Genomic DNA, 57671 nt, shown 5'->3' on the forward strand with positions numbered 1-57671 from the left:
ACAGCTGCACCAGGCTGGCGCCCGCAGCGATCTTCTCAGCCGCGTGCTTGCCTTCGGTGATGCCGCCCACGGCGATGATCGGCAAACGGCCGGCCAGTTCAGCAGCCAGTACCTTGACCGTGTGGGTGCTCTTTTCCCGTACCGGTGCGCCGGACAGGCCGCCGGCCTCGGCGCCGTGCTCCAGGCCTTCGACACCTTCACGGCTCAAAGTGGTGTTGGTGGCGATCACTGCGTCCATGCCGGTTTCAAGCAGGGCGCGGGCCACTTCCACGGTTTCCTCGTCACTCATGTCCGGAGCGATCTTGATGGCCAGCGGTACACGCTTGCCGTGGATCGCAGTCAGTTCCTGTTGGCGCTGGCTCAAGGCCGCCAGCAGTTGCTTGAGCGACTCGCCAAATTGCAGGCTGCGCAGGCCCGGGGTATTGGGCGAGCTGACGTTGACCGTGACATAGCTGGCGTGGGCATAGACCTTGTCCAGGCAGATCAGGTAATCATCCACCGCCCGCTCCACCGGGGTGTCGAAGTTCTTGCCGATATTGATCCCCAGCACGCCCTTGTATTGCGAGGCCGCGACCCGTGCCAGCAGGTTGTCGACACCCAGGTTGTTGAAGCCCATGCGGTTGATGATGGCCTCGGCCTGGGGCAGGCGGAAGATCCGCGGCTTGGGGTTGCCCGGTTGCGGGCGCGGGGTGACGGTGCCGATCTCGACAAAACCAAACCCCAATTGGGCGAAGCCGTCGATGGCTGCGCCGTTCTTGTCCAGGCCCGCAGCCAGACCTACCGGGTTCGCAAACTCCAGCCCCATGACCTTGACCGGCATCTGCGCCGGGGCCTTGCACAACAGCCCGTTAAGGCCCAAACGCCCGCCCGCGCCGATCAGGTCCAGGGACAGATCGTGGGAGGTTTCCGGGGAGAGTTTGAACAACAGCTGGCGGGCCAGGGTATACATGGGCGGGATGAACTCGGTTGGCGGCGAAATAGGGCGCCGATTATAGCCGGCCCCGGGGCTTGCAGGCGAGGCGCGAAGTGAAATCCCCGCCGGGCTGGCATATGCCTTGCAGTCTCTTGTGCGTGCAGACCTCGGCCAAGGGCGGCTGAGGTCCCAGGACAATGGCGTCGTCACCCGCCCCGGCTTCACCCGGCCGGCGGGTACGACGCTTTTTTATGCAAGGTGCCACGTCATGACCGATCTCCCCAACACCCCGCTGGCCTGGGTCAACGGCAGCGATGCCCCGGAAAAGTCCGCCATCGACCTGGGCTTCATGGCCCTGACCGATTGTGCCTCGGTGGTGGTCGCCGCCACTCAAGGCTTCGCCCAGCCCTACGGCCTGACCCTGAACCTCAAGCGCCAGAGTTCCTGGGCCAGTCTGCGGGACAAGCTGGTGAGCGGCGAGCTGGACGCCGCCCACAGCCTGTATGGACTGATCTACGCGGTACACCTGGGTATCGGCGGCACCAACCCCTGCGACATGGCAGTGCTCATGGGCCTGAACCAGAATGGCCAGAGCATCAACCTGTCCCGGGAGCTGCAGAACCTCAAGGTGACCAGCCCTGAAGCACTGGACCGCCACGTGCACCAAAGCCGAACGCGGCTGACCTTCGCCCAGACCTTTCCCACCGGCACCCACGCCCTGTGGCTCTATTACTGGCTGGCCAGCCAGGGCATCCACCCGTTGCTCGACGTCGACAGCGTGGTGGTGCCCCCGCCGCAGATGGTCGCCCACCTGCAGGCCGGGCGCATAGACGGTTTCTGCGTCGGCGAACCCTGGAGCGCCAGCGCGGTACAGCAGGACCTGGGCTTCACCCTGGCCACCAGCCAGGCGATCTGGCCCGACCACCCGGAAAAGGTCCTGGGCTGCACCCGCGCCTTCGTCGAGCAATATCCCAACACCGCCCGAGCCCTGGTGATGGCGATCCTCGAAGCCAGCCGCTTCATCGAGCAAAGCCCGGAAAACCGCCGCAGCACCGCCCAGCTGTTGAGCAGCGCCGACTACCTGGATGCACCACTGGCCTGCATCGAGCCCCGCCTGCTGGGAGACTATGCCGACGGCCTGGGCAACCGCTGGCAGGATCCCCACGCCCTGCGCTTTCATCAGCACGGCGCGGTGAACCTGCCCTACCTGTCCGACGGCATGTGGTTCATGACCCAGTTCCGCCGCTGGGGCCTGCTGCGCGAGGACCCGGACTACCTGGGCGTAGCTCGCCAGGTACAACAGCTCGGGCTCTATCGCCAAGCCGCCACGGCCCTGGGCATCGCCGCCTGGGGCCAGGACATGCGCAGCAGCCAGTTGATCGACGGCAAGGTCTGGGACGGCTCGCAACCCGCCGCATACGCCCGCAGCTTCCGCCTGCACGCCTTGAACCACAGCCCTGCCCTCGCTGCCCAGCGCTGACCGGAAGCCACCTCTATGCTGCGTATCTTGCTGATCAACGACACCGCGAAAAAAGTCGGCCGGCTCAAGGCCGCACTCAGCGAAGCCGGCTTCGAGGTGATCGACGAATCCGGCCTCACCATCGACTTGCCGGAGCGCGTCGTAACAGTGCGCCCGGACGTGATCCTGATCGATACCGAGTCACCCAGCCGGGATGTTCTGGAACAGGTAGTGCTGGTGAGCCGCGACCAGCCCCGGCCCATCGTCATGTTCACCGACGAACACGACCCCGCGGTGATGCGCCAGGCCATCAAGTCGGGGGTCAGCGCCTACGTCGTCGAGGGCATCCAGGTGCAGCGCCTGCAACCGATCCTCGACGTGGCCATGGCGCGCTTCGAAAGCGACCAGGCTCTGCGCGCGCAACTGCAGGCCCGAGACCAGCAACTGGCCGAGCGCAAACGCATCGAACTGGCCAAGGGCCTGCTGATGAAAATGAAGGACTGCGATGAGGAACAGGCCTACACCCTGATGCGCCGCCAGGCCATGAGTAGACAGCAGAAGCTGATCCAGGTGGCGGAGCAGATCATCGCCATGCAGGAACTGCTGGGCTAAGCCGACTTCCCGTAGGAGCCGGCTTGCCGGCGAACAGGCCTCTGAACCTTGTGCCAGTCTTGAGGACGCTTTCGCTGGCAAGCCAGCTCCTACAGCCAGTTCCTGCAGCCGGGGTCGACAGGGGTTGGCGCGGCTATTGCTATCAGATCCATACCGGTAACCAACGGCGGTTGCCCCACCTACGACAAAGACGTCGCGCACTCTGCTCGCCCACAGCGAACCGGGTGCCGGCGTCTTTTCGTTTTGGCCCCACTGACCGGGGCCGGTGGCGCGGCCGTGGCGGCGCTCCACCTGCAAGCTCATGACGACTCCAACGACTCTTATCAGCTGAGGTGCGCGATGAATTCAAGCTTCTGGAAATCCGGCCACACCCCGACCCTGTTCGCGGCCTTCTTGTATTTCGACCTGAGCTTCATGGTCTGGTATCTGCTAGGGCCCCTGGCAGTGCAGATCGCCGCCGATCTGCACCTGAGCACCCAACAGCGCGGGCTGATGGTGGCCACGCCGATCCTCGCCGGCGCGGTGCTGCGTTTCATCATGGGCCTGCTGGCCGATCGACTGTCACCGAAAACCGCCGGCCTGATCGGCCAGGTGATCGTCATCGGCGCGCTGTTCATGGCCTGGAAGCTGGGCATCCACAGCTATGAGCAGGCGCTGCTGCTGGGGGTATGCCTCGGCATGGCCGGGGCTTCCTTCGCCGTGGCCCTGCCCCTGGCCTCGCAGTGGTACCCGCCGCAGCACCAGGGCAAGGCCATGGGCATCGCCGGCGCCGGCAACTCCGGCACGGTGTTCGCCGCCCTGCTGGCACCGGTACTGGCAGCGGCCTATGGCTGGAGCAATGTGTTCGGCCTCGCCCTGATTCCCCTGCTGGGGACCCTGGCGCTGTTCGCCTGGCTCGCCAAGAACGCCCCCCAACGGCCTCAGGCCAAGTCCATGGCCGACTACTTCAAAGCCCTGGGTGATCGTGACAGCTGGTGGTTCATGTTCTTCTACAGCGTAACCTTCGGCGGCTTCATCGGCCTGGCCAGCGCCCTGCCCGGCTACTTCAACGACCAGTACGGTCTGAGCCCGATCTCCGCTGGCTACTACACCGCCGCCTGCGTCTTCGGCGGCAGCCTGATGCGCCCTCTGGGCGGCGCCCTGGCCGACCGCTTCGGCGGCATCCGCACCTTGCTCGGCATGTATAGCGTGGCGGTGGTGTGCATCGCCGTCGTGGGCTTCAACCTGCCCAGTTCCTATGCGGCGCTGGCGCTGTTCGTCTGCACCATGCTCGGTCTGGGCGCAGGCAATGGCGCGGTATTCCAACTGGTGCCGCAGCGCTTTCGCCGGGAAATAGGGGTCATGACCGGGCTGATCGGCATGGCCGGCGGCATCGGCGGTTTTGCCCTGGCGGCGGGCATGGGTGCGATCAAGCAGAGCACCGGCAGCTACCAACTGGCACTGTGGCTGTTCGCCAGCCTCGGGGTCCTGGCCTGGTTCGGCCTGCACGGGGTCAAGCGCCGCTGGAGAACCACCTGGGGCTCCGCGGCCGTGACTGCAGCACGGGTCTGAGGGAGCCATGGGCCTGCAACTGAGCCACGCCGAAGCCAGCGCCACCGGGCCGCGCGCGGAAAACCAGGACGCCCTGCGCCGGGTCACCCCGGCGCCGGACCTGGCCGCAAGCAAAGGCCTGCTGTTCGCCATCGCCGACGGGGTGAGCCAGTGCGCCGACGGCGGCCTCGCCGCCCGTTCAAGCGTGCAGGCCCTGGCCCTGGACTACTACGCCACCCCGCAAACCTGGGCTGTGGCCCAAGCCCTGGAACGCCTGCTGGTCGCCCAGAATCGTTGGCTCCAGGCCAACGGCGGCGGCCAGCCACTGCTCACCACCCTCAGCGCTTTGGTGTTGCGGGGCCGGCGCTTCACCCTGGCCCATGTCGGCGACTGCCGGGTCTACCGCTGGCACCGGCAGCAGTTGCAACGCATCAGCCAGGACCACGTCTGGGAGCAACCGGGCATGCAGCATGTGCTCAAGCGCGCCCTGGGCCTGGACCAGCATCTGGTGCTGGACTTCCTCGACGGCGAACTGCGCCAGGGCGAAAGCTTCCTGATGCTCAGCGATGGGGTATGGGCCACCCTGGGCGACAGCGCCATCGCTGCCATTCTGCGTGACCAGACGGACCCGGACAGCGCGGTACAGACCCTGGTCCGCGCCGCCCACCTGGCCGGCAGCCAGGACAACGCCAGCGCGCTGCTGGTGCGAGTCGATGAGCTCGGCGAAAGCAGCCTCGGTGACGCCCTGCTGCAGCTGCAGCAATGGCCCCTGCCGCCGCCGCTGAAACCCGGCCAGCGCTTCGAGGGCTGGCAAGTCGAGGCATTGCTCAGCCACAGCCAGCAGGCCTTGCTGTATCGGGTACACGACGAACAGCAACAAACCTGGCTGCTGAAGACCTTGCCCCCGGCCCTGCACAACGACCTGACGGCCTGCCAGGGACTGCTATGCGAAGAATGGCTGCTGCGCCGCGTTGCCGGGCGTCACTTTCCCCAGGTACACAGCGCAACTTCACGCCAGCACCTGTACTACCTGATGCGCGAATACCCGGGCCGTACCCTGGCACAACTGTTTCGCCAGAACGGCCCCTTGCCCCTGGCCCAGTGGCAGCCCCTGGCCGAGCATCTGCTACGGGCAATCGGTCTGCTGCACCGGCGGCAGATCCTGCACCGGGATATCAAACCGGACAACCTGCTGCTGGGGGACGACGGCGAACTGCGGGTACTGGATTTCGGCCTGGCGTACTGCCCCGGCCTTTCGGCAGACCCGGCACACCTGCTACCCGGCACCCCGAGCTTTATCGCCCCGGAAGCCTTCGACGGTGAACCTCCCGGCCCGCAACAGGACCTCTATGCGGTAGGCGTCAGCCTGTACTACCTGCTGACCGGACACTACCCCCACGGCGAGATCGAAGCCTTCCAGCGCCCGCGTTTCGGCGCAGCGACGAACCCCGGCCGCTACCGCCCGGACCTGCCGGAATGGTTGGCACAAAGCCTGGAGCGCGGGGTGAATGCCGATCCGGCACAGCGCTACGAAACTGCCGAAGAATGGCTGCTGGCGCTGGAACAGGGCGAACGCCGCAGCTTGAGCACCAGATCGCGGCCATTACTGGAACGCGAACCGCTGAAAGTCTGGCGCGGCATCGCCCTGCTCGCCTTGCTGCTCAACCTGATCTTGTTGCTGTCACTGCTGCATCACTGAGGCCATCGGGTGGGTGGCCTTGCCCCTCAAACTCCCGACAAACCTCAGGCCCCTGCGTCCCTAGGAGCCGTTGATCCAAGCGCGACCCGATCTGCCACAAAGAGCCGAAACAGGGCATAGCGTCTCAATTCAGTGCAACAGCCGAGATCAGCACGCACAGAACCTTCATCAAAGCTCAATAAAACCAGCACCTCGGCCACTTGGCACAGGCGCTGCATTGCGTCAGGCAACAGACATAAAGCCCGGCCTTCAACGACGAAGGCAGGCTTCCCGAGAGAACGGGATCGGACAAAGGCGTCCTCGTCAGGCCACTGACGGGACGCCTTTTTTGTTTGCGCGCATTTTGTCGAGCCAGGCCTCACTGACCCTGCCTGAGCTCCGGAGAAGCCCATGAAAAGACTCAAACTGGTGATGATCGGCAACGGCATGGCCGGGGTCCGCACCCTGGAAGAACTGCTCAAGCTGAGCGACGAGCTGTACGACATCACGGTCTTCGGCGCCGAACCCCACACCAACTACAACCGCATCCTGCTGTCGCCGGTGCTGGCCGGTGAACAGACGTTCGAGGACATCGTCCTCAACGACCTCGATTGGTACCTGAAGCACAACATCAAGCTGCTGCTCAACCGCAAGGTGGTGCACATAGATCGCAGCCGGCGACGGGTGATCGCCGCGGACGGCACGCAAGCCGAGTACGACCGCCTGCTGATCGCCACTGGTTCCACGCCCTTTATCCTGCCGATCCCCGGCAACGACCTGCCGGGGGTGATCGGCTATCGCGATATCGCCGACACCCAGGCCATGATCGACACCGCCAGGCCCCACAGGCATGCAGTGGTGATAGGCGGCGGCCTGCTGGGCCTGGAAGCCGCCAACGGTCTCAAGCTGCGGGGCATGGACGTGACCGTGGTGCACATCGGCGAGTGGCTGCTGGAGCGACAACTGGACCAGACCAGCGGCCGGTTGCTGCAAGGTGCCCTGGAAAACCGCGGTCTGAAGTTCCGTCTGGGCGAACAGACCCGGGCGCTGATCGACGCCGGGAACGGCCGGGTCGGCTCGGTGCAGTTCCACAATGGCGACTGCATTGCCGCCGACCTGGTGGTGATGGCCGCCGGCATTCGCCCCAACACCGAGCTGGCGGAACGGGCCGGCCTGCCATGCAACCGCGGAATCCTGGTCAACGATACCCTGCAGACTTTTGACCCACGCATCTACGCCATCGGCGAATGCGCCAACCACCGCGGCATCGCCTACGGCCTGGTAGCGCCGCTGTTCGAACAGGCCAAGGTCTGCGCCAACCACCTGGCCCAACTGGGCTTCGCCCGCTACCAGGGCTCGGTGACGTCCACCAAGTTGAAGGTCACTGGCATCGATCTGTTTTCCGCCGGGGATTTCATGGGTGGCGACGGTACCGAAACCATCACCCTCGCCGACCCCATTGGCGGGGTCTACAAGAAGCTGGTGATCAAGGACGACGTGCTGGTCGGCGCCTGCCTGTATGGCGACACCGCGGATGGCGGCTGGTACTTCCGGCAGATCCGCGAGCAGCAGGCCATCGGCGAGATCCGCGACCACCTGATGTTCGGTGAGAACGCGTTGGGCGACGTCGGCCACCAGGGCCAGGACAAGGCCATGAGCATGGCCGACAACGCCGAAGTCTGCGGCTGCAACGGCGTGTGCAAGGGCACCATCGTCAAGGCCATTCAGGAACAGGGGCTGTTCAGTGTCGACGAGGTCAAGAAGCACACCAAGGCCGCCAGCTCCTGTGGCTCCTGTGCCGGGCTGGTGGAACAGATCCTGATCAATACCGTGGGCGGCGCGGCGGACGTCAAGCCGAAAAGCGAAAAAGCCATCTGCGCCTGCAGCGACCTGAACCACGGGCAGATCCGCCAGGCGATCCGCGACCAGCACCTGCTGACCATCGCCGGCACCATGAGCTACCTCAACTGGCGCACCCCTAACGGCTGTGCCACTTGCCGTCCGGCGCTGAACTACTACCTGATCTCCACCTGGCCGGGGGAAGCCCGGGACGATCCGCAATCGCGGCTGATCAACGAACGGGCCCACGCCAACATCCAGAAAGACGGGACCTACTCGGTGGTGCCGCGGATGTGGGGCGGCGTGACCAATCCGTCCGAGCTGCGACGCATCGCCGATGTCGCCGACAAGTACCAGGTGCCCATGGTCAAGGTCACCGGCGGCCAGCGCATCGACCTGCTGGGCATTCGCAAGGAAGACCTGCCCGGAGTCTGGAAAGATCTGGACATGCCTTCCGGCCATGCCTACGGCAAATCCATCCGCACCGTGAAGACCTGCGTCGGCAGCGAGTTCTGCCGCTTCGGCACGCAGAACTCCACCCAGCTGGGAATCGAGCTGGAACACGACCTGTTCAACATGTGGTCGCCGCACAAGGTCAAGCTGGCGGTCTCCGGTTGCCCGCGCAACTGCTCGGAAGCCGGGATCAAGGACGTGGGCATCATCGGCGTCGATTCGGGCTGGGAGATGTACATCGGCGGCAACGGCGGGATCAAGACCGAGGTGGCGGAGTTTTTCGTCAAGCTCAAGACCGCCGAAGAAGTGCGCGAATACAACGGCGCCTTCCTCCAGCTGTACCGCGAAGAAGCCTTCTACCTCGAACGCACCGTGCACTACCTGCAACGAGTTGGCATGGAGCATGTGAAAAAGGCCGTGCTGGAAGACCCGCAGCGGCGCAAGGCGTTGAACGAGCGCCTGCAGTTTTCCCTGTCCTTCGAGCAGGACCCATGGCAACAGCGCCTGGCCGAGCCGCAGCTGAAAAAAGAGTTCGAGTCGATCCCCGTAAAACAGCTGGAGGTGCCGGCATGAACTGGCTGGACATCTGCGCCCTGGAAGAAATCAACACCCTGGGCTCGCGCATCATCAAGGGCCCGCGGGGCGACATCGCGATTTTCCGCACCAGCGACGACCAGGTTTTCGCCCTCGACGACCGCTGCCCGCACAAGGGCGGGCCGCTATCCCAGGGGCTGATCTACGGCAAACGGGTAGCCTGCCCGCTGCACAACTGGCAGATCGATCTGGAATCCGGCCAGGCCCAGGCCCCAGACCACGGCTGCGCCCACCAGCATCTGGCCCGAGTGGAAAGCGGCCGGGTGCTGCTGGCCCTGCAGGATGCCGGCTAATGGAGCGCCAGAGCACGGCCTCGACTTGCTGCTACTGCGGGGTCGGCTGCGGAGTGCTGATCGAGCATGACGGCCGGCATATTCTCGGGGTCAGTGGCGACCCGACGCACCCGGCCAACTTCGGCAAACTGTGCAGCAAGGGCGCCAGCCTGCACCTGACCGGCGACCACGGGGCCCGCGCGCTGTACCCGGAACTGCGCCTGGGCAAGGCCCTGGCCCGCAACCGCTGCGACTGGGACAGCGCCCTGGAACATGCCGCCGGGGTGTTCGCCCAGGCCATCGCCGAGCACGGCCCGGACAGCGTGGCGTTCTATATTTCCGGGCAACTGCTGACCGAGGACTACTACGCCTTCAACAAACTGGCCCGGGCCCTGGTGGGCACCAACAACATCGACAGCAACTCCCGGCTGTGCATGTCTTCGGCGGTGGTGGGCTACAAGCGCAGCCTGGGGGCCGACGCGCCGCCGTGCAGCTATGAGGATCTGGAGCAGAGCGACTGCGTGATGATCGTCGGTAGCAACATGGCCTACGCCCATCCGGTGTTGTTTCGTCGCCTGGAACAGGCCAAAAGCCAACGCCCACAGATGAAAGTCATAGTGATCGACCCGCGTCGTACCGACACTTGCGACCTGGCTGACCTGCACCTGGCGATCTTGCCCGGCACAGATGTCGCTTTATTTCACGGCATCCTTCACCTGCTGCTGTGGGAGGACTGGATCGACCGGGATTTCATCCAGCAACACACCGAGGGCCTGGTGCAGCTCAAGGCGCTGGTCCGCGACTACACCCCGCCGATGGTGGCCCAGCTGTGCGGCATCAGCCTCGAGCAATTGCAGGAATGCGCCCAGTGGGTGGGCAATGCGCCAAGTTTTCTGTCCCTGTGGTGCATGGGCCTGAACCAGTCCAGCGCCGGCAGCGCGAAAAACAGTGCATTGATCAACCTGCACCTGGCCACCGGGCAAATCGGCCGCCCCGGTGCAGGCCCCTTCTCGCTCACCGGTCAGCCCAATGCCATGGGTGGGCGCGAAACCGGCAGCTTGAGCAACCTGCTGCCTGGACACCGCGAGGCTGCCGACCCGGAACACCGCGCCGAAGTCGCCGCCTACTGGGGGGTGGAGCAACTGCCTGCCAGCCCTGGCTTGAGCGCAATGGAGCTGTTTGAACAGATGCGCAGCGGCCGCATCAAGGCCTTGTGGATCGCCTGCACCAACCCGGCGCAATCCCTGCCGGACCAGAACCGAGTGCACGAGGCGCTGCTGAACTGCCCCTTCGTGGTTCTGCAGGAAGCCTTTGCCACCACCGAAACCGCGGCATTCGCCGACCTATTGCTGCCAGCCGCCAGTTGGGGCGAAAAACAAGGCTCGGTGACCAACTCCGAGCGCCGGGTTTCCCATGTCCGCCAGGCCGTTGCCGCCCCCGGCGAGGCCCGAGCGGATTGGGCAATCACCGTGGACTTTGCTCAACGCCTGGAACGACGCCTGCGCCCCGGCCTGCCGAGCCTTTTTGCCCTCGATACCGCCGCCCGGGTGTTCGATGAATACAAGGGCCTGACCCGTGGCCGCGACCTGGATCTGAGCGGCCTCAGCCACGAGTTGCTCGACCGCCTCGGCCCACAACAATGGCCCTTCCCTGAAGGAGCAACCCAGGGCACTGAACGCCTGTATGTACACGGGATCTTTCCCACCGCCAATGGCCGTGCGCGTTTTGTCAGCGACCCTTATGTAGCAGCCAAGGAGCAGCGGGACGCACGCTTCCCCCTGACCCTGATCACCGGCCGCCTGCGCGACCAATGGCACGGCATGAGCCGTACGGGCACTGCGGCGCAGTTGTTCGGCCATGTCAGCGAAGCCTTGCTGAGCCTGCACCCGGACGAACTGCGGCGCCAACGCCTGCGGGATGGAGAACTGGTGAACCTGAAGAGCCGGCGCGGCAGCATCATCGTGGCTGTGACCGGCGATGACAGCATGCGCCCCGGGCAAGCCTTCCTGCCCATGCACTTCGGCGATCGCTTCCTCAAGGGCGGGGTCAATGCCGTCACCCAGCCCGCCTTCGACCCCTTGTCCAAACAGCCGGAACTCAAGCACAGCGGCGTGCGCCTGGAACCGGTGCAACTGCCCTGGCAACTGTTCGTGCTGATTGAAGGTGATGTGCAGGCGCATTTCCGGGCCCTGCGCCCTCTTTGCCAGGCTCTGGCCTATGTCAGCCTCAGCCTGACCGGCCGCGAGCGCCCGGCGCTGGTGATTCGCGCCGCCCATGCGCAAGCGCCGCAAGCGGCACTGCTTCAGGCCATCGACCGGCAATTGCAGCTCGACACAGGCCCGGTACTGGCCTACGACGACCTGCGCCGGGCCATCGGCAAGCGAGTGCGGATCGAACAGGGGCGAATTATCGCCATCCGCTTGTCCGGGGAAACCCTGGCACAGCATTGGCTGCACGAGCTGTGGCAGCAAGGCCGCGCCGATGAACAACTAAGGCGCTGGCTGCTGGCGCCGATGAGTGCACCGCCAGACGCCAGCGGCCTGGGCGGACAACGGGAGCGCATCTTGTGCAATTGCAGGCACGTCAGCCACAGCGCGGTCTGCACCGGAATCGCGCAAGGCCTGGATCTGGAACAACTGAAACAGCAACTGGGTTGCGGCAGCCAATGTGGCTCCTGCGTGCCGGAGATCAAGCGCCTGCTCGCGGCTTGCGTGCAACCTGTCGTCGCCCTGGAGTGAGGAAACCCTATGAATGCAAAAGTCTGGTTGGTAGGCGCTGGCCCCGGAGACCCGGAGTTGCTGACCCTCAAGGCCGTACGCGCCCTCGGTGAGGCCGATGTGGTGCTGATCGATGACCTGGTGAACGCTGCCGTGCTGGAGCATTGCCCCGGGGCGCGGGTGATTCCGGTGGGCAAGCGCGGCGGTTGTCGCTCGACGCCCCAAGCCTTTATCCACCGCTTGATGCTGCGCTACGCCCGACAGGGCCGCTGCGTAGTGCGCCTCAAAGGCGGCGACCCGTGCATTTTCGGGCGTGGCGGCGAGGAGGCGCAGTGGCTCAAGGCACGGGGCATCGAAGTGGAGCTGGTAAACGGCATAACCGCCGGCCTGGCAGGTGCCACACGCTGTGATATTCCCCTCACCCTACGCGGCGTTGCTCGAGGCGTGACCCTGGTAACTGCTCATACGCAGGACGACAGCCAACTGAACTGGCAGGCGCTGGCACACAGCGGAACGACCCTGGTGATCTACATGGGTGTGGCGAAGCTGGCGGAGATTGCCGAGCAGTTGCTCGGTGGTGCACTGGCGGCGGATACGCCGGTGGCGATGATTGAGAACGCCTCGCTGCCGCAGCAGCGCGAATGCCGCAGCGTACTGGCGAACATGGAACGCGATGCCCAGGTTTTCGCCCTCAAGAGCCCGGCAATCCTGGTGATCGGGGCAGTCGCGGCAACCGCGTCGGTCACGGCCCTTACCTCTGAAACCCAAGTGCAACTGGCCTGACTCTCGCGCCAGGAAGGCAAACCGCAGGCAAAGAAAAACCCGGCCTAGGCCGGGTTTTTCCAAGCTACAAGGCTAATTACTTAGCTTGAGCTTCTACCGAGGCTTCTACGCGACGGTTAACTGCGCGACCAGCTTCAGTTGCGTTGTCGGCAACTGGGCGGGACTCACCGTAACCAACGGATTGAACGCGGTTAGCGCCAACGCCGTACTGGTTAACCAGAACTTGTTTAACGGCGTTTGCACGACGCTCAGACAGCTTCTGGTTGTAAGCGTCAGGACCGACGGAGTCAGTGTGACCTTCAACAACGGTGGTGGTCTGTGGGTACTGCTTCATGAAGTCAGCGAGGTTCTTGATGTCAGCGTAGCTGTTAGGCTTGACGACCGACTTGTCGAAGTCGAACTTCACGTCCAGCTCAACACGAACCACTTCAGCAACTGGAGCTTCTGGAGCTGGCTCTGGAGCTGGTGCTGGTGCTACTGGAGCTGGAGCGACTTTGCCGCCGCTGCCACCGAAGTTCACACCCAGACCGATGGTAGGAGCGTAGTCCCACTTGCCGTTGTCCAGCTTGTAGTCAGCTTCAACGCCAGCACGGGCGAACAGGTTGTCGGTGATGTACCACTTAACACCAGCGCCTGCAGTCAGGAAAGTCGACTGGTCGCGACCGCTGTGGCCGTCGGCCTCAACGTTGGTCATGCTCTTGTGAGCAACACCGCCGGAAACGTATGGACGCAGAGCGTCACCCACGGTACCAAAGTGGTACTGAGCGTTCAGGCCGAAGTTGTCGCCTTTGATTTTCTGGTTACCAGTACCGTCGTTGGAACGGGTGTGGTTGGTCTTGTCGTAGGTGGCGTTCAACGACAGATCGTCGGTCAGGAAGTAGCCGATCGATGCGCCTGGGTTGAAGCCGTCTTCAACGTGATTAACGCTGTCGTTGTACTGTTTTTTGTAAAACAGTTCACCCTCGACCGCGCCTTGGCCTTGCGCCAGAACGCCGAACGAAGTCACGGCAACAATAGAACCAATGGCAATGCCCAAGGTGTTTTTCAGTTTCATCCGTTAAATCCCCATCTGGTGATTGTAAAGCAGTCCCACATACCGGGGGACAACTCGGCGGTAAGTCTATCAGAACTCACCTAGACGTAAGAGATATTTGCGCCGAACTAAGTTTCAGCAATACCTGCAAATTTCTCACGCAATTTATCAAGAGCACGTTTGTAACGCATCTTTGTAGCACTCAACCCCATATGCATGATGTCCGCAATCTCTTGAAATTCCAGCTCTGCGACAAATCGTAGCACCAGAATTTCCCGATCAATCGGGTTCACATGCACCAACCAGCGGTCAAGTCCGCCCTTTTCCTCAGGTTTCGGCGCCTTCTCTTCAGAGGCCTCCTCGAGGGGGTCAAGACTTAAAGCGTCCATCAACCGACGCTTGCGCCGCTCCTTGCGATACTGCGTGATGCATTCGTTGTACGTGATGCTATATAGCCATGTCTTGAACTTCGATTTACCCTCAAAGTTCTTAAGGCCATACAGCACCTTCAACATCACTTCCTGACAGACATCATCCGCATCCCGATCGTTCCCCAGATAACGTGCACAGACATTAAATAGGGTTCTCTGATAGCGCCGCATCAACTCTTCATAGGCGCGTGTTACGTGAAACAGCTCCGTATGTGAGCGCGCAACCAACTCCTCATCAGAGAGCTCACGGGGGTCATAGCGCGTGGATAGCGATTGGGTTTTATTCAAAACGAGTCGTGCCGACAGTCAGGTCAATGTCCGCCGCAGCCCGATGACGGGCATTTTGCGGCGGCATACATTAGCAGGGTTTGCCGGGTTAGCGGCTACTTACATGCTGCTCCAGCAGGATCCGATTGGAGAGAGAGACTAGCTCACCCTCATCGGTCAGCAATGTAGTTTTAACCGTGCCAATCTCTTCGATCTGGCCTTCGACCTCGCCAACACGTACTTGTTGCCCAACCTGATACAACTCACGCACATAGATTCCCGCAAGAATCTGCCCGGCAATTTCCCGGCTTCCCAAGCCCATGGCCAGCGCAACAGCCAGACCAACGGTAATCAATACAATGACGATCACATGGTTGAGCAGGTCGGTTTTAACCTCCAACTGACTGATCGCCACGGAAATACTGATGATGATCACCAGCCCCTGGGCAATTCGCCCCAGGCCGCTGGCGTAATCCAGGCCTACGCCCTCTGCGGCGCCGCGCACCAGGCCATTGGCCAGTTGCGCCAGCAAAACCCCCACCAGCAGCACCAGCGCAGCACCGAAAACCTTCGGCAAATACAGCGCAAGCATATCGAGCGTAGCCGAAACTCGCTCAAGGCCAAGGGATTCAGCAGCAGAAACCAGAAAAATCAGCAAAACGAACCAATAGACGATCTTGCCGATCAGGGTCGAGATGGGTACCTGCAAACCCGCACGAGACAGCAACTTGGTCAGGCCGGTGCCGCCCATGAGGCGATCCAGGCCCAGCTTGGCCAGCAACTTCGAAAGCAGGGTATCGAGCAGCTTGGCTACCACGAAGCCCAGCAACAGCACCACCAACGCGCCGAACAGGTTCGGAATGAAGTTCGCCACCTTGGTCCACAAGGCGGTCATCGCCGTGACGAGGCTCTGCGTCCAGAGATCCAGTTCCATATTCAATCAGCCTTATCAGCAGTGCGAGCAGAAGATTTACGACGAGAAACCGGCGCAATATGAGCCGATCCGTTATTCAAGGCGATCATCAGCGCCGGCAGCCAGCGGCCCAGAAGGCTGAACAGATCCCCCGCCCCCACCTGACGGTTGGCGGTTTTCAGTACGCGGCCCAGGCAGGCATCGTCATCGCGGCTCGATGGCGAGGCTTTGAGCATGTCACGCAAAGACTGTTCAAACGGATCGTGCATACGCACCTCTGGTGATGTCTGAAAAAGACGCGATCAGATTTATTCGGGTCACATGAAGCATCATCACACCCAGCGCAAACGACGAAACAACCACCATTGCCCCATGGCCACCGCCACCAATAAAAGGCAGGCGATGATGAAACCATAAGGGCTGGCCGAGAACGGAATGCCGCCCACGTTGATCCCCAAAAGGCCAGTGAGAAAACTCATCGGCAGGAAGATCCCGGTAATGATCCCGAAGCGGTACATGGTGCGATTCATACGCACGCTCAAACGCCGGTCTTCGGCCTCCAGCACAAGCCCCACGCGCTCTCGGGTCAATTCCAGCTCTTCCAGGTAACGGGTCAGACTGTTGTGCAACTCGTTCCAGTAATCACCATCATCCACGGCGAACCAGGGCAGTTTTATCCGGCTCAACTGGGCGAAGATATCCCGCTGCGGAGCCAGGAAGCGCTTGAGCCCGGCAGCCCGCCGACGGATCTGCAAAATGCTGCCGTGCTCGGGGGTATACCGTTCGTCGGCATCCAGTTTTTCTTCCTCGCCATCGACCACTTCCGAGAGGTCGCTGACCAGATTCTGCACCTTGTGGGTCAGGTACTCGGCCATATAAAGGAGGAGTTCGGCAGACGTCTTCGGCCCTCGGCCCTCGGCAAGCTGCACCAGCAGCTCATCGGTGGCGCGCAACTGACGCAGGCGCAATGAAATCACCCGCTGGGCAGAGGCAAAGATCCGCACCGAGACCATGTCTTCCGGCTCGGCCCCCGGGTTCAGGTTGATACCCCGCAGAAACAGCAGCAACTCCGAGTCCGGGAGCGCCAGCAAGCGTGGCCGGGTGTTTTCCTCCAGCAGCAGGTCACAGCTGAACTCGCTCAGGCCGCTGGAGCGACGCAACCAGGTCTGGGTCTGCGGATGACTGCGATCCCAATGCAGCCACAGGCTTTCATGGGCCTGCAGTTGCAGGTCGTCGAGCTCAGTCCGGGCAATCGAACGCGCACCGCCTTCACCATCCAGCACCAGGGCATGTACCAGCCCCCATTGCGCGTTTTCTTCCTCGAACATCCGCATCCCTTGTCAGGTCGATTGTTTATTCAGGCATTTTCAGCGGGCTTGGCGAAACGATCACGCCATTGTTGTCGGCGTAGACATACTCGCCAGGGCGGAAAGTCACACCGGCAAAGGTCACCGCCACATTGAGGTCGCCGATGCCGCGCTTGTCAGTCTTCATCGGGTGGCTGGCCAGGGCCTGGACGCCAAGATCGGTCTGGGCGATGACATCCACATCACGGATGCAACCGTAGATCACCAATCCTTCCCAACCGTTTTTTGCGGCTTTCTCGGCCAGCATGTCGCCCAGCAGGGCGCGGCGCAGCGAGCCGCCACCATCCACCACCAACACCTTGCCCTGCCCCTTGAGTTCCACTTGTTCCTTGACCAGCGAGTTGTCCTCGAAGCACTTGATGGTGACGATTTCACCGCCAAAGGAATCGCGACCACCGAAATTGCTGAACATCGGCTCTACCACCTGCACCAGGTCCGGATAGGCGTCGCACAGGTCGGGAGTGAGGTAATGGTTCATCGAGAAACTCCTGTAACAGAAAGAACACGATCGAAGGTGTCGGTGCTGCCTTATATAGATACGCGCCCAGACCGCAGATGTTTAACCTGCAAGGCCTGATGAGCGACCCCGCCTGCCCCGTATTTTCGCAGCCAGGCCAGCGGAACGGAAAGCCGACTCAATAACTGAATGTGACCAGAACAGCGCAATGCGTCATATCTTAGCCGCAAGCGCTATCGAGCGAAATGCCCTTGTCAGAGCCTTCGCCTCAAACCGCAGCCACGGGTTCGGCAACAGAAACCAGCAATGGAGCCTGCTGATCCTTGAGCCAGCACGCGACCAGCGGCCAGACCTCAGTCTGCGCCGATTTGCTCACCAGCATCTCGACGTGACCGAAATTACCGCTGAATCCCTGCTCGCGCCCCAGGCAGACAAATTGTTTCTGCTCGCTACCCAATTGCTCGAACAACTTGCGACAGGCCCAGGTCGGATCCTGATGATCTCCTGCGGCACTGACTGCCAGTGCGGGCACCGTAACCTGCGCCAGGCCCGCCCACCAATCCTTGTCGGCATCGCCGAAACGACCAAACAATCCATGCCAGCGCATGCTCTCCAGAGCCAGCCCGATGGGCTCGTCCTCGGGGCCACGCTTGAGCCGCGAGCCGGACAACTGGGCAAAGCGTTTGATCACCAGGCGCCCACCCCACTCCACCATCGGGATCTTCAACGGCCAGTAGGTACGGCTGATCTGGGTACCGAAAAACGCCGCCGAAGCCACGCCCGCATCACCCAGGTATTGCCCGCCCAACGCCGCAGCCAGGGTAGTGCCGCCCAGGGAATGACCGATCCAATGGGGAACCTGCGCACTTTGCTCACGGACAAAGGCGGCAATTGCCGGCAAATCGTACCGAGCGTAGTCGGCGACACGGTTCTTGCGGTAGTCGGCATTGCGGCGCGACAAGCCGTGACCGCGCATTTCAGGGATCCACACATCGAATCCCGCGCGGGCCAGATAGGCCCCCAGCCCGATGCCCTTGGGCGAATACCAGAAACGTCGATTGGAAAAGCTGCCATGCAGCAGGACCACGGGGATCCCCCGGGCTTCAGGCTCATCGGCCAGCCCCAGGCGGGTGACGGCCAACTCCACGGAAGGGTCGGGACTGTTGCCGGGCTTCAAGCGATAGACATCTTCGCTGAGGTCGCCTCGACGCTCGGCACTGATCAAGGCGACCGGAAATAGGTTGCTGCTGCTTTGCATATTCTTCTTGCACAAAAAAGGGCGGCATCCAGAAGAAGCACGCCCTGCTTGAATCTTCAAGAGCCAGCCAGCCTTGCGACCGACCGGCTCTGCACTCACCGATTACGCTGCGCCCTGACCTTCAGCCAGAAAGAACCAGGTTTCCAGTACCGAGTCCGGGTTCAGCGAAACGCTTTCAATACCCTGCTCCATCAGCCATTTGGCCAGGTCCGGGTGGTCCGAAGGCCCCTGGCCGCAGATGCCGATGTACTTGCCAGCCTTGTTGCAGGCGGCAATGGCATTGGCCAGCAGCTTCTTGACTGCAGGATTACGCTCGTCAAACAGGTGGGCGATGATCCCCGAGTCACGGTCCAGGCCCAGGGTCAGCTGGGTCAGGTCGTTGGAGCCGATGGAGAAACCATCGAAGTACTCGAGGAACTCGTCAGCCAGAATGGCGTTGGACGGCAGTTCGCACATCATGATCACGCGCAGGCCGTTCTCGCCGCGCTTGAGGCCGTTTTCAGCCAGCAGATCAACTACTTGGCTGGCCTCGCCCAAGGTGCGCACGAACGGCACCATGATTTCGACGTTGGTCAGGCCCATCTCGTTGCGCACGCGCTTCAGGGCGCGGCATTCGAGCTCGAAGCAGTCACGGAAGGATTCGCTGATGTAACGCGAAGCACCGCGGAAGCCCAGCATCGGGTTCTCTTCTTCCGGCTCGTAGAGCTTGCCACCGATCAGGTTGGCGTATTCGTTGGACTTGAAGTCCGACAGACGCACGATGACCTTCTTCGGTGTGAACGCCGCAGCCAGGGTGCTGATGCCCTCAACCAGCTTGTCGACGTAGAAGTCCACAGGATCGTGGTAGCCGGCAATACGCTTGTCGACGCTGTCCTTGATCTCTTGTGGCAGCCCGGCGTAGTTCAGCAGTGCCTTGGGGTGCACGCCAATCATGCGGTTGATGATGAACTCCAGGCGGGCCAGGCCCACGCCGGCGTTCGGCAGCTGGGCGAAGTCGAAGGCACGGTCCGGGTTGCCGACGTTCATCATGATCTTGAACGGCAGCTCCGGCATGGCATCCACCGAGTTCTGCTTGATGTCGAAGCCCAGTTCGCCTTCGAAGATGAAACCGGTGTCGCCTTCAGCGCAGGAAACGGTCACGCCCTGGCCATCTTTCAGCAGCTCGGTGGCGTTGCCGCAACCCACTACTGCCGGAATGCCCAGCTCGCGAGCGATGATTGCTGCGTGGCAGGTCCGGCCGCCGCGGTTGGTGACGATGGCGCTGGCGCGCTTCATCACCGGCTCCCAGTCCGGGTCGGTCATGTCGGAGACCAGCACGTCGCCGGCCTGGACCTTGTCCATCTCGGACACGTCCTTGATGATCCGCACCTTGCCGGCGCCAATGCGCTGGCCGATGGCACGGCCTTCCACCAGCACGGTGCCGGTTTCCTTGAGCAGGTAGCGCTCCATGACATTGGCCTGGGTACGGCTCTTCACGGTTTCCGGACGGGCCTGGACGATGTACAGCTTGCCGTCGTCGCCGTCCTTGGCCCATTCGATGTCCATCGGGCACTGATAGTGCTTCTCGATGATCATCGCCTGCTTGGCCAGCTCGCTGACTTCAGCATCGGTCAGGCAGAAACGCGCGCGATCGGCGGCGTCCACGTCCACGGTTTTCACCGAGCGACCAGCCTTGGCTTCGTCGCCGTAGATCATCTTGATCGCCTTGCTGCCCAGGTTACGGCGCAGGATGGCCGGACGACCGGCTTCAAGGGTGTTCTTGTGGACGTAGAATTCGTCCGGGTTGACCGCGCCCTGGACCACGGTCTCACCCAGGCCATAGGCGCCGGTGATGAAGACCACGTCACGGAAGCCCGATTCGGTGTCGAGGGTGAACATCACGCCGGCGGTGCCGGTTTCCGAACGCACCATGCGCTGCACACCGGCAGACAGGGCCACCAGCTTGTGGTCGAACCCCTGGTGCACGCGGTAGGAAATGGCGCGGTCGTTGAAGAGCGAGGCGAACACTTCCTTGGCAGCGCGAATCACATTGTCTACGCCACGGATATTGAGGAAGGTTTCCTGCTGGCCGGCAAAGGAGGCGTCCGGCAAGTCTTCGGCGGTGGCCGAGGAACGCACGGCCACGGCGATGTCGGGATTGCCCGCCGACAGTGCGGCGAAGGCGGTACGGATCTCGGTGTTGAGGCGCTCGGGGAACTCGGCCTCCATGATCCACTGACGGATCTGCGCGCCGGTCTTGGCCAGGGCGTTGACGTCATCGACATCCAGCGCATCGAGCGCCGCATGAATCTGGTCGTTCAGACCACTCAACTCAAGAAAATCACGATAAGCCTGAGCTGTCGTGGCGAAGCCACCAGGGACCGATACGCCCGCACCTGCGAGGTTGCTGATCATCTCGCCCAGGGATGCGTTCTTGCCCCCCACATGCTCAACATCGTGTTTGCCGAGCTTATCGAGGGAAACTACGTACTCTACCAAGGTGATCTCTCCACTAACTGTGTTGGAAAAGCTCAGAAGCCGGCTGCTCCAGGGAGCGTTTGCCCGCTATATGGCCTGGACCTGGAAAATAAGTGAGAATGCGGGCCATTCCCGGCCGACAAATCGCGCCTATCATATCCAAGAATCGTCACTAGCTTAAGGCCCAAGCCGCAAATGAAACGATCTGCTTTCTTTATCTCCGACGGTACCGGCATCACAGCGGAAACCCTCGGCCAGAGCCTGTTGGCGCAGTTCGAAAACGTTACCTTCAGCAAATTCACGCGGCCGTATATCGACAGCATGGAAAAAGCGCGGGCCATGGTACAACAAATCAATATAGCCGCCGAAAAAGACGGCCATCGCCCGATTATCTTCGACACCATCGTCAATCAGGACATTCGTGAGATCCTCGCGACCTCCAATGGTTTCATGATCGACATCTTCTCGACCTTCCTCGCGCCCCTGGAACAGGAGTTGAGCGAACATTCCTCCTACTCCGTCGGCAAATCCCACTCCATTGGCCACAACTCCAACTACATGGAGCGGATCGAGGCGGTGAACTTCGCCCTGGACAACGACGACGGCGCCCGCACCCACTACTACGACAAGGCCGACCTGATCCTGGTGGGCGTGTCGCGTTGCGGCAAGACCCCGACCTGCCTGTACATGGCCATGCAATTCGGCATCCGCGCGGCCAACTACCCGCTGACCGAGGAAGACATGGAGCGCCTGCAACTGCCCAATGCCCTGCGCGCCCACAAGCACAAGCTGTTCGGCCTGACCATCGACCCCGACCGCCTCACCGCGATCCGCAACGAGCGCAAGCCCAACAGTCGCTATTCCAGCTACGCCCAGTGCGAATTCGAAGTGCGCGAAGTGGAAAACCTGTTCCGCCGCGAAAACATCCCCCACATCAATTCCACCCATTTCTCGGTGGAAGAGATCTCGGCCAAGATCCTCGTGGAAAAAGGCGTGGAACGGCGCTTCAAGTAACCTCTGCGCGACCGACGGCGAGGCCCGCACTGCCCCTCGCCTGCCGCCCTACCAGCGGGGCAGCCCGCTCTCCTGCTTCAAGGCCGCGGCCAACACGGCGAAGCCGTCCTGCAGCCGACGATCATCCGCGGTGGTATTGCAGACACTGGCCCGGACGAATTGCGGCACCGCGGCCTGGCCCACGGCAAAGGCTTCGGCAGTGGCCACCAGGTATCCCTGATGCTTGAGATCCGCCTCGATTTCAGAGGCACGCCACGGCTCCGGAACCCTGATCCAGAAATGCGGGCAACCCTCCGGACTGCGCCAATCCAGCCCCTGCAACACCTCCGTGACCAGCTCCTTGCGCCGGGCGATTTCGGCCATCTGCTGCTGACGCAGGCGCTCGGCAACTCCCGTGTCGATCCAGCCCGCTACCAGCTCCAGCGGCAAAGGCGTGGCCATCCAGCAGGTGGCGCGTACCGCTGCGGCCAAACGCCCCACCAGGGGCGACGGCGCATGCAGGAAACCGACCCGCAGCCCTGACGCCACGGCCTTGCTCAGACTGCTGATCAGCACCGTGCGCTCCGCAGCGAAATGGGCCAGTGGCGCCGGGCGCCGCTCCATCAGCACGGCGTGGGTTTCATCCTCCAGAATCAACAGGTTATGCCGGCGACAGAGCTCCGCCACGGCCTCGCGCCGCGCAGCGGACTGCACCGCAGCCGTGGGGTTTTGCAGGGTCGGGGTGCAATACAGCGCTGAAATGCGGTGCTGCCGGCACGCTTCGTCCAGGGCCTCCGGCAACAGCCCCTGTGCGTCCATCGGCAACCCCAGGAGCTTGATGCCCAACATTCGCGCGGTGCTGATCAGGCCCGGATAGGTCAGGTGTTCAGTGGCCAGGGTATCGCCGGGCTTGAGCAGTGCCAGCAAGGCGACATGCAAGCCGTGCTGGGCGCCGTTGACGCAAATCACCTGCTCGGGATCCGCCTGCAGGCCATCCTGGGTCAGCCAGCGCGCACCCGCGGCGCGATACCGAGCCAGACCGGCCTCGGCGCTGTAACGGGCGATTTGCTGCAGTCCCAAAGGATCTTCTGCCAATGCCCGCAAACCCTGAGCGATGAAATGGTTTTCCTGGCCGGGAATATGGGTGTTGCGGCTCATGTCGAACAGCGCCTCCGGCTCCTCGGCGACGTTGCGAAAGCCGCTGTCGCGCTGGCGCTGCAAACCATCCTGGCGCACATAAGTACCATCGCCGACCCGTGCCACCACCTGTCCCAGGCGTTCCAGCTCGGCGTACGCGCGGCTGATGGTGCCAATGGTCACGCCCAGCTTGTCCGCCAGCAGGCGATGGGGCGGCAGCTTGCTACCGGGGGCCAGCGTACCGTCGGCAATGGCCTTTTCCAGGGTCTCGGCCAGTCGCTTGTACTTGGCGCCCACCCCTTCCTGCAATGCGGAATGCATCATTGACACTGTGTCAATACTTACTTTGACAGCCATCATTTTCACCAATAGCGTTGCTCAAGGGCTCAATTACCGCAAATGACTCGCCCAATATAGAGGTCAATTACTCATCATGAAAGGAATGCCAGCGTGAATACCAGCACCGTCATATCCGACACCCGGGCCCTGCCCCGCCCCTGGCTTGCCACCCTGGTGACCTGCACCCTGTTCCTGATTGTCTGCCTGAGTTGGGGCACCACCTGGCTGGGCATCAAGATTGCGGTGCAAAGCGTGCCGCCACTGACCGCCGCCGGCCTGCGCTTTCTGATTGCCTTTCCGCTGTTCGCCTGTTTTGCCTGGCTGCGCCGCGAGCCGCTGATGTTTCCCAAGGGCAGCCGGGGCTTCCTGGTATTCGTCACCCTGTGCTACTTCAGCCTGCCCTACACCCTGCTCAACTACGGCGAGGTACACGTTTCCTCCGGCCTGACCGCGCTGCTGTTCAGTTGCATGCCGGTGTTCATCCTGATTTTTTCCGCCCTGCTGCTGCGGGAGAAGATTCACCTGGCGCAACTGCTAGGCATCGCCATCGGCTTTGCCAGCCTGTTCCAGATCATTCGCGGCCAGGGCCTGCTCAGCGACCACAATGAACTCTCGGGAGTACTGGCAATTCTCGGCGCGGCGCTGCTGCATGCACTGTGTTACGTGGTCACCAAGAAACACGGCAGCGCCATCAGCGTCATCACCTACAACACCTTGCCGATCGGCATCGCCGGTCTACTGCTGTGCCTGGCGGGGTTGGGGATCGAGCACCCGGACTTTTCCGCCATCAGCCCGCGTTCCTGGGGCGCCCTGCTGTATCTGGGGCTGGCGGCTTCGGTGGGTGGGTTCATTGTCTATTTTTTCCTGCTGAAACGACTGAATCCGGTGATCCTGTCCTTCGTGTTCATCATTTTTCCGGTGTTCGCGGTGATCATCGGCGCCTGGTACGAAGGCCAGAGCCTGTCCCGGGACCTGCTGCTGTATTCCTCGACCTTGCTCGGCGGTTTCGCCATCACCAAGCTGCCCCTGGACAAATGGCTGTCCAGAAAGCCCGCCCGACGCTAAAGAGACTCTGTAGGAGCGAGCTTGCTCGCGAAGCTTCAAGGACACCGCGTCCGCCCAGCGAGCCCGCGTCATCATTGACGTTCATCGCGAGCAAGCTCGCCCCTACAAGGGTGGGTTTCAGATCACCAGCAGGTCGACGAACCGGTGCACGGGCGTCGCCTCAAGCCGCGCCTGATCCTTGCACAGCTGGAAAATCTGCGTCGAACGCTGGGCCGTGAAACGCGTGGCCAGGTTGGCCTTGAACTTGTCTTCCAGCAGCGGGATGCCTTCGGCGCGGCGGCGCCGGTGGCCAATGGGGTATTCCACCGCGACCTGCTCGGTGCTGGAGCCGTCCTTGAAGAACACCTGGATCGCATTGGCAATGGAACGCTTGTCGGCCTCCAGGTATTCACGGGTGTAGCGAGGCTCTTCGACGATGTGCATCTTCTCGCGCAACTGATCGATGATCGGGTGCGCGGCATGGAAATCGTCCTCGTAATGCTCGGCCACCAGAGTGCCGAAGGCCAGGGGCACGGCGGTCATGTATTGCAGGCAGTGGTCGCGGTCGGCGGCATTGGCCAGCGGCCCGACCTTGGAAATGATGCGGATCGCCGACTCATGGGTGGTGATGACGATGCGGTCGATTTCGTGCAGGCGGTTGCGCACCAGAGGATGCAAGGTCACCGCCGCTTCGCAGGCCGTTTGCGCATGGAATTCTGCCGGGAAACTGATCTTGAACAGCACGTTTTCCATCACGTAGCTGGCGTATTTCTGCGTCAGGCTGAACTGCCGCTGGCCCTCGGGTTTGAGCGCCAGGTCCTTGTTGGTATGGCTGAACAGCACGTCATAGAAGCCCCACTGCGGCGCCGTCAGGACGCCGGGAATGCCCATCTCGCCACGCAGGGCGATATCCGCCAGGCGCACTCCACGGCTGGAGGCATCCCCCGCCGCCCAGGATTTGCGCGAACCGGCATTGGGTGCATGGCGATAGGTGCGCAGCGCCTGGCCATCGACAAAGGCCTGGGACAGTGCCGCCAGCAACTGCTCGCGATTGGCCCCCATCAGCTTGGCGCACACCGCGGTGGAAGCCACTTTCACCAGCAGCACATGATCGAGGCCGACACGGTTGAAGGAGTTTTCCAGGGCAATCACGCCTTGAATCTCATGGGCCATGATCATGGCCTTGAGCACATCATTCATGGTCAGCGGCGCTTCGCCATTGGCCACGCGCTTTTGTGACAGGTGATCGGCCACCGCGAGAATTCCCCCGAGGTTGTCCGAGGGGTGGCCCCATTCGGCCGCGAGCCAGGTGTCGTTGTAGTCCAGCCAGCGCACGATGCAGCCGATGTCCCAGGCCGCCTTCACCGGGTCGAGGCGATAGCTGGTGCCGGGCACCCGGGCACCGAAAGGCACCACGGTGCCTTCGACGATCGGCCCCAGGTGCTTGGTGCATTCGGGAAAACGCAGGGCCAGCAGGCCGCAGCCCAGGGTGTCCATCAGGCAATTGCGTGCGGTATCGAGGGCTTCACGGGAGTCGATGGAATAATCCAGGACGTAATCGGCAATGTCCTGCAGGACCTGGTCGTAATCGGGACGGTTGTTCAGGTCAACGTTGCTGCTCATGTGCGCTTCACTCCAGTACAGGATGGTAGGTGGTGTCGATTCCTCAGTGACAGGTTCAGGTCAATAACGGCATCGCAGGTCTGCGCCTGCTCAGCGATTCAATCACAACCAGCGGCTGTGGCGAGGGAGCTTGCCCCCGCTGGACAGCAAGCCCCTCCACAGCAAGCGCTTCTCTTCCTAGAAACTGTCGCCGGGCACTCGCACCCAGCCTTCCATCAGCACCCGCGCGCTGCGGCTCATGATGGCCTTGACCACCGTCCAGTCACCGCCGCTCCGGGTGGCTTCGGCGCCGACGCGCAAGGTGCCCGAGGGATGGCCGAAACGTACCGCGCTGCGCGCGCCACCACCGGCCGCCAGGTTGACCAGGGTCCCGGGAATCGCCGCGGCGGTACCTATGGCCACCGCCGCGGTGCCCATCATCGCGTGGTGCAGCTTGCCCATGGACATGGCCCGCACCAGCAGGTCGACGTCCCCGGCCTTGATCGCCTTGCCGCTGGAGGCCTGGTAGTCCGCAGGCGCGGCGACAAAGGCCACTTTCGGCGTGTGCTGGCGCTGGGCGGCTTCATCCAGGTGTTTGATCAGGCCCATGCGCAGGGCGCCATGGGCGCGGATGGTCTCGAACATCGCCAGGGCCTTGGGGTCGCCATTGATATCGCCCTGCAGCTCGGTACCGCGATAGCCGATGTCTGCCGCGTTGACGAAGATCGTCGGAATCCCGGCATTGATTAGGGTCGCCTTGAAGGTGCCGACACCGGGCACTTCCAGGTCGTCCACCAGGTTGCCGGTGGGGAACATCGAACCGCCCGCACCCTCTTCCTCGGCCGCAGGGTCAAGGAACTCCAGCTGCACTTCGGCCGCCGGGAAAGTCACGCCGTCCAGCTCGAAGTCGCCGGTTTCCTGGACCTCGCCGTTGGTGATCGGCACGTGGGCGATGATGCTCTTGCCGATATTGGCCTGCCAGATGCGCACCACCGCCACGCCGTTCTGCGGAATGCGCGCCGGGTCCACCAGGCCGCTGCTGATGGCGAAGGAGCCCACTGCCGCCGAGAGGTTGCCGCAGTTGCCGCTCCAGTCGACAAAGGCCTTGTCGATGGCCACCTGGCCGAACAGGTAGTCGACGTCGTGGTCGGCCTTGATGCTCCTGGACAGAATCACCGTCTTGCTGGTGCTGGACGTGGCGCCGCCCATGCCGTCGATCTGCTTGTCATAGGGATCGGGGCTGCCGATCACCCGCAACAGCAGGGCGTCACGGGCTGCGCCCGGCAGTTGGGCCGCCTCGGGCAGGTCCTGCAGGTTGAAGAACACGCCCTTGCTGGTGCCGCCACGCATGTAGGTGGCGGGAATCTTGATCTGCGCTACGAATGCCATGAATTTCAGGTCCCGATAATGACCGGGGGCGGCGCCTTGCGGCGCGCCCCCGGTACGTTGCTTAGCTGGCTACTGCCGATTCCAGGAAGTCCTGGGCGAAGCGTTGCAGCACACCGCCCGCCTCGTAGATCGATACCTCTTCGGCGGTGTCGAGGCGGCAGGTCACCGGTACCTCGAGCCGCTCGCCGTTCTTGCGGTTGATCACCAGGGTCAGTTGCACCCGAGGCGTGCGCGCGCCGATCACGTCGTAGGTTTCAGTGCCGTCGATACCCAGGGTCTTGCGGTCGGTGCCCGCGAGGAACTCCAGCGGCAGCACGCCCATGCCCACCAGGTTGGTACGGTGGATGCGCTCGAAGCCTTCGGCGACGATGGCTTCCACCCCCGCCAGGCGCACGCCCTTGGCTGCCCAGTCGCGGGACGAGCCCTGGCCGTAGTCGGCACCGGCAACGATGATCAGCGGCTGCTTGCGCTGCATGTAGGTTTCGATGGCTTCCCACATCCGCGTCACTTTGCCTTCCGGCTCGATCCGCGCCAGGGAGCCCTGCTTGACCTTGCCGTTTTCCTGGACCATTTCGTTGAACAGCTTCGGGTTGGCGAAGGTCGCGCGCTGAGCGGTCAAGTGGTCACCACGGTGGGTCGCGTAGGAGTTGAAGTCCTCTTCCGGCAGGCCCATTTTCGCCAGGTACTCGCCGGCCGCGCTGCCCGCCATGATGGCGTTGGACGGCGACAAGTGGTCGGTGGTGATGTTGTCCGGCAACACCGCCAGCGGGCGCATCCCGGTCAGGCTGCGCTCACCGGCCAGGGCCCCTTCCCAGTACGGCGGACGGCGGATGTAGGTGCTCTGCGGGCGCCACTCATACAGCGGCTCGACTTTCGGGCCGGTGTCTTCGTGGATGGCAAACATCGGGATGTAGACCTTGCGGAACTGCTCCGGCTTGACCGCCGCCTTGACCACCGCATCGATCTCTTCATCGCTCGGCCAGATGTCCTTGAGGCGGATTTCCCGGCCGTTGGCGTCCAGGCCCAGCACGTCCTTTTCGATATCGAAACGGATGGTGCCGGCAATGGCGTAGGCCACCACCAGCGGCGGCGAAGCCAGGAACGCCTGCTTGGCGTAAGGGTGGATGCGCCCATCGAAGTTGCGGTTGCCCGAGAGCACGGCGGTGGCGTACAGGTCGCGGTCGATGATTTCCTTCTGGATCACCGGGTCGAGGGCACCGGACATGCCGTTGCAGGTGGTGCAGGCAAAAGCCACCACGCCAAAGCCCAGTTGCTCCAGCTCATGGCCCAGGCCGGCCTCTTCCAGGTACATGGCCACGGTTTTCGAACCCGGGGCCAGGGACGACTTGACCCATGGCTTGCGGGTCAGCCCCAGCTTGTTGGCGTTGCGCGCCAGCAGGCCGGCGGCGATCACGTTGCGCGGGTTGCTGGTGTTGGTGCAACTGGTGATCGCGGCGATGATCACCGCGCCGTCCGGCATCTGCCCCGGGGTTTCGGACCACTGCCCGGCGATGCCCTTGGCCGCCAGGTCGCTGGTGGCGACCCTGGCGTGCGGGTTGCTCGGCCCGGCCATGTTGCGTACCACCGACGACAGGTCGAACTGCAGGCCGCGCTCGTAGCGTGCGCTCTTCAGGCTGTCGGCCCACAGCCCAGTGTGCCTGGCGTAGCTCTCTACCAGGCGCACCTGCTCGTCTTCACGGCCGGTGAGCTTGAGGTAGTCGATGGTCTGCTGGTCGATGTAGAACATCGCCGCCGTGGCGCCGTATTCCGGGGCCATGTTGGAGATGGTGGCGCGGTCGCCCAGGGTCAGCGCCGCGGCACCTTCGCCAAAGAATTCCAGCCAGGCCCCCACCACTTTCTGCTTGCGCAGGAACTCGGTCAGCGCCAGCACCATGTCGGTGGCGGTGATGCCCGGCTGCAGCTTGCCGGTGAGCTCGACGCCGATGATGTCCGGCAGGCGCATCCACGAGGCGCGGCCGAGCATGACACTTTCGGCTTCCAGGCCGCCCACGCCGATGGCGATCACCCCCAGCGCATCCACGTGGGGAGTGTGGCTGTCGGTGCCGACGCAGGTATCAGGAAAGGCCACACCGTCGAGCACCTGGATCACCGGGGACATTTTCTCCAGGTTGATCTGGTGCATGATGCCGTTGCCGGGCGGGATCACGTCGACGTTCTTGAAGGCCTTCTTGGTCCAGTTGATGAAGTGGAACCGGTCTTCGTTGCGCCGGTCTTCGATGGCGCGGTTCTTGTCGAAGGCGTCCGGGTCGAAACCGCCGCACTCCACCGCCAGGGAGTGGTCGACGATCAACTGGGTCGGCACCACCGGGTTGACCAGCGCCGGGTCACCGCCCTGGTCGGCGATGGCGTCGCGCAGGCCGGCCAGATCCACCAGTGCGGTCTGGCCAAGAATGTCGTGGCACACCACGCGGGCCGGGAACCAGGGGAAGTCCAGGTCGTCGCGGCGTTCGATCAGTTGGCCGAGGGAAGCGTTGAGGGTTGCCGGATCACAGCGGCGCACCAGGTTTTCCGCCAGTACGCGGGAAGTGTAGGGCAGGCTGTCGTAGGCGCCTGGCTTAAGCGCATCGACCGCCGCCCGGGCGTCGAAATAGTCCAGTTGGCTGCCGGGCAGCGTCTTGCGAAATTCACTGTTCATGGTCAGGGCTCGGTCACGGTAGTTTCAAAGGGAGCGCCTGGCACCGTGTTGAATGGGCATCTATCCCTTGTAGGAGCGAGCTTGCTCGCGATGACTGAATCAGATCCGACATCGCGTCGGCTGAACCATCGCTATCGCGAGCAGGCTCGCTCCTGCAGGTGCTGCGGTGCATTCAATCAACAGTACCGGCGCCCTCCCGGTCAGCGGCGCTCGATTGGCACGAACTTGCGCTGTTCAACGCCGATGTACTCGGCGCTTGGACGAATGATGCGGTTGTTGGCACGCTGCTCGAACACGTGGGCGGCCCAGCCGGTCAGGCGCGAGCAGACGAAGATCGGTGTGAACAGCTTGGTCGGGATGCCCATGAAGTGGTACGCCGAGGCGTGGTAGAAATCGGCATTGGGGAAGAGTTTCTTCTGCTCCCACATGGTCTTGTCGATGGCTTCGGACACCGGGAACAGCACCTTGTCACCGACTTCGTCAGCCAGCTTCTGCGACCAGCCCTTGATCACCTCGTTGCGCGGGTCGCTGTCTTTGTAGATCGCATGGCCAAAGCCCATGATCTTGTCCTTGCGCTCGAGCATCCGCAGCAACTCGGCAGTCGCCTCCTCGGGGCTCTGGAAGCGCTCGATCAGCTCCATGGCCGCTTCGTTGGCGCCGCCGTGCAACGGGCCGCGCAGCGAACCGATGGCCGCGGTGACACAGGAATAGAGGTCCGACAGGGTCGAGGCACAGACCCGGGCGGTGAAGGTGGAGGCATTGAATTCGTGCTCGGCATAGAGGATCAGCGAGACGTTCATCACCTTGACGTGCAAGTCACTGGGCTTCTTGCCATGCAGCAGGTGCAGGAAGTGGCCACCGATGGTCTGCTCGTCGCTGACGCAATTGATGCGCACGCCTTCGTGGCTGAAGCGGTACCAGTAGCACATGATCGCCGGGAAGGCCGCCAGCAGGCGGTCGGTGACGTCGTGCTGCTGGGAGAAGTCCTTCTCCGGCTCGATGTTGCCCAGGAACGAGCAACCGGTACGCATCACATCCATCGGATGGGCCTGGGCCGGTATGCGCTCCAGCACTTCCTTCAGCGCCTGTGGCAGGTCGCGCAGCTTGCTCAGCTTGGCGCTGTAGGCGGCCAGTTGTTCCTGAGTCGGCAGGTCGCCGTACAGCAACAGGTAGGCGACTTCCTCGAACTGCGCATCGGCCGCCAGTTCGCGCACGTCATAGCCGCGGTAGGTCAACCCGGCACCGGCCTGGCCCACGGTGGACAGCGCGGTTTGCCCGGCCACCTGGCCGCGCAGACCTGCACCACTCAATACTTTTGCTTCGGCCATTGCTCTCTCCAATCTTGAATTTGTTAGGGACTTGGCAACTTCACGGGTCGGGGCTCCCCCGACAGTGCAGGAGCGAGCTTGCTCGCGATCCGGGCCCGCGCGCCCCAGCGAATCAGGGGCTGCGCGTTATCGCTGACGGCCATCGCGAGCAAGCTCGTTCCCACAGGGATTGATTCAGCCTTTCTTCTGCGCGAACAGCGCATCGAGCTTCTGCTCGAAGCTGTGGTAATCGATGCGCTCGTACAGTTCCATGCGGGTCTGCATGGTGTCGATCACATTTTGCTGGGTACCGTCGCGACGGATCGCGGTGTAGACGTTTTCTGCGGCCTTGTTCATGGCACGGAACGCCGACAGCGGGTACAGCACCAGGGAAACATCCACGGATTTCAACTGTTCGGTGGTGTACAGCGGTGTGGCGCCGAATTCGGTGATGTTGGCCAGGATCGGGGCTTTCACCCGATCGGCGAAGATCTTGTACATCTCGAGCTCGGTGATGGCTTCCGGGAACACCATGTCGGCGCCGGCCTCGATGCACGCCGCGGCGCGTTCCAGGGCCGACTCCAGGCCTTCCACCGCCAGGGCGTCGGTGCGCGCCATGATCACGAAGCTGTCGTCGGTACGGGCATCCACCGCGGCCTTGATTCGGTCGACCATTTCCTGCTGGGAAACGATCTCCTTGTTAGGGCGGTGACCGCAGCGCTTGGCGCCGACCTGGTCTTCGATATGGATCGCCGCGGCGCCGAACTTGATCATCGACTTGACGGTACGCGCCACGTTGAAGGCCGACGAACCGAAACCGGTGTCCACGTCCACCAGCAGCGGCAGGTCGCAGACGTCGGTGATACGACGCACATCAGTGAGGACGTCGTCCAGACCGGTAATGCCCAGGTCAGGCACGCCGAGGGAGCCGGCAGCGACCCCGCCGCCCGACAGGTAGATGGCCTTGAAACCGGCGCGCTTGGCCAGCAGGGCATGGTTGGCGTTGATCGCGCCGACCACTTGCAACGGCTGTTCGCTGGCGACCGCATCGCGGAAACGCTGGCCTGGAGTGCTCTTGTTGGAACTCATGACTCACCTCGTGGAGTGGCTGTCTGATGGGCGCTGTCCTGGTAGTGACGCGCGATATTGCGTTTCGAGGCGCCGATGTGGCGGCGCATCAACAACTCGGCCAGTTCGCCGTCGCGATCGGCAATGGCATCGAGAATCCGGTGGTGTTCGGCAAAGGCCTGGTGCGGGCGATTGGGGGTCGCGGAAAACTGGATGCGGTACATGCGCACCAATTGATACAGCTCGCCGCAGAGCATCTGCGTGAGGGTGCGGTTGCCGGCGCCCTGGATGATCCGGTAGTGGAAGTCGAAGTCCCCTTCCTGCTGGTAGTAGCCGACGCCGGCCTGGAACGCCGCATCGCGTTCGTGGGTATCGAGCACCCGGCGCAGTTCGTCGATTTCCTCGGTGGTCATGCGCTCGGCCGCCAAGCGACAGGCCATGCCTTCCAGGGACTCACGGATTTCGTAGAGTTCGATCAGCTCGGCATGGCTCAGGGACACCACCCGGGCGCCGACATGGGGCACCCGCACCAGCAGGCGCTGACCTTCCAGGCGGTGGATGGCCTCGCGCAGCGGGCCGCGACTGATGCCGTAGGTGCGCGCCAGTTCAGGCTCGGAGATCTTGCTGCCTGGGGCGATCTCGCCCTTGACGATGGCCGCCTGGATCCGCCGGAAGACGTTTTCGGACAGGGTTTCAGAATCGTCCTGTGCCTGCATCGGGTGTTCGAGTTGACCCAGCATATTGTCGACACCTTTAAAATCAATGAGGCAAAAATTAGCCAATACACCGAAAACAGTCAAAGGAAAAATAGAGATTGTCGACAATCGTCTAATAACCCTAAGCGCCAGGACAAGACAAAAGGCCCGCCCCCGGCGCTGGCGCCATAAAACCAGCATGCTAGAATGCCGCCCGCATTGGCCTGTCATCTTTTTATGGCACGCATACGAGGGAGCTTGCGCAGCAATGCCGGTCGCCTTGAACTGAAGAACCCATGCCCATCAGGATCTATGAGACTCAAGGCCCTTCCCCTACTGCTCTGCCTGCTTGCCCTGCCCGGCATCAGCGCCGCCGCCGGCAAGACTGTCTACGGCTTGAATGAATACGCTCGGCTGTCCGGCATCGACCTGGAGGTCGCGGCCAAGCTCGACACCGGGGCCAAGACCGCTTCCCTGAGTGCCCGCGACATCAAGCGCTTCAAGCGCAATGGCGAGTCCTGGGTGCGTTTCTACCTGGCGATCGACGCCGCCCATTCCCATCCCATCGAACGGCCTCTGGCCCGGGTCAGCAAGATCAAGCGCCGTGCCGGCGACTACGACCCCGATGAGGACAAGAACTACACCGCACGGCCGGTCATCGCCCTGGATGTCTGCATGGGCAGCGCCTTGCGCAGCATCGAAGTGAACTTGACCGACCGCAGCGCATTCCAATACCCGCTCCTGATCGGCTCCGAAGCCCTGAAACGCTTCGATGCGCTGGTCGACCCCAGTCTTAAATACGCTGCTGGCAAACCCGCCTGCGCCACCGACGCTCATACCGCAGAGTAATTCCAATGCGCTCTCTTACCCTTCATCTGAAAGTCCTGATCGCCATCCTGGTGGTGCTGGGCATTTCGATCACGGCCTATCAGATCTTCGTGCTCGGCATTCCGGTGACCGAAGACGCTACCGACGATCTGTGGAACATCGATGCCAAGGTCGAGTTCGTCGCCAACGGCAAGGACCCGATCAAGATCCAGATGTTCGTGCCGCCCCTGAGCCGCGATTACGTGAGCCTCAACGAGAGCTTCATTTCCAACAACTACGGGGTGGCGGTGAACCGCGTCGACGGCAACCGCAAGGTCACCTGGTCGGCGCGCCGGGCCAAGGGCAACCAGACCCTGTACTACCGCCTGGTGCTGACCAAGCGCTACAGCGCCGAGAAAGCCAAGGTCAAGGGCCCGACCTTCCGTGACAGCATGGCCGTGGAAGGCCCGGAAAAGATCGCCGCCGACGCCCTGCTGGCGCCGATTCGCCAGCATTCGGCGGACGTCGAGACCTTCATCAGCGAAGCCATCAAGCGGGTCAACAACGCCAATGACGACAACGCCAAGCTGCTGCTGGCCGGCGATCCGTCCAGCACCAACAAGGCGAAGATTGTCGAGCTGCTGCTGTCCATCGCCCACGTGCCGGTGGAAAAGGTCCACACCATCCGCCTGGTGGCCGACCAGCCGCAGACCCCGGAGCTTTGGCTGCGCAGCTTCAACGGCACCGACTGGCTGTACTTCAACCCGGAAACCGGTGAGCAGGGCATGCCCAGCGACCGCCTGCTGTGGTGGACCGGCGACGACAACCTGATCACCGTCGATGGCGGCAAGAAAGCCAACGTCACCTTCAGCCTCAACAACAGCGAAATGAACGCCATTCGCCTGGCCAAGCTGACCGACGAGAACACCGACGCCAACTTCCTCGAATACTCGCTGTACGGCCTGCCGCTGCAGACCCAGCAGACCTTCATGATCATGGTGATGATCCCCATCGGCGTGCTGGTGATCCTGGTGCTGCGCAACCTGATCGGCCTGCAGACCCTCGGCACCTTCACCCCGGTGCTGATCGCCCTGGCCTTCCGCGAGACCCAGTTGGGCTTTGGCATCGTGCTGTTCACGGTAATCACCGCGCTCGGGCTGTCCTTGCGCTCCTACCTCGAACACTTGAAGTTGCAGATGCTGCCGCGACTCTCGGTGGTACTGACCTTCGTCGTGGTGCTGATCGCCGCCATCAGCCTGTTCAGCCACAAGCTGGGCCTGGAACGCGGCCTGTCGGTGGCGCTGTTCCCGATGGTGATCCTGACCATGACCATCGAACGCCTGTCCATCACCTGGGAAGAGCGCGGCGGCGGCCATGCGATGAAAGTCGCCATCGGCACCCTGTTCGCCGCCTCCCTGGCGCACCTGATCATGAGCGTGCCGGAACTCACCTACTTCGTCTTTACCTTCCCGGCGATGCTGCTGATCCTGGTGGGCTTCATGCTGGCGATGGGTCGCTACCGCGGCTACCGCCTGACGGAGCTGGTGCGTTTCAAAGCCTTCGTCAAGGCCGACTCCTGATGTTCGGCCTGTGGAAGACCTGGAAAGCCCTGGAAGCGCGGGGAATCATGGGCATCAACCGGCGTAATGCCGACTACGTGCTCAAGTACAACAAGCGCAGCCTGTACCCCATCGTCGATGACAAGATCATCACCAAGGAACGGGCGATCAAGGCCGGTATCCATGTGCCGGAACTGTACGGGGTGATCTCCACCGAGAAGGAAATCGACAAGCTCGGCGAGATCCTCAAAGGGCGCAACGACTTCGTGATCAAGCCGGCCCAGGGCGCCGGAGGTGACGGGATCATTGTGATCGCCGACCGCTTCGAGGGCCGCTATCGCACGGTGTCCGGCAAGATCATCAGCCACGAAGAGATCGAGCACCATATCTCCAGCATCCTCACCGGCCTGTATTCCCTGGGCGGCCACCGCGACCGGGCGCTGATCGAGTACCGGGTGACCCCGGACCAGATCTTCAAGAGCATCAGCTATGAAGGCGTGCCGGACATCCGCATCATCGTGCTCATGGGCTACCCGGTGATGGCCATGCTGCGTTTGCCGACCCGCCAGTCCGGGGGCAAGGCCAACCTGCACCAGGGTGCCATCGGCGTCGGGGTCGACCTGGCCACCGGCCTGACCCTGCGCGGTACCTGGCTGAACAACATCATTGCCAAGCACCCGGACACCACCAATGCGGTGGACGGCGTGCAACTGCCCTACTGGGACGGTTTCATGAAGCTGGCGGCCGGCTGCTACGAACTCTGCGGCCTGGGCTACATCGGCGTGGACATGGTGCTGGACCAGGACAAGGGCCCGCTGATTCTCGAACTCAACGCGCGGCCGGGGCTGAACATCCAGATCGCCAACGACTGCGGCCTGACCCAGCGCACCCACGCCATCGAAGCCCACCTTGAGGAGCTCAAGGCCCAGGGCATCGAGGAAAGCGTCGAGGAGCGGGTACGCTTCGCCCAGGAACTGTTCGGCCATATCCCTGCCGTGGAAGGCTGATAGCGCCTGCCGCAGGGTGCGAACGGAAGGTCCTGCGGACCTTTTCGCAGCCTGCGGCAGCAGCTACAGGTCGGTGAATACGCCACGAACCGGGCAAACACCGACATCCCCTCTAGGAGCAACTCCTGCAGAGGCATACAATCGCCAACCGCGCTCCGATGGCTGATTTGCCCCGCATGTTGACCTGTTCCGTACACCCGCTCCCCTACCGCACCAACCCCGCCGAGTATTTCGCGGCAATCGAGCACGCCCCCGGCGCCGTGCTGCTGGACAGCGGCCGGCCCAGCGCCGAGCGCGGGCGCTATGACCTGCTCAGCGCCTGGCCCCTGGCACAGTTGACCGTGGCCGCCGAAGAAAGCGGCAGGGGCTTTCTCCAGCGCCTGCGGGACAACCTGGGGCAACTGGGCCCGGCGCAACTACCCGCTCCTTATGAACTGCCCTTCGCCGGCGGCCTGATCGGCTACCTCAGCTATGACTTCGGCCGCCATCTGGAGCGCCTGCCAAGCCAGGCCCGGGATGACCTGCAACTACCCGACGCACGCTTTGGCCTGTATGCCTGGGCGCTGATCAACGACCACCAGGCAGGCACCAGCCAGCTGGTGTTCCACCCCAGCCTGGATGCCACCGAGCGCCAGCGCCTGATTCAACTGTTCAGCCAGCCGCTGCCCGCGTCGCAGCCGGCATTCAAGCTGACCGGCGCCATGCTGGCTGATCTGAGCGCCGAGGACTACCGCCAGGCGTTCCAGCGCATCCAGCACTACATCCAGGCCGGCGACTGCTACCAGGTGAACTTCGCCCAACGCTTTCGCGGCCAGTACCAGGGGGATCCCTGGGCGGCCTATTGCGCCCTGCGCGCCGCCTGCCCGACCCCGTTCTCGGGTTTCCAGCGGCTGCCGGAAGGCGGTGCGGTGCTGAGCCTGTCGCCGGAGCGCTTCGTCCACGTCAGCCAGGGCCGGGTGGAAACCCGCCCGATCAAAGGCACACGCCCCCGCGGCCGGGATGCCGCGCAGGACGCGGCCAATGCCGCCGAGCTGCTGGCCAGCCCCAAGGACCGGGCGGAAAACCTGATGATCGTCGACCTGCTGCGCAACGACCTGGGGCGCACCTGCCGCATAGGCTCGGTACGGGTACCGGAGCTGTTCAGCCTGGAAAGCTACCCCAACGTGCACCACCTGGTGAGCAGCGTCACTGGCGAGCTGGCGGACGGCAAGGACGCCCTGGACCTGATCGCCGGCAGCTTTCCCGGTGGCTCGATCACCGGAGCACCGAAGATCCGCTCGATGCAGATCATCGATGAGCTGGAACCCACGCGGCGTGCGCTGTACTGCGGTTCGCTGCTGTACCTGGACGTGCGCGGAGAAATGGACAGTTCGATCGCCATCCGCAGCCTGCTGGCCAAGGATGGGCAGATCTGTTGCTGGGGCGGCGGCGGAATAGTCGCGGATTCCGACTGGCAGGAGGAATACCAGGAATCCATCACCAAGGTGCGGGTGTTGCTGGAAACGCTGCAGGGGCTTTAGGGCCTCTTCGCCGGCCAGCCGGCTCCTACAAGCGCGCGCCGTTCTCCCACCCGTAGGAGCTGGCTTGCCAGCGAAGGCGTCGGCAGGATTTGCGCAAAATCCAGAGGCCCCTTCGCCGGCAAGCCGGCTCCTACAAGAACGGTTTTACAGGCTCAGGGGACGATTGGAAGCCTTGATGAACTCCTGCTTCAGCTCGGCAAAGCTGTGCACCGCCGGGAACTGCGGGAACTCGCGGATCACGTTGTCCGGGGCGTGGAACAGGATGCCGGCATCCGCCTCACCGAGCATCGTCGTGTCGTTGTAGGAATCCCCCGCCGCAATCACCCGGTAGTACAGGCTCTTGAAGGCCAGCACCGACTGGCGCTTGGGGTCTTTCTGGCGCAACTGATAGCCGGTCACCCGGCCGCCGTCATCGGTGATCAGGCGGTGGCAAAGCAGGGTCGGAAAGCCCAGCTGGCGCATCAGGGGCTGGGAAAATTCATAGAAGGTGTCGGAAAGGATCACCACCTGGAAGCGCTCGCGCAGCCAGTTGACGAATTCCACCGCGCCGTCCAGTGGCTTGAGGGTGGCGATCACTTCCTGGATATCCGAAAGCTTCAGGCCGTGTTCGTCGAGAATCCGCAGGCGCTGTTTCATTAGCACGTCGTAGTCGGGAATATCCCGGGTGGTTGCCTTGAGGGATTCAATCCCGGTTTTTTCGGCAAAGGCGATCCAGATTTCCGGGACCAGTACACCTTCCAGATCGAGACAGGCAATTTCCACAAGACACTCCCATTGGTTCTGATTATTTAAATTGAGCGAGCAAAAGGACTGCCGAACTCTAGCGATTCGCCTGCACAGGCGCAACGCAGAGGAGCGCGCCAGGGCGGTGTGGATTTTGTTAAGATCGCCCTCCTATAGAGCGCACAGCGCCACCGACCTGTAGGAAACCGCCCTGATGACCCCATCGTTCGACGTCGCTGAACTCGCCGCGACCTATGCCAACAAGTCTGCCCAGGACATTCTCAAACTGGCCTTTGCCCAGTTCGGCGATGACCTGTGGATTTCCTTCAGCGGTGCCGAGGATGTGGTGCTGGTGGACATGGCCTGGAAGCTGAACAAGAACGTCAAGGTGTTCAGCCTGGATACCGGCCGCCTGCACCCGGAAACCTACCGTTTCATCGATCAGGTGCGTGAACACTACAAGATCCAGATCGAGCTGATCTCGCCGGACCACAGCAAGCTCGAACCCTTCGTCAAGGAAAAGGGCCTGTTCAGCTTCTATAAGGACGGCCATGGCGAGTGCTGCGGTATCCGCAAGATCGAACCACTGCGGCGCAAGCTGTCCACCGTCAGCGCCTGGGCCACCGGCCAGCGCCGTGATCAGAGCCCGGGTACCCGCAGCCAGGTGGCGGTGCTGGAAGTCGACACAGCCTTCTCCACGCCGGAGCGCACCCTGTACAAGTTCAACCCACTGGCACAAATGAGCAGCGAGGAGATCTGGGGTTACATCCGCATGCTCGAACTGCCCTACAACAGCCTGCATGAACGCGGCTTCATCAGCATCGGCTGCGAGCCCTGCACCCGCCCGGTACTGCCCAACCAGCACGAGCGCGAAGGCCGCTGGTGGTGGGAGGAAGCCACTCAGAAAGAATGCGGCCTGCACGCCGGCAACATCATCAGCAAAGCCTGACCCCCTTCCCTGCGGGCGCGCCTGAAGGACGCCCGCACTGAAAGCCAACCCGCAGCAAAACCTGTACACAAGAATGTCACCGTCGGTGCCATTTTTGTGTGCACTTCAAAGATTCCCCGCCCCAAAAGGTTACAAGCCTTTCCTGCGCCGATATCCATTGGGCGCCAAGCCGTGCCTGGCGAAAAATAAATACCTGTTCAAACGGTCAATTTTTAATCTCGTCTTTTCAGAAGGTTAGGAATAACCCATAACAAAACGAAATCAGCAGCCAATTTCATAGTCGTGAAATTGGCACAGAAGTGGCTTTAGTGGATTTATGTTTTGTATACAAAAAAACCAAAACATACATACACTAACCGTCCGCACGCCTGACCCACGACTCAAGCTGCAGATGCCCCGAACCCAGTGATTCCTTACCCTGTGACGAAGATTGTCGAGCCCCCTCGCTCAAGCACAGTCATCCAGGGCCGGAGTCAGGAGCATGCCGGAATGCGTACCAGCCCTTCCAACAACATCGCACTGGATCTGCCCTCCTCGCTGCATTCGCACAACGTCCAACAACCGGTCGCCGATGCGGCCCCCATCGCGCTCAGCCCACGCCTGCACAACAGCGACCTGGCACCGACCAAGGTCGAAGGCCGGCGCTGGGGTGGCTACAGCATCTTCGCCTTGTGGACCAACGATGTGCACAACATCGCCAACTACTCCTTCGCCATCGGCCTCTACGCCCTGGGCCTGGGCGGCTGGCAGATCCTGCTGTCCCTGGGGATAGGCGCGGCGCTGGTGTATTTCTTCATGAACCTGTCCGGCTACATGGGGCAGAAGACCGGGGTGCCGTTCCCGGTGATCAGCCGCATCAGCTTCGGCATCCATGGCGCGCAGATTCCGGCACTCATCCGGGCGGTGATCGCCATCGCCTGGTTCGGCATCCAGACCTACCTGGCCTCGGTGGTGTTTCGCGTGCTGCTCACGGCCATCCATCCGGGCTTCGCCGATTACGACCACAACTCGATCCTCGGCCTCTCGACCCTGGGCTGGGCCTGCTTCCTGGTGATCTGGCTGGTGCAACTGGCGATCCTCGCCTATGGCATGGAAATGATCCGGCGCTACGAAGCCTTCGCCGGGCCGATCATCCTGCTGACCGTGGCCTGCCTGGCCGCCTGGATGTACACCCAGGCCGACGGGCAGATCGCCTGGTCGATCCGCGAACCTCTGACCGGCAGCGAAATGTGGCGGCAGATCTTCGCCGGCGGCGCCCTGTGGCTGGCAATCTACGGCACCCTGATCCTCAACTTCTGCGACTTTGCCCGCTCCTCGCCGTGCCGCAAGACCATCAAGGTCGGCAACTTCTGGGGCCTGCCGGTGAACATCCTGGTGTTCGCCACCATCACCGTGCTGCTGTGCGGCGCGCAGTTCCAGATCAATGGCCGGGTCATCGAAAGCCCCACGGAGATCATCGCCTCGATCCCCAACACACTGTTCCTGGTCCTGGGCTGCCTGGCCTTTCTGATCGTGACCGTGGCGGTGAACATCATGGCCAACTTCGTCGCCCCGGCCTTCGTCCTCAGCAACCTGGCGCCCAAGTACCTGACCTTCCGCCGCGCCGGGCTGATCAGCGCGGCGCTGGCGGTGCTGATCCTGCCGTGGAACCTGTACAACAGCCCGCTGGTGATCGTGTATTTCCTCTCCGGCCTGGGCGCCCTGCTCGGCCCGCTGTACGGGGTGATCATGGTGGACTACTGGATCCTGCGCAAAGCCCAGGTCAACGTGCCGCAGCTCTATAGCGAAGACCCGCAAGGCGCCTATTTCTACAGCCGCGGGGTCAACCTGCGGGCAGTGGCGGCCTTTATTCCCGCGGCGCTGATCGCCATCGTGCTGGCCCTGGTGCCGGGTTTTGCCAGCGTCTCACCATTCTCCTGGCTGATCGGCGCCGGCATCGCCGGGATGCTCTACCTGATCATCGCCAAGCGCCAGCCCGGCTACGCGGACGTCAGCGGCGAAAGCATCGCCGTGGACAACGTCAGCCATTGAACCTGCCCGGCCCGGCGCGCCGGGCCTGAACTGCCCAACCTGCAAGGAACCCTCATGCGAATTCTCGTGGTCAACGTCAACACCACCGACTCCATCACCCAGGCCATCGCCCACCAGGCACAAAGCGTGGCAGCGCCGGGCACCGAGATCATCGGCCTGACTCCCTACTTCGGCGCCGAATCGGTGGAAGGCAACTTCGAAAGCTACCTGGCGGCCATCGCCGTAATGGACCGGGTGCTGGCCTACGACCAGCCCTATGACGCGGTGATCCAGGCCGGCTACGGCGAGCACGGCCGCGAAGGCTTGCAGGAACTGCTGAACGTGCCAGTGGTGGACATCACCGACGCCGCCGCCAGCACTGCCATGTTCCTTGGCCACGCCTACTCGGTGGTCACCACCCTGGACCGCACCGTGCCGCTGATCGAAGACCGGCTCAAGCTCTCCGGCCTTTATGACCGCTGCGCCTCGGTGCGGGCCAGCGGCCTGGCGGTACTGGAGCTGGAGGAAGACCCGCTGCGCGCCGTGGAAGCCATCGTGCGCCAGGCCGAACGGGCGGTGACCGAGGACAAGGCCGAAGTCATCTGCCTGGGCTGCGGGGGCATGGCCGGCCTGGATGAACAGATTCGCCAGCGCACCGGGGTGCCGGTGGTGGACGGAGTAACGGCAGCAGTGACCATTGCCGAGTCCCTGGTGCGTCTGGGGCTATCCACCTCCAAGGTACGCACCTATGCCACGCCCCGGCCCAAGCGAGTGCTGGGCTGGCCCTTGCGGGCGGGGCGCTGAGGCCGGCGGTACATAGACTCGTCGCCAGGCCGGCTCCTACAAGGCGCTGAAGGCCTGAGCCAGGCCTTGCTCGGCGAACTGCTCAATGACGAAGTCGACGAAGGCCCGCGTCTTGCCCGGGAGCATCTTGTGCTCGGCGTAGTAGATCGAGGTAAAGCCATCGTCCACGTACCAGTCTGGCAACACCCGCTGCAAGGCCCCGGAACGCAGGTAATTGACGGCAAACGGCATGCTCACCAAGGCCAGGCCCAGCCCTTGGGCCGCGGCGATGCAGGCGGCCTCGGAATCGCTCATGGTCATGCTGGCCTTGAGCTCCAGCGGGCACATCAGCCCTCCCCGACCGGTCATCTGCCAGGTGCGGATGCGCCCGGTCTGGGGGGAGCGGATAAGAATCCCCCGGCAATGCCGCAGGTCTTCGGGCCCGTTGATCGGTGCCCGCCCCCGCAGGTAATCGGCGCTTGCCACCAGCACCCGGTGAGCCGGCGACAGCCGCCGGGCGACCACTCCCTGGGGCAATTCGAAACCGCCGCCAATGGCCGCATCGAAACCTTGGCCGATCAGGTCCACCTGGCGGTTGTCGAAATGCCAGTCGGGATGAATATCCGGGTAGCGGCGCAAAAAGGCGCCGAGCATCGGCACTATGTACAGCCCGCCAAACACCGTGCCCATGCTGACCTTGAGCGTCCCCGCCGGGCGCCCCTGGGCATCGGCCAGGGTGCTGACCGCGTTCTGGATGGTCTGCAGGCTGTCGGCGACTTCCGCGAGAAACAGGCGGCCGGCCTCGGTCAGGGTCAGGCGCCGGGTGCTGCGCTGGAACAGGCGCACACCAACCCGGGTTTCCAGCTTGGCCACGCTCTTGCCCACCGCCGCCGGGGTCAGGCCGAGCCGCCGCGCCGCCTCGGCAAAGCTGCCGACTTCAGCGCTGCGGACAAAACATTCGATACTGCTAAAGGCTTCCATAGAGGCCACTCTAAACTTTTGGTTTACACAGAGTATAGGGATTACCGGCTACACAGAGGCTAATCCGCGGCAGATACTCGCTCCAAGCACAAAGGCACCCGGCCTTGAATCTCTGGAGAAGCACATGAGCACATATGACCTCAGCGGCAAAGTAGCCTTGATCCAAGGCGGTTCCCGCGGCATCGGCGCAGCCATTGTCGAGCGCTTGGCGGCAGAAGGCGCCAGCGTCGCCTTTACCTACGTCAGTTCGGCGAGCAAGGCCCAGGCCCTGCAGGACAGCATCATCGCCAAGGGTGGCAAGGCCCTGGCGATCCACGCCGACAGCGCAGACGCCGAGGCCATCCGCCGCGCAGTGAATGACAGCGTCAAGGCCTTTGGCCGACTCGATATCCTGGTCAACAACGCCGGGGTGCTGGCCATTGCGCCATTGGACGAGTTCAAGCTGGAGGACTTCGATCGGACCCTGGCCATCAATGTGCGCAGCGTATTCATCGCCACCCAGGAAGCCGCACGACACATGGGCGAAGGTGGCCGCATCATCAACATCGGCAGCACCAACGCCGACCGTATGCCCTTCGCCGGTGGCGGCCCCTACGCCATGAGCAAGGCCGCGCTGGTGGGCCTGACCAAGGGCCTGGCCCGGGACCTTGGCCCGCGGGGCATCACCATCAACAACGTCCAGCCCGGCCCGGTGGACACCGACATGAACCCGGCGGACAGTGACTTCGCCGCGAGCCTGATGGACCTGATGGCTATCCGTCGCTATGGCCATGCCGAGGAAGTCGCCGGTTTCGTCGCCTACCTGGCCAGTGCCGAAGCGGGCTATATCACCGGCGCCAGCCTGACCATCGACGGTGGCTTCGGCGCCTGATCCTCACCCGCATAAAAAAACCGGGCCGGGGCTCTACGCCCCGGCCCGACCACCGTGCAACCGGTGCGCAGGATCAATCAGGGTTCGCGGCGCATACGATGTTGATGATTCGATCAGGAACAAAGATGAACTTCAGCAAGCGCCCGCCAGACAGCCAGCGTTGTACCGTTGCATCCTCCAGCACCTGGGCCTTCACCGCCTCTTCCGTCATCCCCCGCTGCAGCATGATGCGAGTACGCAACTTGCCATTGATGGAGACCGGGCATTCAAACTGCGCCTCATACAGCACACTTTCGTCGGCGACGGGATAGCCGCAATCAAGGATCGACCGCGAGTGCCCCAGCGCCTCGGACCATAGCTCTTCAGTAATGAACGGCGCATAGGGGTGCAACAGCTTGAGCAACAGCTCCAGCACGCCACGCTTATGGCACTGCAACACGCTGAGCTGGTTCACGCAGATCATCAGAGCGGCAATCGCAGTGTTGTAGGACATATCCTCGGTGGCACGCCCCACCTTGGCAATCGCCGTGTGCACCGCCTTGAGTTCCTCGTCGCCGGGCTCAAGGTCATCCACGATCACCGCGCCCTGCTCGTCCAGAAACAGGCGCCAGACCTTCTGCAGGAACTTGTGCGGGCCATCGATGGATTGCGTCGACCAGATGGCAGTCTGGTCGATCGGCCCGAGGAACATTTCATGCAGGCGGAAGGTATCGGCCCCGTAGACCTCGATCAGGTCATCGGGGTTGACCACGTTGTACTTGGACTTGGACATCTTTTCCGACAGGCGATCACACAGGAACACGCCTTTGGAGCAGACGAACGTGCCTTCGGTGTAGGTTTGGCGCCATGTGCGAAGAGCGTCGATATCCACCTGGTTCTTGTCATTCACCATGCTGATATCGACATACAGCGGCTGCACGTCCCGCCCGTCCTTGAGATCGGCAGAGACGAACTCATGGGTCGTCTTGTCCCGATAGATGATCGCCGAGACGCCGAGGATCATGCCCTGGCACAGGACCCGCTTGAAGGGTTCGGAAAAACTCAGCAAGCCGCGATCCTTGAGGAAATGCGTCCAGAAGCGCGAGTACAGCAGGTGGCCAGTGGCATGCTCAGATCCGCCGACATACAGATCCACGGCCTGCCAGTAGGCCAGGGCCTCCTTCGACACGGGCTCATGGCTGTTGGTCGGATCCATGTACCTGAGGAAGTACCAACTCGACCCGGCCCAACCCGGCATGGTGGTGGTTTCATACTTAAAGCCGCCGTAGCGCCAGCTACTGGCTCGCTCCAAGGGGGGCTCGCCCTCGCTGGTCGGCAGGAAGGCCTCGATATCGGGCAAGGTCACCGGCAGGTCCTGCTCGGGAACCACTCGAGCAATGCCCTGCTCGTCGTAATACACCGGGATCGGCTCGCCCCAATAGCGCTGACGGCCAAAAATCGCATCGCGGATACGGTAATTGAAGGTGCGCTTGGCGGTTCCGGTCGCCACCAGGCGCTGCAGAATCCACTCGGTGGCCTCGGCACGCAGCATGCCCGTGGCTTCCTGAGAGTTGATCAGGCGGCCTTCATTGATCAGGAACGGCTTGTCAGCCTGCTCTGCCCCCTCATAGATATGCACCACAGGCAGATCGAAGGCCTGGGCAAAGTTGAAATCCCGTTGGTCCCCGGAAGGTACCGCCATGATGGCGCCCGTGCCGTAATCGGCCAGGACGTAGTCGGCAATCCAGATCGGCAGGTTTTCGCCGGTCAAGGGGTGGACGGCGTAGGCGCCGGTGAACTGGCCGGTGATCCGCTCGGCCTTGGCCATCCGTTCGCGCTCGGAGCGCAAGGCCACTTCTTCGCGGTAATTGGCCACTGCGGGCTTGAGAGACGCTGAAGTGATTGCCTCGACGGCCTCATGCTCAGGCGCCAGCACCAGGAACGTTGCGCCATACAGCGTATCGGGGCGGGTCGTGAAGACCTTGATCGCGGTCTGAGAATCACGCACCTGGAAATCAATTTCCGCGCCCTGGGATTTGCCGATCCAGTTGCGCTGCATGTCCTTCAAGGCTTCCGGCCAATCCAGGCTATCGAGCCCCTCCAGCAGGCGATCGGCATACGCGGAAATTCGCAGCATCCACTGCTTCATTATCTTTTTCTGAACCGGGTGGCCACCCCGCTCGGAGAAACCGTCCTTGATTTCGTCGTTGGCCAGCACCGTGCCCAGGGCCGGGCACCAGTTCACATAAGAGTCGGCGCGATACGCCAATCGGTAGTTCATCAGGAACTCCGACTGCTGCAAAGGCGAGAAAGCGGCCCACTGTTGCGCGCTGATGGTTGTGGTCCGCGAATCAGACCAGGCATTCACCCCGGCATTGCCGGATTGTTCAAAACGCCGGATCAGGGCATCGACAGGCTGGGCCTGGTGGGTATCGAGGCAGAACCAACTGTCGAACAGTTGGGAGAATATCCACTGCGTCCAGTGATAGTACTGAGCATCGGAAGTCTTGATCTCGCGGTCCGGGTCATAACAGAAACCCAGTTTTCTCAACTGCGACTTGAACGTGGCAATGTTCTTGTCAGTGGTCACTCTTGGGTGCTGTCCGGTTTCGATTGCATACTGTTCCGCGGGTAATCCGAAAGAGTCGAAACCCATGGGATGCAAAACATTGAAACCAGCCATTCGTTTAAAACGACTATATACATCAGTCGCAATATATCCGCGCGGATGCCCAACATGCAGACCGGCACCCGAAGGATAAGGAAACATGTCAAGGCAATAATATTTAGGCAGAGAAGTATCTAGTTCAACGGAGTAATGCTTTTCATTTTCCCAGCGAGCGAGCCATTTATCTTCTATCTTCCTGATACTTTCCGTCTTCATGAACAACTCCTGAAAAATGCCGCACGCACTCATTTACGAGGGCGGAATATATTACAGTCGACTACCATTCGCAACGCGCGGCAGATTGCTTTAGGAGACGCACTTAATGTTCGAATAAGCTATTTTCGGGTTTGCGCCCAAGCATATAGGCACGCCCTTGTTGAGCATTAGATCTGCCGCAGATTGCCCAGTTGCTATCATCTCGTTCAGCGCTTGCAGATAACCGCTCTCGAGCTTGGTTACTCCCTGGTACTGCAACCCCTGAGCGGCCAGCCCGACCAAGCGTCCAATCCCTTCGGCAAGCGAGTTCCCCGCCCCATCGACCCCGGCCATGCCGAACTCCGCGGCCTGGGCATACTTGCGATTCAACTCGGAGGGCGTCTGCGCGCCGAGCATGTCCAACGCGGCATCAAGCGCCTCTTCGCTATAGGCCAGGCCCTTCCAAAAGGCCGCGAGTGAAGCGGCGAAGTGAGGTGCACAGGTGTCGGCCGAGCGAAACTCGACAATGTTCTTCAGCCGAGCCTCAGGGTAGAGAGTACCCAGATGCATGATCCAATCCTGCAGCGTCGCAGCGCCCGAGGCAGCCCCCAGGCGCATGTAGTCGCGAAAACTCAGGTCGTTCATGTGGATCAACTGCCCTTCCCGCTGGATGAACAGCAGTGGTTTCTCCAGGGCCCAGTCAACATAGTGCTCAAAGGCATGGGCGCTGAAGTGTGCATGCAACATGAACTCGGGAATACCGGAGCGTTGCTGATCGAATTGGGTCCAGGCATGCATCCGATGACTCTTATAGCGGCTGGTGACCGCCGAAAAGTACGGAGAGTTAGCGAACAAGGCGACGATGTAAGGCTGACAGGCAACCCCCAACTGCAACAACTTGCCCGCATGCTGCTCGGAGAAGTAGTCGACGGAAATCTGCATCGAGGCCGTCATCTTCTGCCCGGCCGAGGCCCCCGAGACCTTTTCCAGGATAGGCATCATGTGCAAGTAGCGAGTACGCGGCACCGTCGCCACCGACGCCACGCCCCCGTAGGGCCGATAACCGATGGGCAGCAACGAAATGGCCAGGCCCTGGCAGACCCGATCCAGTTCCCGCAGAAACACTTCGAGTTCGATAACAACATCGGACACCAGACGCAACGCCGATGAAGAGAACTCTACCTGGCCACCAGGCTCCAGGCTGATGACCGTGCCGCCGCGCCTCAAACCGATAATCAAGCCGTCGTCATAAACTGGCGAGTAGCCATATCCCAGCAAGCCCTTGAAGATGCTCGACAGGCTGCGCAAGCCAAAAAACGGCACACTCAGGGAAGTCGCCTTATCAATCAGGATCAACTCGTATTCAAGTCCGATCAATGCCGAAGTCCGGCGTTTGATATGCCGATGAAAATAGGCAATACAATCTTCCTTGGTGATGGCTCTTGCGCCCAATACTTCCAGCAATTCAGCGGCCATATTGATTCCCTCCTACTAAGCCAGCAGATCCTGGAGATCAGTGAGTGCCATCACCAACGTATCGATATCTTTGCGACTGTTGTAAAGATGCATCGAGACCCGCAAGGCGCCATTAATTCCACTGTTGCGGTAGAGCGGCTGGTTGCATTGGTAGCCGGAACTCAGTGCAATGTCGTAACGATCGGAAAGAATCCGCGAGACAAATCCGATATCCACCTTGCCGACGGCAACCAGAGGAAAAATCGGCAAGTGCTGCGGCCCGATGGGGAAGGCGATTTCAATATTGCGCACCGATTGAATCTGCGACAGGAAATAGCGCTCCAGATCCTCATCGTGGTCTTGAACCCACTGCCCGCCCAAGCTGTTTATATAGTCGACCGCCGCCCCCAGTCCGATGGCCCCTTCAATGTTCGGCGTGCCGGCCTCGAACCGACCGGGGCCGGATTGATAACTGACATCGCCCTGCTCCACTTTGTTGACCATGCCGCCGCCATAGCGATAGCTCTGCATCGACGCCTGCAGATCTCGCCGCATGTACAACGCGCCAACCCCCGAGGGGCCAAACATCTTGTGCCCGGAAAGGGCGAGAAAATCACAATCGATCTGGCCGACATTGACCGGGATATGGCCAACGGTCTGCGCCGCGTCCAGCAGGCTCAAAGCCCCCCTTGCCCGGGCGATCTGACAGATCTGCCTGACGGGTTGCACATTGCCGGTGACATTCGATGCATGGCAGACCGCGACCAGACGGGCCGGATCGGCGGCAAGCAACGAATCCAGATGATCCAGGTCGATACAACCGTTCTGATCCAGACGGGCAACCGTGACTCGACACCTGGACAACCAGGGCAGGAGATTGGAATGGTGCTCCAGGGGCGAGACCACGACATGGTCGCCATTGCCCAACGCCAGCCCATGGGCGAGCAGATTGATCGAGTCCGTGCAATTGGCGGTAAAGATCACTTCATCGGCGCTGCACCCCAGAAAGCAGGCCAGCTTGTTGCGCGACGACTCAAACAGTTGGGTGGACAGCTGAGCATACTGATGATTGGAGCGCCCGACATTGCTACCGGCATGCAGGTAAAAATCAGTGATGGCGCTGATCACCGACGCGGGTTTCAACGAGGTGGATGAACTGTCCAGGTAGATCCGCTGATTATCCCGAAAGAACGGAAAGTCACTGCGCGCATCCGGCAACACCATGCATTTCACATCCAAGGCTTGCATAACATTCTCTCTTTTTTAGTGAGGGACGACTCTTCACGGACCCGCTATTTGATAATCGCGAACTTTCCCGAGGCTTGTGGCGCAATGCTTGGAACGGCCATTGACTCAACAGTACGCATGCGGCCAAACCAGCCACGCAGGCACCGCTCGACGACCGCCAGGGTGGCGTCGTGTTCCTGGACATCGGAAACGTAAAACAGCGTGACCTTGTGCTCGGTCACCTGCAGTTGATACTGCCGGACCCAAGGCGCGGAAACGGCAAACAGCTCATCAAGATCGGCGAGGGTCTTGAGCTCCCCATCATCGGTCACCAGGCAGTCCCTGATACGGCCATGCAGCTTCAGCAAAGGAATGTCATCCACGGCGCCGAAGACCTTATTCGACCACTCGCCTTCCGGCACTTCGACAAGATCCCCGGTGGCATAGCGCAACAAAGGCATCAGCGGGTTTTTCCAGGACGTGACAATCAACTCGAACAGATTGCGCCGGGCCAGGTACGGTTTGAGTTCGACCAATGTGTCGTGGCCACAACGGACAAAAGTGCCGCTGCGGTTCTGCATGAACAGTACGCCCAGCTCCGTCGAGCCATACATGCTCAGAACTGGCAAACCATAGGCGCTCTCGATGAGCCGGCGAACATTGGCGGTCATGTACTCGTAGGAAGCCGCGATGTAGTCAGGGATGTACAGAGGCTCAGTAATCCGGTACTGCGCACGCTTGCTGAGGAAGATCGCGAGATAGGTCGGATCTATCTCCAGAAGCTTTGGCGCAAACATCCGCAGTTCCGCATCGATGCGCTGGACATCGGTGAGCGTCCAGCGCGTAGGGTCCGGATGCGTATTCAGGCTTAGCACCCCATTATGGATACGCTGCTGGTAGTCCGGGTCGTCAAGAAAACACGACACCGCGGAACAGGCCGCCGTCGTCAGTACCGCTTTCCTGTCGTGCTCCATCGAATAACCAACCATGTCCGCCACCCGCTGATAGGCGCGCGTGAACTCACGCCCCCACCAGCCCTTGTAACGAATGATCTGGAGAATCTGGGAGCTGCTCCCGGAGGTATTGGCAAACTCGACATCGCCGCCCTCGATGCCGACACGCATCGCCTGGGTCATGAAGTTTCCAGGAAACCCGGAAATGATTGCCTTCTTGTCCAGCAGCGGAATACCGGCGGGGTCGCCCACCTCGAAGAATGAGTCGAGGCGCTTCATCAAGGGCTGATAAAGGGGCACCTGGAAGTGTTCAATTGACATGTTGCCGACTCCTTGTGGCAGCCTCACTGGCGAATGTTTTCCATATCTGCAGGTGCTCGGGATGATTGAGCAGGGTCTTTTCTATATGCCCCTGCAGCCCCAGGACGAAATGCTCGTGACTGGCCAGCTCGACCGCCTCGATCACCCCATCGGCAGCCCTCGCGCAGGCTTTCAAGCTCGGCGCCAGGCGCTTGATCGCTTGGTGGTGCACCGACGAAACGCTGAAACTGCGCTTGTCGATAATTCGATAGAGCCGGCTCTGCGGATCGACGTCCACAGGGTGATAGTTGATCCAGCCATCGGGGTCGATCCCGTGCTCGATCCCTCGATCGGGGATCTCCTGATACAGCGAGCCGCCTTCGGCAACGTTGATCAATTGCAGGCCTCGGCAGACTCCGAGAATCGGTAGCTGTCGAGACCTGGCCTGCCGGTACAAGGCCAACTCCAGTACGTCACGATCCTTGTCGGGACTGAGCATCAGCGGCCGCTTGTAAGGCTCGCCAATCCCGGATACCAGCGCCGAATAGCTGACCTCGCAATCCTCGCCGTAATGGCTAGGACAAAGGTCCTGACCGGAGCCCAGCAACAGCCCGTCGGCCATGCTGAACAGGCGTTCCAACGCCTCAACGGGCATCCCCGGCACCACCACCAGCGGAACACAGCCCAGGCTGATCAGCAGCTCGGTGAAACTGCAATTGAGAACATTCATCGCCAAGGCAGCGGAGTGATTGATAGCCAGCCGCTGGCGTGCGGCGCTGATGAGAATAACGGGCTGCATCATTCAATTCCCTGAATAGGTACCTGCACCGCGCCTACGCGCAGTGCCCAGGTTTCATGGCGTCGGTGTCAGTGACTGGCGCGCAGGCAGCGCATCGAGGTAGCTGGCAATCGAGTCCAGCTTCAGTCGGTCATAGGAGTAACGCTGGTCCGGCTCGGTATCGGGCATCTTGGTGCCGGCACGCATGGCCGATTCGACGAAGATACCCAGCAAGGGATTGACCTCGAGGACATAGAACTTGCGGTCCGCGCTCGACTGGACCATGTCGACGATCGTCCCATTGATTCCCAACACCTGGGCGGCCTTGAGTGCAACTTCAACTTCGCCTCCCAGGATGCGCGGCGTCATTTCACCGCCCGCGGAAATATTGGTCTTGAAGCTGTGTTTCTTCTTGCGGCTGTAACCGCCCATCAACTCGCCATTGAAGATCTCGACCCGACAATCGTAATCGCCAAACTCGATGTATTGCTCAACGTAGTAATCACCGAGAAAGTGCGCCGTCGCCTGGATGAAGTCGATGAACTGTTCAGCCTCCACAAAGCGCATCACACCCACGGCCCCATGGCCCGAGCGGGGTTTGTAGACCAGGCTGCCCCAGCGCGCAAAGAGTTGGTGGATGACCGCATCATCAATCTGGCTACCCAACAAGGCGGAGTCGGGTACGTTCACTCCATGCATGCGCAACAGCTGGTTGGCCTTGAACTTATCGCGACAGTTGAAGAATGAAACACACTCGTTCACCACCACTACGCCACCGTCTTGCAACGCCCGAAGAATATCGGCCTGATACGGCGACTGCTCATCGGCGTTCATATGAAACAGGGCATCGAACTCACTGAGGCAGCGCCCACAGGCGGTATAGACCTTCCCGGAAATGACATGGCATTGGCGCATGTCGAAATCGGAAAAAACCACAAAGCCTTTTTCCTCAAGCAACTCACGAAGCATTTGCTTGGGAATATGGCCGTTGTCGTTTTCATACATCCACAGCACTACCGAACGACGACTTCTGGCTGAAGTGCTCATCGCACAATCTCCGTGTTGCTATCTGCTACCGAGGGTGGGCATGGCGTGCCATGGCACGCCATGCATGATTCAGAGAATGACCGAGAGCGGGTCTTTGTAAGACTCGCGCTGAGTCAGGCCATACCACCAGCGACGAACGTTCTCATAGTTGAATACGATGCTTTCGCTCTGCGCTTTAAGGATGTAATCGGTGTACTGGACAAACGCCAGGTCGGCCAGGGACAGCGAGTCCCCCACCAGGAATCGCCCCTCCTCGCCAATGGCGCGATCCATGGCGGCGTAGATGGCGTTCAACTTCTCCTCGGCCTCCTTGACCACCGCCTGGTCAGTCTGTCCGCCGTACATGGGCAGGAACAGCTTTTGCCAAACCAGGGTATAGGCCTGGGGCGTGAAATAGCTGGAGTCCACGCTGAGCCACTGATCCATCCGCGCAATGTCTTGCCGGCCCTGCGGAATCAACGAAATACCGGGTAGGATCGCCTCCAGATAACGGTTGATAGCCTGCGACTCATAAAGGGTCAGGTCACCGTGGATCAGCACCGGAACCTTGCCGAACGGGTTAAGACTCAAGTGCTCGTCCGACTTGTGCGCACCGGTCCCCAGGTCGATGCTGACAAACTCCACCGGCGTGTTCTTTTCCTTCAGAACCATCAGCACACTGCGGGTGCAGGCGCTGTTTTCGTTGCCGATCAACTTCATGCGGCGCGCAGTCATTTACCCATCCCCATTTGCGACCCCATGTCCAGGGTATTGCCGAAGGTCCAGCCCTTGCGGATCACATTGCCGTCAAAGTAGGCAATATCCATGTTGTCCACGTTGACCACCCGGTTGGACGCCGGAATACCTTTGAGAGGCCCCTTGTGCGTCGCGGTGAAGATCCCCTGGTGAATCACGAAGTCCCCTACCGACCACATGTTGGTCATGTTGATGGAGGCATCGGGGAAGGCTTCGGCCAGCATCACGAAGTCGTCCCGCGAATGGTCCTTGCCCACGGCCAACCCGGGGACCATCTGGTCATCCCATTCGATGTCGTCGCTCATGCAGTCGAGCCACGGCTCCAACTGCTTGCTCAGCAGCAGCTCGTTGTAGTGGCGCATCTTGGCCAGGTTCTCGAAGCGCGGCTTCAGCGTCTTGCAGTCATAGATCTCGCACGGCTCGGTCAGTGACGGCACGCTGCGCCCCTGATCGTTGATCACGCCGAGCTGGATCAGCAGGGTGTAGGGGTCCTCGTAGGTGTGCTCCTTGGTCACGCGGAAATCACTGTCGAACCAGAACAGGCTGGCGGCGATCAGGCCAACCTCCTTGTTGCTCGGCTCAACGCCCATGTAGGCCTGGACGTGCCGCCCCTTCCAGCCCCACACGGCGATGAGCACATTGTCCTTGAGAAAAAGGATGCGGTCGGCCAGTTGCATGTCGGCGAACGTGCCCTGCCACTCCTGGTAGTGCTCGAGGATCTGCATCACGCCGATGCGGTCAGGCTGTCCGGGAGATTTGCGAATGGCATCTGCCGCGTACAAAGATGCCAAAGACTTGTAGTCTTTAGTACGGACCGCAGTCAGATAGCTCTCACGAAATAAGGTTAGGCTCATCTTTATTACCAACTTTGTGAATGAATGGGTTCAACTTTGCACTGCAGCAGTACTTCAGGCATCGGGTCATCACTGGGGGACTCGAAGTCCATGCCAAAGATTTCCTTGTTTTCCTGCTTTATCCACTTGTCAAAGGGATGCTGGGAGCTCGCCAACTTTGCGAATGCCGCATTCAAATCTGGCGCCGCCAAATAACAGATAAAAAGCTCCATCTCGCCAAAAGGCTGCAGGAACCAGTTCTCCTCAACCGTATCGAGGCGCTCCAGAAACTGGCGAAAATCGGCATTGCGTTCATTGCGGATCAACTGGGCAAACTTCAGGAAACGCTCTTTCTTGTCACCGGGTAAAGGCACCGCAAAAGCAATGGTCTGCATAAAACACCTCAGTTGCGCTTGATAAACTCTAGGCACACGCCCGGTTCGGAAGTCATGAACAACCGGGCTTTCAATGTCGGTTCATTCCCATTCACTGCGCGCAACTCATAACGTTGCGCAATACGCACCAGAATCGTCTTCCCCTCGCCCTCGGCCAGATGGATGCCGATGCACTTTCGAGCGCCCGCGCCAAACGGCAGGTAGGCATACTTGTGCACATGCTTGATGCGTTCCGGTGCAAAGCGTTCCGGGTCAAACTTCAAAGGCTCTTGCCAATATTCCGGATTGCGATGCAGGCCCCACTGGGCAACGATGAAGTCCGCGCCCTTGGGAAACAGATAGTTCTTGTACTGATAGTCTTCCAGCACCACTCGGCTCATGCCCCAGGAAGACGGATAGAGCCTGAGGGACTCCTTGAATACCCAGTCGGTGTAATCGAGGCGCTTCAAATCTTCCAGGGTGCAGAGTGCATTGCCGAGTTCAGCCTCGACTTCCTCATGCAGCTTCTGTTGTTCTCGTGAGTTGTTCGCCAGTAGATAGAGGGCGAATGCCACGCCGTTCGCGGTGGTTTCATGACCGGCCAGAAACAGGTTCATGACTTCATGCCGGAGTTGGATATCCGTCATCCCCTCCCCGGTGTCTTCGTACACCGCAGACATGTACATCGATAACAGGTCGTTGTGCTGGACCTTCTTGTTCTGACGACGGTCGTGGATGATGGTGTAGATGATCGCGTCGATTTTCTTCTTGGCGTTCTCATACGCCTGCTCATCGGCGGCGCTGATGCTCGCAGGTGACCACAACTTCAGCAGCGAATACTCCTGCAAGACCTCGAGGGCCGCGGTGACATCGCTGGAAAAACGCAGAATGTCCGTGGAGAACAGACACTTGATGACAATCCGCAGGGTAAGCTTTTTCATCTCCTGAGTTGCATCGAGAACACCTTCGGAACGAGCATCCCACTCATCGAACATCTCGTTGATGCATTCGTGAAATACGTTGCCGAAAGCGTCAACGCTGCGCTTGCTGAAAGAAGGATTGGCGATCTTGCGCTGACGCTTCCATTCGTCTCCGATCAGCGTCGACAGCCCATTGCCAATAGCCGGGCTGATCTTTTCCATGGTCTCGGCGCTTTTGGAAAAAAACCGCTCGTCACCAATCAGCATGCTTTCGATAAAGGGCGCATCGGCGATGAGATAGCCGTTGATGCCCCGCAGGTAAACAATATTCCCGTACTTTTCCAACGCCCGCGTGGTCAGGCCCAGGGGGTCCTTCAACATGTAGGAAGGGTCATTGAACTCGGGAGAAACATCATCGCTGCCCGGTACCACATCAAAGCCAGAATCAACCAGGAGTGCCGCTTCCGTCGCTTGCGGCAAATCGCCCTTCCTCAAGTCTTTCAAATTACTCATAGCTGGACACTCTCATAGTTATCACGATTTACAGATAAGACTCTTGGCTCACCATTTACAGCAAAGAAGTTAAGCGACCAGGACACTTCCAGATTCAGGACGTGGTGCCACCAACCGGCCGGCAAATACAACATATCGCCAGGCCGAAGCTCGCAAACAGTGGATACCGATTGTTGATAATCCGGAAACTTCTCAGCCAGGTAGTTTTCCGGATCCACGCGACTGGGCTCATACATCAAATTCCCACCGACACTGGCCGGGTAGAGAAATTTTGTTTCACTTGGAGCAAAAAGACGTATTTTTTTGCGCCCTTTCAATTGCACCAGAAAGTTATCCACCATATCCCGATGCAATCTCAGCCCGGTACTGGCAGGGCCTATCCACCATCTTGGTGTATTGAATACCTCGCGCGCGAAAACACTCGGAAAACAGTAGGTATCGTCCAACGCAGGCGGTACGGTATTGGCCGCCATATAACCGCTGGCAGACGCTTGTACGGCATATAAAGACTCTACATATTCCGCAAACGAGGTTTTCCGGTACTTGGGTGGCTGAGCATTTTCCAGATCGTATTCTTCAAGAAGAAGACTCACATCCAAGTTACCCACCCGATTGACTATATGCCCGACAGGCATCGAGAAGATCGGCCATGAAACTGCCGCATTGCGCACAATGACCGGTTCTCCACGACGTAAATAAGGTTCGATATCCCTTTCATCAGCGATCACCTGGCAAAACGGAAAATCCTTTCCTTGAGTGCTACGGATCCCCAGTTGAGCAATGCGCTGAGTGTCAACCAAGGCATTGTTGAAAATAAAATTCAACAGCTTCATCACATCGACAGAAATAGCGGAGTGGTCGTTGTCTGCGCTAATCAACAACTTCCCGGTATTGAACAGCGTCAGCGGATCATCGACCTTGTTTGCCAAAGCCTGGAGAGTCATATCACTGAGCACGATAGTGGCGCGTGGTTGGTACTCCTGCGCGGCAAACGACCAGCTCAGTGTTTCAGAAACTTCCATGCAGCCCAGATGAACTCCAGACTCAAGTTGCCAGTGATAGCTCCCTTGCAGGCCACGAAGTGCCCAGGCAGGAACTTTTTCACTCAATGTCTCGATCAATCGAAGGTTGGAAACTGCATTTGCCAACATTGCATAGGCTCCCTGCCAGGCCAGATCAAAGCTCAAACAACAGATCCTTATATTCGTGCCTGAATACAAG

Annotated in this window: 48 protein-coding genes (2 of these 48 running past the window's edge); 18 read left to right on the plus strand and 30 right to left on the minus strand. The window is 61.3% G+C overall.

Annotation, left to right across the window (positions count from 1 at the left end; genetic code table 11):
* A protein-coding gene (locus tag BLS75_RS19410) for a quinone-dependent dihydroorotate dehydrogenase (protein ID WP_011060197.1) crosses the window boundary here: on the minus strand, positions 1-949 show its 5' portion. It extends 71 nt beyond the left edge of the window; 949 of the gene's 1020 nt are visible here — the first part of the coding sequence; the start codon lies at positions 947-949; its stop codon lies off the left edge, out of view.
* 232 nt (positions 950-1181) lie between these two features.
* Here BLS75_RS19410 and BLS75_RS19415 point away from each other — a divergent pair, with 232 nt between their 5' ends.
* The 8 genes from BLS75_RS19415 (at position 1182) to cobA (ending at position 12850) form a co-directional block, all read left to right on the plus strand.
* On the plus strand, positions 1182-2393 hold the full coding sequence (locus tag BLS75_RS19415) for a CmpA/NrtA family ABC transporter substrate-binding protein (RefSeq protein WP_072451590.1): 1212 nt from the start codon (positions 1182-1184) through the stop codon (positions 2391-2393).
* Positions 2394-2408: 15 nt separating this feature from the next.
* The gene (locus BLS75_RS19420) at positions 2409-2984 is read left to right on the plus strand and encodes an ANTAR domain-containing response regulator (protein ID WP_072451591.1); all 576 of its coding nucleotides are present in this window, start codon (positions 2409-2411) and stop codon (positions 2982-2984) included.
* 339 nt (positions 2985-3323) lie between these two features.
* A complete protein-coding gene (locus tag BLS75_RS19425; protein WP_072451592.1) occupies positions 3324-4535 on the plus strand; it encodes a nitrate/nitrite transporter in 1212 nt (403 codons plus the stop codon).
* 7 nt (positions 4536-4542) lie between these two features.
* Positions 4543-6213 carry a bifunctional protein-serine/threonine kinase/phosphatase gene (locus tag BLS75_RS19430; RefSeq protein ID WP_072451593.1) on the plus strand — a complete coding sequence of 557 codons (1671 nt, stop codon included), beginning with the start codon at positions 4543-4545 and terminating at the stop codon, positions 6211-6213.
* Positions 6214-6603: 390 nt separating this feature from the next.
* Positions 6604-9057, plus strand: a complete 2454-nt coding sequence (nirB, locus tag BLS75_RS19435) for a nitrite reductase large subunit NirB (protein WP_072451594.1) — start codon at positions 6604-6606, stop codon at positions 9055-9057.
* On the plus strand, positions 9054-9371 hold the full coding sequence (gene nirD, locus BLS75_RS19440; protein ID WP_072451595.1) for a nitrite reductase small subunit NirD: 318 nt from the start codon (positions 9054-9056) through the stop codon (positions 9369-9371). The genes nirB and nirD overlap by 4 nt, the downstream gene beginning before the upstream one ends.
* Positions 9371-12088, plus strand: coding sequence for a nitrate reductase (locus tag BLS75_RS19445; protein ID WP_072451596.1), 2718 nt, complete (start codon positions 9371-9373; stop codon positions 12086-12088). Before nirD ends, BLS75_RS19445 begins: the two co-directional genes overlap by 1 nt.
* A gap of 9 nt (positions 12089-12097) precedes the next feature.
* A complete protein-coding gene (gene cobA / locus BLS75_RS19450) occupies positions 12098-12850 on the plus strand; it encodes a uroporphyrinogen-III C-methyltransferase (RefSeq protein ID WP_072451597.1) in 753 nt (250 codons plus the stop codon).
* 76 nt (positions 12851-12926) lie between these two features.
* Here the strand turns inward: cobA and BLS75_RS19455 are convergent, their stop codons facing one another.
* The 8 genes from BLS75_RS19455 to ppsA all read right to left on the minus strand — a co-directional run bounded on the left by BLS75_RS19455 (position 12927) and on the right by ppsA (position 21054).
* Positions 12927-13904, minus strand: coding sequence for an OmpA family protein (locus BLS75_RS19455; protein ID WP_011060196.1), 978 nt, complete (start codon positions 13902-13904; stop codon positions 12927-12929).
* Between the two features lie 107 nt (positions 13905-14011).
* A complete protein-coding gene (sigX, locus tag BLS75_RS19460) occupies positions 14012-14602 on the minus strand; it encodes an RNA polymerase sigma factor SigX (protein ID WP_011060195.1) in 591 nt (196 codons plus the stop codon).
* Between the two features lie 88 nt (positions 14603-14690).
* Complete coding sequence (locus tag BLS75_RS19465; protein ID WP_008048604.1) at positions 14691-15515, minus strand: mechanosensitive ion channel family protein; 825 nt, start codon at positions 15513-15515, stop codon at positions 14691-14693.
* Positions 15516-15517: 2 nt separating this feature from the next.
* The gene (locus BLS75_RS19470; RefSeq protein ID WP_011060193.1) at positions 15518-15763 is read right to left on the minus strand and encodes a hypothetical protein; all 246 of its coding nucleotides are present in this window, start codon (positions 15761-15763) and stop codon (positions 15518-15520) included.
* Positions 15764-15826: 63 nt separating this feature from the next.
* Positions 15827-16822 (minus strand): zinc transporter ZntB, encoded by a 996-nt coding sequence (locus BLS75_RS19475; RefSeq protein ID WP_072451598.1) that lies wholly within the window; start codon positions 16820-16822, stop codon positions 15827-15829.
* Between the two features lie 25 nt (positions 16823-16847).
* Complete coding sequence (rraA, locus tag BLS75_RS19480) at positions 16848-17339, minus strand: ribonuclease E activity regulator RraA (protein WP_011060191.1); 492 nt, start codon at positions 17337-17339, stop codon at positions 16848-16850.
* Positions 17340-17586: 247 nt separating this feature from the next.
* Positions 17587-18576 carry an alpha/beta fold hydrolase gene (locus BLS75_RS19485; RefSeq protein WP_072451599.1) on the minus strand — a complete coding sequence of 330 codons (990 nt, stop codon included), beginning with the start codon at positions 18574-18576 and terminating at the stop codon, positions 17587-17589.
* Between the two features lie 102 nt (positions 18577-18678).
* Positions 18679-21054, minus strand: a complete 2376-nt coding sequence (ppsA, locus tag BLS75_RS19490) for a phosphoenolpyruvate synthase (protein ID WP_041116859.1) — start codon at positions 21052-21054, stop codon at positions 18679-18681.
* A 174-nt stretch (positions 21055-21228) separates the two neighbouring features.
* Between ppsA and BLS75_RS19495 the strand changes: the two genes are divergently transcribed.
* On the plus strand, positions 21229-22047 hold the full coding sequence (locus BLS75_RS19495) for a posphoenolpyruvate synthetase regulatory kinase/phosphorylase PpsR (protein WP_011060188.1): 819 nt from the start codon (positions 21229-21231) through the stop codon (positions 22045-22047).
* Positions 22048-22095: 48 nt separating this feature from the next.
* Here BLS75_RS19495 and BLS75_RS19500 read toward each other — a convergent pair whose 3' ends face one another.
* Positions 22096-23520, minus strand: a complete 1425-nt coding sequence (locus tag BLS75_RS19500) for an aminotransferase-like domain-containing protein (RefSeq protein ID WP_072451725.1) — start codon at positions 23518-23520, stop codon at positions 22096-22098.
* A gap of 93 nt (positions 23521-23613) precedes the next feature.
* On the opposite strand from BLS75_RS19500, the gene BLS75_RS19505 reads away from it, so the two are divergent.
* Complete coding sequence (locus BLS75_RS19505) at positions 23614-24567, plus strand: DMT family transporter (protein WP_072451600.1); 954 nt, start codon at positions 23614-23616, stop codon at positions 24565-24567.
* Between the two features lie 117 nt (positions 24568-24684).
* Here the strand turns inward: BLS75_RS19505 and prpD are convergent, their stop codons facing one another.
* From prpD to BLS75_RS19535, 6 genes are all read right to left on the minus strand, one after another.
* Positions 24685-26169, minus strand: coding sequence for a 2-methylcitrate dehydratase (gene prpD / locus BLS75_RS19510; protein WP_011060185.1), 1485 nt, complete (start codon positions 26167-26169; stop codon positions 24685-24687).
* A gap of 177 nt (positions 26170-26346) precedes the next feature.
* Positions 26347-27537, minus strand: a complete 1191-nt coding sequence (gene prpF, locus BLS75_RS19515) for a 2-methylaconitate cis-trans isomerase PrpF (protein WP_015634743.1) — start codon at positions 27535-27537, stop codon at positions 26347-26349.
* 61 nt (positions 27538-27598) lie between these two features.
* Entirely contained in the window at positions 27599-30193 is a 2595-nt protein-coding gene (gene acnD, locus BLS75_RS19520; protein ID WP_072451601.1) for a Fe/S-dependent 2-methylisocitrate dehydratase AcnD, read from the minus strand.
* 200 nt (positions 30194-30393) lie between these two features.
* Positions 30394-31521, minus strand: coding sequence for a bifunctional 2-methylcitrate synthase/citrate synthase (gene prpC / locus BLS75_RS19525; protein ID WP_011060182.1), 1128 nt, complete (start codon positions 31519-31521; stop codon positions 30394-30396).
* A gap of 174 nt (positions 31522-31695) precedes the next feature.
* Positions 31696-32589, minus strand: coding sequence for a methylisocitrate lyase (prpB, locus tag BLS75_RS19530; protein WP_011060181.1), 894 nt, complete (start codon positions 32587-32589; stop codon positions 31696-31698).
* Positions 32586-33308, minus strand: a complete 723-nt coding sequence (locus BLS75_RS19535) for a GntR family transcriptional regulator (protein ID WP_065363437.1) — start codon at positions 33306-33308, stop codon at positions 32586-32588. The genes prpB and BLS75_RS19535 overlap by 4 nt, the downstream gene beginning before the upstream one ends.
* 267 nt (positions 33309-33575) lie before the next feature.
* Here BLS75_RS19535 and BLS75_RS19540 point away from each other — a divergent pair, with 267 nt between their 5' ends.
* The 4 genes from BLS75_RS19540 (at position 33576) to pabB (ending at position 38156) form a co-directional block, all read left to right on the plus strand.
* Positions 33576-34112 (plus strand): retropepsin-like aspartic peptidase RloA, encoded by a 537-nt coding sequence (locus tag BLS75_RS19540; protein ID WP_011060179.1) that lies wholly within the window; start codon positions 33576-33578, stop codon positions 34110-34112.
* Between the two features lie 5 nt (positions 34113-34117).
* Complete coding sequence (locus BLS75_RS19545) at positions 34118-35650, plus strand: osmotic stress tolerance membrane protein RloB (protein ID WP_011060178.1); 1533 nt, start codon at positions 34118-34120, stop codon at positions 35648-35650.
* Entirely contained in the window at positions 35650-36636 is a 987-nt protein-coding gene (locus tag BLS75_RS19550; protein ID WP_019093273.1) for an alpha-L-glutamate ligase-like protein, read from the plus strand. Before BLS75_RS19545 ends, BLS75_RS19550 begins: the two co-directional genes overlap by 1 nt.
* A 176-nt stretch (positions 36637-36812) precedes the next feature.
* Positions 36813-38156 carry an aminodeoxychorismate synthase component I gene (gene pabB, locus BLS75_RS19555; RefSeq protein WP_065363436.1) on the plus strand — a complete coding sequence of 448 codons (1344 nt, stop codon included), beginning with the start codon at positions 36813-36815 and terminating at the stop codon, positions 38154-38156.
* A 144-nt stretch (positions 38157-38300) separates the two neighbouring features.
* Here pabB and thrH read toward each other — a convergent pair whose 3' ends face one another.
* Complete coding sequence (thrH, locus tag BLS75_RS19560; RefSeq protein WP_011060175.1) at positions 38301-38918, minus strand: bifunctional phosphoserine phosphatase/homoserine phosphotransferase ThrH; 618 nt, start codon at positions 38916-38918, stop codon at positions 38301-38303.
* A 175-nt stretch (positions 38919-39093) separates the two neighbouring features.
* On the opposite strand from thrH, the gene BLS75_RS19565 reads away from it, so the two are divergent.
* From BLS75_RS19565 to BLS75_RS19575, 3 genes are all read left to right on the plus strand, one after another.
* On the plus strand, positions 39094-39828 hold the full coding sequence (locus tag BLS75_RS19565) for a phosphoadenylyl-sulfate reductase (RefSeq protein ID WP_011060174.1): 735 nt from the start codon (positions 39094-39096) through the stop codon (positions 39826-39828).
* Positions 39829-40317: 489 nt separating this feature from the next.
* On the plus strand, positions 40318-41859 hold the full coding sequence (locus BLS75_RS19570; RefSeq protein WP_072451602.1) for an NCS1 family nucleobase:cation symporter-1: 1542 nt from the start codon (positions 40318-40320) through the stop codon (positions 41857-41859).
* Between the two features lie 54 nt (positions 41860-41913).
* Entirely contained in the window at positions 41914-42642 is a 729-nt protein-coding gene (locus BLS75_RS19575) for an aspartate/glutamate racemase family protein (RefSeq protein ID WP_019093271.1), read from the plus strand.
* A gap of 36 nt (positions 42643-42678) precedes the next feature.
* Here the strand turns inward: BLS75_RS19575 and BLS75_RS19580 are convergent, their stop codons facing one another.
* Complete coding sequence (locus tag BLS75_RS19580) at positions 42679-43602, minus strand: LysR family transcriptional regulator (protein ID WP_011060171.1); 924 nt, start codon at positions 43600-43602, stop codon at positions 42679-42681.
* A 124-nt stretch (positions 43603-43726) separates the two neighbouring features.
* Here BLS75_RS19580 and BLS75_RS19585 point away from each other — a divergent pair, with 124 nt between their 5' ends.
* Positions 43727-44473: a 3-oxoacyl-ACP reductase family protein gene (locus tag BLS75_RS19585; protein ID WP_011060170.1), complete on the plus strand. Its 747-nt coding sequence runs from the start codon at positions 43727-43729 to the stop codon at positions 44471-44473.
* Between the two features lie 73 nt (positions 44474-44546).
* Here BLS75_RS19585 and leuS read toward each other — a convergent pair whose 3' ends face one another.
* The 12 genes from leuS to BLS75_RS19645 form a co-directional block, all read right to left on the minus strand.
* Positions 44547-47336, minus strand: coding sequence for a leucine--tRNA ligase (leuS, locus tag BLS75_RS19590; protein WP_072451603.1), 2790 nt, complete (start codon positions 47334-47336; stop codon positions 44547-44549).
* Between the two features lie 90 nt (positions 47337-47426).
* On the minus strand, positions 47427-48791 hold the full coding sequence (locus tag BLS75_RS19595) for a glutamate-cysteine ligase family protein (protein WP_072451604.1): 1365 nt from the start codon (positions 48789-48791) through the stop codon (positions 47427-47429).
* 15 nt (positions 48792-48806) lie between these two features.
* Entirely contained in the window at positions 48807-50018 is a 1212-nt protein-coding gene (locus BLS75_RS19600) for an aminotransferase class V-fold PLP-dependent enzyme (RefSeq protein ID WP_072451605.1), read from the minus strand.
* A 44-nt stretch (positions 50019-50062) separates the two neighbouring features.
* Positions 50063-51271 (minus strand): phenylacetate--CoA ligase family protein, encoded by a 1209-nt coding sequence (locus BLS75_RS19605; protein ID WP_072451606.1) that lies wholly within the window; start codon positions 51269-51271, stop codon positions 50063-50065.
* The gene (locus BLS75_RS19610; protein ID WP_072451607.1) at positions 51261-52052 is read right to left on the minus strand and encodes a gamma-glutamyl-gamma-aminobutyrate hydrolase family protein; all 792 of its coding nucleotides are present in this window, start codon (positions 52050-52052) and stop codon (positions 51261-51263) included. The genes BLS75_RS19605 and BLS75_RS19610 overlap by 11 nt, the downstream gene beginning before the upstream one ends.
* Before the next feature lie 51 nt (positions 52053-52103).
* The gene (locus tag BLS75_RS19615; protein WP_083533726.1) at positions 52104-53075 is read right to left on the minus strand and encodes an ATP-grasp domain-containing protein; all 972 of its coding nucleotides are present in this window, start codon (positions 53073-53075) and stop codon (positions 52104-52106) included.
* Between the two features lie 69 nt (positions 53076-53144).
* Positions 53145-53789 (minus strand): glutathione S-transferase family protein, encoded by a 645-nt coding sequence (locus BLS75_RS19620; protein ID WP_077933628.1) that lies wholly within the window; start codon positions 53787-53789, stop codon positions 53145-53147.
* Entirely contained in the window at positions 53786-54664 is an 879-nt protein-coding gene (locus tag BLS75_RS19625; protein ID WP_072451610.1) for a nuclear transport factor 2 family protein, read from the minus strand. The genes BLS75_RS19620 and BLS75_RS19625 overlap by 4 nt, the downstream gene beginning before the upstream one ends.
* A gap of 5 nt (positions 54665-54669) precedes the next feature.
* Positions 54670-55038 carry a hypothetical protein gene (locus BLS75_RS19630; protein ID WP_072451611.1) on the minus strand — a complete coding sequence of 123 codons (369 nt, stop codon included), beginning with the start codon at positions 55036-55038 and terminating at the stop codon, positions 54670-54672.
* 8 nt (positions 55039-55046) lie between these two features.
* A complete protein-coding gene (locus tag BLS75_RS19635) occupies positions 55047-56450 on the minus strand; it encodes a cytochrome P450 (RefSeq protein WP_204378527.1) in 1404 nt (467 codons plus the stop codon).
* A complete protein-coding gene (locus tag BLS75_RS19640; RefSeq protein WP_077933627.1) occupies positions 56447-57637 on the minus strand; it encodes a cupin-like domain-containing protein in 1191 nt (396 codons plus the stop codon). The genes BLS75_RS19635 and BLS75_RS19640 overlap by 4 nt, the downstream gene beginning before the upstream one ends.
* On the minus strand, positions 57627-57671 hold the 3' portion of the coding sequence (locus BLS75_RS19645; protein ID WP_141323324.1) for a radical SAM protein. It continues 1911 nt past the right edge of the window; only the last 45 of its 1956 coding nucleotides appear in the window; its start codon lies beyond the right edge, outside the window; the stop codon is at positions 57627-57629. The genes BLS75_RS19640 and BLS75_RS19645 overlap by 11 nt, the downstream gene beginning before the upstream one ends.

The sequence above is a fragment of the Pseudomonas sp. NFPP12 genome (assembly GCF_900103205.1).
GTDB lineage: Bacteria > Pseudomonadota > Gammaproteobacteria > Pseudomonadales > Pseudomonadaceae > Aquipseudomonas > Aquipseudomonas protegens.

Bases quoted from the DNA above. Each gene is read 5' to 3' on its own strand.
- BLS75_RS19425 (WP_072451592.1), top strand. From the start codon at position 3,324: ATGAATTCAAGCTTCTGGAAATCCGGCCACACCCCGACCCTGTTCGCG.
- nirD (WP_072451595.1), top strand. From the start codon at position 9,054: ATGAACTGGCTGGACATCTGCGCCCTGGAAGAAATCAACACCCTGGGC.
- prpF (WP_015634743.1), bottom strand. From the start codon at position 27,537: ATGGCATTCGTAGCGCAGATCAAGATTCCCGCCACCTACATGCGTGGC.
- BLS75_RS19625 (WP_072451610.1), bottom strand. From the start codon at position 54,664: ATGAGCCTAACCTTATTTCGTGAGAGCTATCTGACTGCGGTCCGTACT.
- rraA (WP_011060191.1), bottom strand. From the start codon at position 17,339: ATGAACCATTACCTCACTCCCGACCTGTGCGACGCCTATCCGGACCTG.
- BLS75_RS19600 (WP_072451605.1), bottom strand. From the start codon at position 50,018: ATGCAAGCCTTGGATGTGAAATGCATGGTGTTGCCGGATGCGCGCAGT.
- BLS75_RS19445 (WP_072451596.1), top strand. From the start codon at position 9,371: ATGGAGCGCCAGAGCACGGCCTCGACTTGCTGCTACTGCGGGGTCGGC.
- BLS75_RS19630 (WP_072451611.1), bottom strand. From the start codon at position 55,038: ATGCAGACCATTGCTTTTGCGGTGCCTTTACCCGGTGACAAGAAAGAG.
- BLS75_RS19620 (WP_077933628.1), bottom strand. From the start codon at position 53,789: ATGACTGCGCGCCGCATGAAGTTGATCGGCAACGAAAACAGCGCCTGC.
- BLS75_RS19500 (WP_072451725.1), bottom strand. From the start codon at position 23,520: ATGGCTGTCAAAGTAAGTATTGACACAGTGTCAATGATGCATTCCGCA.
- cobA (WP_072451597.1), top strand. From the start codon at position 12,098: ATGAATGCAAAAGTCTGGTTGGTAGGCGCTGGCCCCGGAGACCCGGAG.
- BLS75_RS19470 (WP_011060193.1), bottom strand. From the start codon at position 15,763: ATGCACGATCCGTTTGAACAGTCTTTGCGTGACATGCTCAAAGCCTCG.
- BLS75_RS19495 (WP_011060188.1), top strand. From the start codon at position 21,229: ATGAAACGATCTGCTTTCTTTATCTCCGACGGTACCGGCATCACAGCG.
- BLS75_RS19550 (WP_019093273.1), top strand. From the start codon at position 35,650: ATGTTCGGCCTGTGGAAGACCTGGAAAGCCCTGGAAGCGCGGGGAATC.
- pabB (WP_065363436.1), top strand. From the start codon at position 36,813: ATGTTGACCTGTTCCGTACACCCGCTCCCCTACCGCACCAACCCCGCC.
- BLS75_RS19420 (WP_072451591.1), top strand. From the start codon at position 2,409: ATGCTGCGTATCTTGCTGATCAACGACACCGCGAAAAAAGTCGGCCGG.
- BLS75_RS19475 (WP_072451598.1), bottom strand. From the start codon at position 16,822: ATGTTCGAGGAAGAAAACGCGCAATGGGGGCTGGTACATGCCCTGGTG.
- BLS75_RS19570 (WP_072451602.1), top strand. From the start codon at position 40,318: ATGCGTACCAGCCCTTCCAACAACATCGCACTGGATCTGCCCTCCTCG.
- BLS75_RS19605 (WP_072451606.1), bottom strand. From the start codon at position 51,271: ATGTCAATTGAACACTTCCAGGTGCCCCTTTATCAGCCCTTGATGAAG.
- BLS75_RS19430 (WP_072451593.1), top strand. From the start codon at position 4,543: ATGGGCCTGCAACTGAGCCACGCCGAAGCCAGCGCCACCGGGCCGCGC.
- BLS75_RS19465 (WP_008048604.1), bottom strand. From the start codon at position 15,515: ATGGAACTGGATCTCTGGACGCAGAGCCTCGTCACGGCGATGACCGCC.
- BLS75_RS19615 (WP_083533726.1), bottom strand. From the start codon at position 53,075: ATGAGCACTTCAGCCAGAAGTCGTCGTTCGGTAGTGCTGTGGATGTAT.
- BLS75_RS19485 (WP_072451599.1), bottom strand. From the start codon at position 18,576: ATGCAAAGCAGCAGCAACCTATTTCCGGTCGCCTTGATCAGTGCCGAG.
- leuS (WP_072451603.1), bottom strand. From the start codon at position 47,336: ATGAAGACGGAAAGTATCAGGAAGATAGAAGATAAATGGCTCGCTCGC.
- acnD (WP_072451601.1), bottom strand. From the start codon at position 30,193: ATGAACAGTGAATTTCGCAAGACGCTGCCCGGCAGCCAACTGGACTAT.
- BLS75_RS19535 (WP_065363437.1), bottom strand. From the start codon at position 33,308: ATGCTGGGTCAACTCGAACACCCGATGCAGGCACAGGACGATTCTGAA.
- BLS75_RS19635 (WP_204378527.1), bottom strand. From the start codon at position 56,450: ATGAGTAATTTGAAAGACTTGAGGAAGGGCGATTTGCCGCAAGCGACG.
- BLS75_RS19575 (WP_019093271.1), top strand. From the start codon at position 41,914: ATGCGAATTCTCGTGGTCAACGTCAACACCACCGACTCCATCACCCAG.
- BLS75_RS19585 (WP_011060170.1), top strand. From the start codon at position 43,727: ATGAGCACATATGACCTCAGCGGCAAAGTAGCCTTGATCCAAGGCGGT.
- BLS75_RS19545 (WP_011060178.1), top strand. From the start codon at position 34,118: ATGCGCTCTCTTACCCTTCATCTGAAAGTCCTGATCGCCATCCTGGTG.
- BLS75_RS19455 (WP_011060196.1), bottom strand. From the start codon at position 13,904: ATGAAACTGAAAAACACCTTGGGCATTGCCATTGGTTCTATTGTTGCC.
- BLS75_RS19580 (WP_011060171.1), bottom strand. From the start codon at position 43,602: ATGGAAGCCTTTAGCAGTATCGAATGTTTTGTCCGCAGCGCTGAAGTC.
- prpD (WP_011060185.1), bottom strand. From the start codon at position 26,169: ATGAGCAGCAACGTTGACCTGAACAACCGTCCCGATTACGACCAGGTC.
- BLS75_RS19540 (WP_011060179.1), top strand. From the start codon at position 33,576: ATGAGACTCAAGGCCCTTCCCCTACTGCTCTGCCTGCTTGCCCTGCCC.
- nirB (WP_072451594.1), top strand. From the start codon at position 6,604: ATGAAAAGACTCAAACTGGTGATGATCGGCAACGGCATGGCCGGGGTC.
- BLS75_RS19610 (WP_072451607.1), bottom strand. From the start codon at position 52,052: ATGATGCAGCCCGTTATTCTCATCAGCGCCGCACGCCAGCGGCTGGCT.
- BLS75_RS19565 (WP_011060174.1), top strand. From the start codon at position 39,094: ATGACCCCATCGTTCGACGTCGCTGAACTCGCCGCGACCTATGCCAAC.
- BLS75_RS19595 (WP_072451604.1), bottom strand. From the start codon at position 48,791: ATGGCCGCTGAATTGCTGGAAGTATTGGGCGCAAGAGCCATCACCAAG.
- prpC (WP_011060182.1), bottom strand. From the start codon at position 31,521: ATGGCCGAAGCAAAAGTATTGAGTGGTGCAGGTCTGCGCGGCCAGGTG.
- BLS75_RS19415 (WP_072451590.1), top strand. From the start codon at position 1,182: ATGACCGATCTCCCCAACACCCCGCTGGCCTGGGTCAACGGCAGCGAT.
- prpB (WP_011060181.1), bottom strand. From the start codon at position 32,589: ATGAGTTCCAACAAGAGCACTCCAGGCCAGCGTTTCCGCGATGCGGTC.